We start from the raw sequence: 57671 nt of genomic DNA, 5'->3' as shown, positions 1-57671 counted from the left end.
ACCACGCCCCAACTCACCAGCAACAGCAAAAAAATGACGCAGCGATAGCGAACCGCTGGCGGCATCAACAGCTGCACCTGCGAACCGGCAAGCAAGGATGTAATACGCATGAAAAGCTCCTGTCATCACGAAATGGCGCCATTGTGAATAGCCATCAGGATGCTGACAAGGGGGTTTTCTTTGTCATCCCCCTATAAAATCAATACCATGGCGTAAATGATTCTCAGTGGAACCCGCTTCTTGACCAGCTCGCAACCCTGTGTGCGCTTTTGTGGCGTCGACAAATTCTATGGCGACTTTCAGGCTCTTCATCACATCGATCTCACCATTGAACGGGGAGAGAAGTGGGTTATCTGTGGCCCGTCAGGCTCGGGAAAATCGACCCTGATCCGCACCATCAACGGGCTGGAGGGGATCGACGACGGCCAACTGTTCCTGTTTGGCGAGCCGGTGACCCCTTCCTACCTGCGCCGCCTGCAAGGTCGGGTTGGCATGGTGTTTCAGCAATTCAACCTCTTCCCCCATATGACGGTGCTGGAAAACCTGATGGTGGCGCCGGTGCATACCCTGGGGTTGCGCCCTCAGGAGGCCAAAGCCCGGGCGCTCGGGCTGCTCGAGCGGGTGCGCATTCAGGCACAGGCCGACAAGTACCCACACCAGCTCTCCGGCGGCCAGCAGCAGCGGGTCGCCATCGCCCGCTCCCTCTGCATGCAACCCGAGCTGATGCTGTTTGACGAGCCCACCTCCGCCCTCGACCCCGAGATGATCCGCGAAGTGCTCGATGTGATCCGCGAGCTGGCTGACGAGGGGATGACCCTGATCTGCGTTACCCACGAGATGGGCTTTGCCCGTCAGGTGGCGGATCGGGTGCTCTTTATGGACGAGGGCAAGATCATCGAGTCGGCCCCGCCCGCCCAGCTGTTCAACGCCCCTCGGCACCCGCGCACCCGGGCCTTCCTCGAACAGGTGCTCAGCTATCATGGCTAGGCTCAATCGTCCCCGCCTGTTCGGCTGGTTGTCAGGCACTGTGATGCTCTCTGCGCTACTGGGCTGGGCGCTCTATAGCGGCGCTCGCCAGATGGGCTATGAGTGGCAGTGGCCGCGGGTGTTGCCCTTTCTCGGCGAATGGGATGAGGGAACCTTTTATGCCGGCCCCTTGCTAAACGGCCTGCTGGTCACTTTGCAGGTGGCGCTGCTCAGTCTGCTGGGCACGATGGCGGTCGGTGTGTGCGTGGTTAGCCTGCGGCAGCTTCCCTCCCGGCTCGGCCCCTGGCTCGCCATCGCCTATCTGGCGCTGGTGCGCACCACGCCCCAGCTGGTGCAACTCTATATTCTCTATTTCTTGCTTGGCCCCATGCTGGGATTGGCCCCCCTTGCCTGCGCCGTGTTGAGCCTCTCCCTCTATCAGGGTGCCTTCACCGCCGAGGTCTTGCGTGCAGGTGTACAGGCCATTCCCAAAGGACAGTGGGAGGCGGCCCAGTCGCTTGGCTTGTCGCGAACCATCACCCTGCGCAAGGTGATCCTGCCCCAGCTGGTGCGCATCACCTTGCCGCCGCTGACCAACGAGCTGGTCTCCCTTATCAAACATTCGGCGCTGGTGAGTGTGATCGCCATCTTCGATCTGACCAACGAAGGGCGTACTCTGGTTGCCGATACGTTTCTGACCTTTGAGGTGTGGTTTACCGTAGCTGCCCTCTATTTGCTGTTAACCCTGACGCTGTCAGCCTGTTCGCGGGCGCTGGCCCGTCACCTGAATCCGGATCAACAAGGACGCTAACCATGAAGCTGTCATTCAAGACCACCCTGTCGGGCGCTGCCCTGCTACTGACAAGCCTGCTCACTCCGGCACTGGCACAAACTGCCCCCTCCGACACCCAGGCACAGATCGAGCAGAGCGGTACCCTGCGGGTCGGCATGTCCACCTTCGCCCCCTGGGCGATGCGCGACAAGCAGGGGGCCCTGATCGGTTTCGAGATTGACGTGGCCCGTCGCCTCGCCACAGATAACGGCTGGCAGGTAGAGTTCGTGCCTACCGCCTGGGATGGCATCATCCCCTCCCTGTTGGCGAAAAAGTATGACGTCATCATCGGCGGCCTCACCATCACCCCCGAGCGGGAGAAGAGCGTGCGTTTCACCCAGGCCTACTCCCACTCGGGGGTGCAGCTGGCCGCCTCCAGCGCCATGGCCAAAGAGAAGAAAACCGTGGCGGACTTCAACCAGCGCGGGGTGATCCTGGCGGTACGTCGTGGCGCCTCACCGGTACAGGTGGCAAAAGAACACTTCCCCAAGGCCACCCTGCGCCAGTTTGATGACGAGTCACAGATATTTCAGGAGGTGCTGAACGGCCGCGCCCACGGCGCCCTCTCATCTTCCCCGAAACCCGAGCAAGAGGCGCTGCGCCACCCGGATGCCCTCTTTATGCCGTTTGCCGAGCCGTTGGCACAAGGCGATGAAGGCTTTGCCCTGCGCAAGGGGGATGATGCCCTGGCTGAGCAGTTCAACGAGTGGATCGCCGCCCGTCAGGCCGATGGCTGGCTCAAGGCGCGCCATGACTACTGGTTCAAGTCGCTGGCCTGGGAAGCGCAGGTCGCCAACCCCTGATGCTGATTGCTCTAAAAGAGACCATCCGACGCATCGTCCGTGGGCCATGTCGGAACATCAACTGGCTGGATGGGGCGATCGCCCTGATCCTGCTGCTGGCTGGCCTCTGGCTGGCCAGCCGCTTGCACATCGGGGTAGCCTATCAGTGGCGCTGGCATGAGGCCTTCGATCTGCTGTTCACCCCTGGCCCTCACGGCGAGTTGCCCTACTTTTTCAGCGGTCTGCTCACCACCTTGCGCATCGCCCTGCTCGGCATGGTGCTGGCGCTGCTGCTCGGCACTGCGCTGGGGGTAGCCGCCTTCAGCCGCCGCCACTGGCTGGTGATGCCCGCGACCCTGTTTATCCAGCTGATCCGCAATCTGCCGCCGCTGGTCTTTATCTTCATCTTCTACTTCTTTATCGCCAACCAGCTGCTGCCTGCGAGCGGCCTCTCCCGCTGGCTCGGCACCGTATCACTCTCCCCGTGGCAAGAGGCGCTGTTTGGCCCCCCTGCCCGCTGGGAGAACCTCATCTCAGGCACCCTTTGCGTTGGCATGATCAGCGCAGCCTTCGTCGCCGAGATCGTCCGCGCCGGGCTGGCCGCCATCCCCCGTGGCCAGTGGGAGGCGGCGCAGAGCCTCGGGCTCTCCCCCTGGGTGCGGCTGCGCCATGTGATCCTGCCGCAGGCCATGTTGCTGATGCTCCCCCCCCTCACCGGCCAGCTCATTGCGCTGGTGAAGGATACCGCCATCGTTTCGCTTATCTCGGTACAGGAGCTCACGTTTGTCGGCACCGAGATGGCCAACTCCAGCGGACTGGTCTACGAGATCTGGCTGCTGGTAGCCGCAGCCTATTTATTTATATGTTTGAGTCTGTTCGTATTGCTGAGCCGACTCGAAGCAAGACAAGGAGCACGCACATGCTGACGTCCCTGTTGCTGGCGACTGTATTGCAAGCGGAAGCCATCGGTGGTTATGCCGCCGGTTGCCTGAAAAACGGCGTATCCCTGCCCCTCGAAGGGCCGGGTTATCAGGTGATCCGCACCAAACGGCTGCGCTACTACGGCCACCCCGACCTTATCCACTACCTGCAATCGCTGGCCAACCAGACCCACATGGCCGGGCTGCCGGATCTCTATATCGCCGATCTGGCGATGGCCCGTGGCGGCCCCTTTACCTCCGGCCATCGCAGCCACCAGACTGGCCTTGATGCCGATATCTGGTTTCGCATGGCCAACCGCCCCATCAGCAAATGGGAGCAGGATGCCCCCAAGGAGTGGGCACTGATCGACGAACCCAGCTACAAAATGTTGCCGGGCCGCTTTGGCCCCCAGCAGCTCACCCTGCTGCGGCTTGCGGCCAGCAAACCCGAGGTGGCCCGCATCTTCGTCAATCCGGTGATCAAATCCGCGGTCTGCCAACAGGCTGGTAACGAGCCCTGGGTCGCCAAGCTACGCCCCTGGGTGGGCCACTTCAGCCACTTCCACGTGCGGCTGCGCTGCCCGGTGGGCAGCCCCGATTGTGAACCCCAGGCTCCCATTCCGCCCGGCAATGGCTGTGGGGAAGAGCTGGCATCCTGGCTAAAAGACAAGCCCCAGCTGCCCAAGGTATCCGGCATCAACAAGCGACCCGAGCTACCTGCGCGTTGTGGCAACTGACCCCAAGCTGGTATGGTGGTGCACTCTTGGTCGTACACCATCCATGGCGCACTATCGACTCGAAATACCAAAGGAGAACAACAAGATGGCCACATCACTCTGGCGCAGAACCACGCAGAGCCTGTTGACCCTGACCCTGCTGCTCGGCCTGACCGGCTGCGGCATGAACAATATTCCGACCCTGGACGAGCAGGTTAAAGCAAGCTGGGGGCAGGTGGAGAACCAGTATCAGCGCCGCGCCGACCTCATTCCCAATCTGGTCGCCACCGTCAAGGGCTACGCCAGCCATGAGCAGGAGACCCTAAAGGCGGTCACCGATGCCCGTGCCCGGGTCGGCAGCGTGCAGGTGAGCGATCCTGCCCAGCTCAAGGAGTTTGAAGCGGCGCAGAACCAGCTCTCCAGCGCCCTCTCTCGCCTGATGGTGGTGGTAGAGCGCTACCCCGAGCTGAAAGCGGATCAGCAGTTCCTTGCCCTGCAGGCCCAACTGGAAGGAACCGAGAACCGCATCTCGGTGGCTCGCCGCGACTATATCGAAGCGGTACGCCAGTTCAATACCGAGATCCGCACCTTCCCCGGCGTTATCTGGTCCAAGTTGCTCTACTCGGATCTGGAAGCCAAACCCAGTTTCAGTGCCAAACCCGGAGCCGATGAGGCGCCCAAGGTCAGCTTCCAATGAAGATGATACTGCGCTGGTTTCTTCCCTGTCTGCTGCTCTGGGCCAGTGCCCTGCAAGCGGCACCGGACTTCCCGACGCTGAGCGGACGGGTGGTGGATGAAGCCAGTCTGATGTCCCGCAAACAGGCCCATCAACTGACCCAACAGCTGGCCGCCTTTGAAAAGCGCAGCGGTATCCAGCTGGTGGTGGTCTCCGTCGACAGCCTCGATGGGGAGACCATCGAGGAGTACGGCTACCAGCTCGGTCGCCACTGGGGGATCGGCCAGAAAGGCAAAAACAATGGCGTGCTGTTGCTGATCGCCCAGGATGAGCGCAAGGTGCGGATCGAGGTAGGCTATGGATTGGAAGGCGCCCTGCCCGACGCCATCGCCGCCAACATCATCCATGGCCGCATCCTTCCCGCCTTCAAGCGCGGCGATATGGTGGCCGGGATCATGGCGGGCAGCCAGAGCATCATGAAGGCACTCGCCGGAGAGTATCAGCCGGTCGAGCAGCCAAAGAGTGACAACGGTGGCGGCCCTTGGCTGTTTATTCTGGTGGTGATTGCGATGATCGTGCTCCACAACCTGCGCGGCGGTGGTGGCGGTGGGCCAGGAGGACGACGTCGGTCGGCCTATATGGCTGGTGGATTGGGTGCCGGCTCCTTTGGTGGTCGCTCCGGCGGCGGATTCAGCGGTGGCGGCGGCAGTTTTGGCGGCGGCGGAGCCTCCGGTGGCTGGTAACAGGAGTAAAGAGACAAATCATGATTTCTAAACAGTTCTTCCACACGCTTCAGGCCAAGGTGCGCGAAGCGGAGCTAGAGACTGATGCTGAACTGGTCACCGTGCTGGCCCCGGCCAGCGATGGCTATCGCTACATTCCCACCCTCTGGGCGGCGCTGCTGGCGATGCTCACCCCGCTGCTGGTGTTCCAGCTCGGCTTCTGGCTAGGCTGGTACGAAATCCTGCTGGTGCAGTGGTCGGTCTGGCTGCTGCTGAGCCTGCTGTTCCACTGGACCCCCATCAAGATGCGGCTCATCCCGAAGAAGGTTCGCCAGCACCGGGCGGCCCTGATGGCTCGCCTGCAATTTGTCGAGCAAGGGCTGCACCGCACCCGCGACCGGCTCGGGGTGCTGATCTTCGTCTCAGCCGCCGAGCACTATGTAGAAATACTGGTGGATGACGGCATCGCCCAGCATATCGACAACGGCCAGTGGCAGGAGATCATCGACGACTTCGTGGCGCGAGTGCGCAACAGGGAGATCGAACAGGGTTTTCTGGAGTGCGTGGAGCGCGTTAGCGCCATTCTGACCGATGCCTTCCCAGCCACCCGGGATCAAAACGAGCTGCCGGACAGCCTGATCATCCTCGACAAGCCCTGATCCGGTTTAAAAAACCGGCATTCTGCGCAAGCGTTAGGCATTCGGAAAAGATTATGAAAAATAAGGGGAAAAGAGGTTGACCCACACAGTCCTTTCCCCTAAATTACGCCCCGTTCCAGCGCAACAGCGCAGCGAACGAAAATTTGGTGAGGTGTCCGAGTGGCTGAAGGAGCACGCCTGGAAAGTGTGTATACGGCAACGTATCGAGGGTTCGAATCCCTCCCTCACCGCCAAATCTAAAAAAACCGACCTCAGGGTCGGTTTTTTGCTTTCCGGCAAACACCTATGCCGACAAGTGAGCCAGAGCCACGCAGTGGCAGATCATCCACGCACTCATCCCCCGGTTTGCAAAGCACTGATGGAACATCACTGCTTTTCGTATTGCCAGCTCCCGCCCCCTAGCTTGCTTTTGTGATTGCCCCACCCGACAAGCGTTCCTTCCTGTCACAACAGGAGCAACAAGATGATTGCAATGCCATCTTATGGCCGCAACACGCCTTCTTTTATGGACGTTACCCAGCGCCCATTAATTGCTCAGCGATTGGATATCATTTTGAAAAACTGATACTTAAGTAGCTACACTAGCGATTATCAACATGCAGGGATGTGTAAAAAATGAGCTTGATTGGCTTGGTACTGGCGTTGATCGCCATCCTTGGCGGCAACATGATCGAGGGTGGTCATCCCAGCGCACTGCTCGATCTGCCCGCATTTCTTATCGTGATCGGCGGTACCATAGGTGCTGCGCTGACCCAGTTCCCCTTCTCCGTCGTCGGCAGCACCATGAAGCGTTTCAAATGGCTGCTCTCCCCCCTCAAGCTCGATATGCATGAACAGGCCCAGTTACTGGAGACCCTGGCAGGCAACGCCCGCCGCAGCGGCATGCTGGCGCTGGAAGGGATGATCGACGAGATCAAGGATCCCTTCCTGAAGAAAGGGGTGCAGATGATGGTTGATGGTTACGAGAAAACCAAGATACACGAGGTGCTGGAGAACGAGATCGAATTTGAACAGGAAGATCTCGAACAGACGGTCAAATTCTACGAAGCCATGGGCGGCTACTGCCCGACCATGGGGATCGTCGGTGCGGTGTTTGGCCTGATCCACGCCATGGGTCTGCTGGATGCCCCCGACAAGCTGGGCGGTGCCATCGCGGTGGCCTTTATCGCCACCATCTACGGGGTATCCGCCGCCAACCTGATCTTCTTGCCGTTCGGCAACCGCTACAAGGGGTTTGCCCACCAGATCCGCCACTACAAGGAGATGACCCTGACCGGCATTCTCTGCATCGTGGATGGCGAATCCCAGGCACGCCTGCAAGTTACCCTCGAACCTTATCTGGGAGGTCACGGTGGCCAAAAAGAAAAAGGCTGAAGCACCGGAGAACCACGAACGCTGGCTGGTCTCCTATGCCGACTTCATGACCCTGCTGTTCGCCCTGTTTGTGGTGCTCTACTCCTTTGCCATGGCAAAGCAGTCCGAAACCCGGGTGCTTATCCAGGGCTTTATCGAGTCGCTGGGTAAAATCGGCCTCATCTCCCCGCCTGCCGGCTCACCTTTGATGCAGGGGGGCACAGGGATTCTCGAGCCAGAATCAAAAACTACGCCGAGCAGCCCGAAAGAGGAGACTGTGCTGGAGAAAGATGCCCCCATGGCGGCATCGGACCCCTTCAACGAGACCATAGGTGCCTCGGAAAAACCAAGCGCCACCGAAGCCTGGCCCCACAAGACCCAGGAGCAGGAGTGGGTGCAGGTGACCAAGCAGAAGCTGGAGCAGCAGCTAAAGGCCCAGATTGAATCGAAGGATCTGGAGGTCGAGCAGCTTGGCAGTCAGCTGGTGATCCGCATCGGCGAGAAGGCGCTGTTCCCCGCCGATTCGGCGTTCCTGCAGCCCCAGTTCATCCCGCTGGTCAACAAGATCGCCGGCATTTTGGCCAACATCCCGGGGCAGGTCGTGGTCACCGGTCATACCGACAACTCCCAGGCGCCGGTGGAGCTCTATCGCAACAACTGGGAGCTCTCGGTGCTGCGGGCCTCTTCCATCGTGCAGACCATGCTGACCAATCCCCAGCTGGATGCCAGACGAGTCATCGCTCAGGGGGTTGCCGACACTCAACCCCGCTTTGCCAATGACACCCCTGAACATCGCCAGGCGAATCGCCGGGTCGATATCACCCTCTCTCAAGGCAAGGCCGCAGAAGAGTCGCTGCAACTGCTCAAGCCCTGATCCCCCCGCTCCTGCCTCGCGTGGGAGCCTCTTTTTAAAAACAAATAGCTCAATAATATCAACATCATAAGATCTTAATGATAATGATTGCTATTTATTGTCAAGTGGTCAGGCCTCTGCAATAATGCCGCCCCTCAGGCTTAAATAAAAACAATTATCATTATGAACAAACTGCTTCAGGCATGGCCGGCACTCTTGTGTGCCTCCGCTGGCGCGGCCGATCTCCCCCCTGTGGAGAAGGCTCGCAGCGACGACACCATCATTGTCACCGGGCAACGGGTACAACAGAAACTCTCCGATGTTTCCGGCTCCATCACCGTCATCACCCAGGAAGAGCTGGACCGTCAGGTCGCCAGCGAGCTGACTCATGTGTTTCGCAAGATCCCCGGTGTCTCGGTCACCGGCTCTGCCGGGCGACCGCAAAACATCAGCGTGCGCGGCATCGGTGGCAACCGTATCCTGCTGATCAAGGATGGGGTGCGCGTCAGCGACGGCTTTGGCGCCGACAACATCAATGACAAGGTGGGTCGCTTCAACTTCGACCTTGATGACATCAAGCAGATTGAGGTGGCCAAGGGGGCCGGCTCCTCCCTGCATGGCTCCGATGCCATCGGCGGCACCGTGGTGATGAATACCAAGCAGCCGGAAGATTATCTGCAACAGCAAGATAGCTATCTGGCGGCCAAAACCCTCTACGGTGGCGACAGCAACAAGAAGAAGCTCAGCATGACCGGCGCGGTACGGGCACTGGAGAGCGAACATCTGTTGCGTCTCTCCGGCTGGCGCGGCAACGAAACCGCCAACTTTGAGGAGAACCGTATTCCGGCGGATCTGGATGGCATGAGTGCCTCCACCAGCAGCCGCCTCCCCCTCAATGCCCATCACGCTCTGCGGCTGGAGCTGGACTACTACGAGGATCACGCCAAACGCCAGATGGGCCCAAAGGCGGTGCCCCAACCCGATGGCAGCTGGGATGTGGTCGGTTTTCAGGAAGATGGCGATCAGCGCACCCAGGGCGGCAAGTTCAGTTGGGAAGCCAACGATCTGGGCATGGTCGATACCCTCAACTGGAGCCTGTTTGGCAACCAGTCACGCAACGAAGCCAACCAGCGCCAGCTGCTGCGCAACGATGCCCTGAGCGGCTATCCCAGATATCGCAGCCAGCGCACCCTCTCCACATTTGAGGAGCTGCGCCTTGGCAGCGAGCTGGAGTTGCAGAGCAAGCTGAGCACCGGCTCGCTGGATCACACCTTCAGCTACGGTGTGGAGCTGGAGCAGGCCAACCACGAGCGGCCGGTCAGCAATCTGACCCTGGAAGATGGCATCACCACCCAGGGACAGAAAGCCCCCTTCAGCAAGGCCGAGACCCGCCGCGATGGCATCTGGCTGAGCGATGTGATCGATCTGGGCAACTGGCAGTTTACCCCGACCCTGCGCTTTGACCGCCAGCGCCTGCGCGCACCGGACAGCAATCTGGCCGAGAACCACAGCGACCACATCTCCCCCAGTGTGGCGGCCAGTTATCGCTTCAACGAGACATGGCGCAGCTGGCTCAGCTATGCCAACGGCTTCCGCGCCCCCGCTTACGATCAGGTTTACGGCAACATTCCTCACTACTTTGCCATGCCGCCGTTCGAGATCATTGCCAACCCCAACCTCAAGGAGGAGACCAGCCACAGTCTGGAGTGGGGAGTGAATGGCCAAAGCGACAACTGGAGCGTCAAACCGGCCGTTTTCTACAACCGCTACTACAACTTCATCGACTGGCGCCAGACCGGTTTTCGCCTCGATGACGGTGTCTTCCTGCGCCAATATCGCAACGTTGCCAAAGCAGAAACCTGGGGCGCCGAGCTGGCCGCCAGCCTCTGGCTGAGCGACGAGTGGGAGCTTTCGACCAATCTGGCCTGGATGGATGGCAAGGATCACCGCGGTGAGCCGCTGCGAACCCAGACACCGCTGGAAGGCAACACCACCCTGCGCTGGCAACAGCTCGACTGGGGGGTTGAGCTCAGTGGCAACTATGCCGCCGCCATGACCAAGGTGCCCCAGTGCGCCAATGCGCAGACTGGCTACAACGGTGCCTGCCAGAGCAGCGCAGGCTGGTTCAGCCTGGATCTCACCGGCGACTGGCAGATCACCGAAGCGCTAAAGGTCAATGCCACCATCGGCAACCTGCTCGATACCCGCTACGTCCGCTATCAGGATGTGGCCGGACTCCCGGCTGGCAGCGACACCTCCCTCTACAGCCAGAGCGGCCGCTACCTGTCAGCCAGCCTCAGCTACCGTTTCGTGGGGATGTGATGAAGCATCATGCAATCATGGCGGCCCTGCTGGCCGCCCCATTGGCGTGGGCGCAAGAGGCCCTGCCACCGCCGATCCCGTCCCAATCGCACCTGATTTCGGGCAGTCCCGTACGCCAGGATCCCTACTTCTGGTTGCGGGACGAGAGCCGCAGCAACCCGGCCATACTCGCCCTGCTCAAGCAGCAAAATCGCTGGAGCGAGCAGCAGCTCGCCGCGCAGCAGCCACTGGAAGCCACCCTGCGCGCCGAGTTTGCCCGCCATCCGGCGGGGGAATCTGTGCCAGACAACTGGCTTGTCCGCGGCGATCAGGCATGGCAGCTGCGCCCGGATGGCTCACTCTGGCAACGCCACGGGGGCAAGGTGCAGCAACGGCTTCCCGCCAGAGCGGGTGAGGGCTATTACGAAGCGGGCGGCTGGGCTCTGAGCCCGGATAACCGCACGCTGGCCATCGCCGAAGACAGGCGCGGCGATCTCGACTATCAGGTCACCCTGCTCGATCTCCAGAGCGGCAAGGCGCTGGCCAGTTTGACGCAGCGCAGCGCCGATCTCGCCTGGTCACAAGATGGTCGCACCCTCTACACCATCGCCAACGAGCGCTACACCCTGCGCCCCTGGCAGTTGCGCGGCTGGCAGGATGGCCAGGAGCAGACTCTCTATGAGGAGCAGGATCCCGCCTGGCTGCTCAGCCTCTATCGCACCACGGATGGCCAGCATCTGGTGTTGCAGGGCAACAACCACGACAGCTCGGAGCAATACCTGCTCGACTCGGGCAAGCCGCAGCAGATAAAACCCCGCCAGCGCGGGGTGGAATACTATCTGGACAGTCAATCCGGCTGGGTGATCAAGAGCAACCGGGAAGGGGCGTTTGCCCTCTATTCAGCCAGCACGCCGCTCGATGAGTGGCAGCGCCTGTGGCCCGCCAAAGGGGAAGATCTCGGCGATCCCGAGAAGTGGCGACTGTTTGATCGCCATCTGGTGGTGCAGTTTCGCCAGCAGGGGGAGGATTGGCTCGCCCTCCTCGATCGCAACGGCCATGAACGCCAGCGCCTGCCGCTGGCCAGTGGCGCCGGAACCGGCTGGCTGCAAGGAGAACATGACCCGGCCAGCGACCGTATTCTGGTGCGCAGTCAGGGCTTGAGCCAGCCCCCCGGCCAACGCTGGCTGGATTTGACCAGCGGCCAGTGGATCAACGACCAGCGCACCGCAGACAATAAAGCATTGCCCTATCAGAGCGAGCGGCGCTGGATCACTTCTGCCGATGGCACCCGGGTGCCTGTCTCGCTGGTGTGGCGCAAGGATCTGGCCCCTCGCGCCGTACTGCTCTACGGCTATGGCGCCTATGGCACGCCGATGCGCCCCTACTACCAGAAAGAGCTGTTGAGCCTGCTGGATCGGGGCTTTGTCTACGCCATCGCCCATGTGCGCGGCGGCGGCATGCTGGGGGAGCAGTGGACCCGCGACGGACGGGGCATCAACAAGCAGAACGGCATCAGCGACTTTATCGCTGCCGGCAACGCCCTGCGCCACTGGTCGCCCGACTCTGCTCCCCTGCCCCTGTTTGCCATGGGGGGCAGCGCGGGGGGCACACTGGTTGCTGCGGCCCTAAACCAGCAACCGACACTCTTTAGCGGCGCCGTGTTGCAGGTTCCCTTCGTCGATATGCTCGGCACCATGAGCGATCCCGCCCTCCCCTTGACCCGTCAGGAGTACCAGGAGTGGGGCAACCCGGCCAAGCCCGCAGAGTATCAGGCGATGCGCCGCATCAGCCCCTACGACAACCTGCACCGCGCCCCCTACCCGCCCCTGCTGGTCACTACCGCCCTGCACGACAGCCAGGTGCCCTACTGGGAGCCGGTCAAGTGGCTGGCCCGCCTGCGGGAGCACAGCACGGGCTCCGGCCCCTACCTGCTGCTGACCGAACTGGAGGGAGGCCACCGCGCCGGTGGTGGCGATCGGGCTCGTGAATTTGCCTTCTTGTTGCATCTGGCGGGGATCAATCAATGACCCTGCCGCTGATTGGGAGTACCACTATGAAACCCCTGTTGCCCGCCCTCTTGCTGGGGCTGGCTGGCTTTTCCACTCAGGCCGCCGAACTGCGTTTTGTCGAACAGGACGCCCCGGCCGATCCCCGCCTCTGGCTCGAACAGCAGCTCGGCGTCACCCTGAGTGATGCCCCGGCCTATCAGCGCCAAGGCAAGCTGGGCCACTATCTGCATTATCGCCAGCAACTCAATGGCGCACCGATCGCCGGCCTGATGGCCGCCGTCAGTCTCGATGAGCAGGGTCGCCCGTGGCGCCTTTATCACAATACCCGGCCGATGCAGGCACAGGCGGCGCCATGTGATGAAGCAAGCCGCGCCGGGGTGGATGCCTATACCGCCACGCTGGATGGTACTGTGTGGAAATTCGCTGGCAGTGACGAAGCCCAGCCCTGGTACTGGCAGGATGGCGACACCCTGACTGCGGCCTGGCGCCTGCTGGCGGTGGAAAGCCAGCCGGGCAACAGCAAAAGCAGCCACTGGCAACTGTTTGTCACCTGCGATGGCAGCGCCCTGCTGGGGCGCACGCTGCAAGAGGCCAGCACCCGTGCCGAAGCGGCCCCGCTGGCAGGGGAAGCGGCCACGGTGCAGGCCCGCATCTTTGCCCTCGATCCCCGCACCCAGCTGCAAGATGGCAACCTGCTGTGGCGCCACGATCTGGTGCTGGACAACCGGGCCTATCGCACCGTGCCGCTCACGGTACAAAAGGTGGATGACACCTACCAGCTAAATGGCCCACGCGCGCGGGTCGTGGATGGCACGGCGCCGGAAACTGCCCCCTTTAGCAGCCCTGATGCCGATGGCTTCCAGCTGGATCACCAGCAGCCCGCCTTCCTCGATGTCAATGGCTACTACCATCTGGATCTGGCCCAGCGCCATGTGGAATCCCTTGGCTACCCGACGCTGATGGGCGGCCCCCTGGCCATCGATACCGATGCCGGGGAGCAGGACAACTCTCTCTATGACCCCTTCCTGCGCCGGTTGGAAATTGGCCGGATAGGGGTACCCGATGCGGAAGATCCCATGGTGATCTGGCACGAGTTTGGCCATGCGGTGCAGCACCATATCCTGCCCGACATGGGAGAAGAGGGTGACTGGGGCGCCATCGGCGAGGGCTTTAGCGACTATCTGGCCGCCAGCTGGCGCCAGCGTAGTCCAGAGGCTCGCCAGTTCGAGCCTTTCATGGTCTTCAACTGGGATGCCAGGATCAGCGGCCGAACGCCCCGTCAGCTCGATGATCTGCGGGCGCGCTATCATCCGGGCTTCCTCTATCCGGCTCACCTCACCATCAACGGCAGCAACGGCGACCAGCTGTGGGGCACCCCGCTCTTCACCGCGCTGCGCCAGGCCGTTGAACAATATGGCGAGGTAGCCCGTGACGAGTTCGATACCCTGCTGATTGAATCCCACTTCGGCCTCGGCCCGCAGGTGCGGATGCCCCAGCTGGCGCGGGTCACCGTGGATACCGCCAACCGCCTCTATCCGGATCGCAGCTATGGCAAGCTGCTGGAGCAGGCCTTCCGCCATCACGCCCTGCTGCCCACCCCCATCGCGGCCCGCCTTGCCGATGACAGCTACCTGCTGCCCGCGGAGAAAAAGAGCCTCGCCATCGAATTGACCAACCAGAGCGGCCGCCCCCTGACCGTGGCTGACGCCAGCCTGCTCCCGAGCAAGGGACTCATGGGTGACGGTCACTGGCAGGGAGAGCTCAACGCCGATGGCACTGCCCGCTGGACCCTGCCGCTGGAAGCGGCGAGCAACCTGACCTGTGGCGAGGCAGTCACCTTGCCGCTGCAGTTCCAGCTCACCCTGCCCAGCCCCACCGAGCGCCAGACCCGCCTTGACCTGCAACTGCCGATCGGTGAACCGCTCTGGCAGCGGGCCATCGGCCAGGGTGGCCAGATCAAGGATGCGGTGAGCGATGAGCGGCACGGCCTGTCCCGCTTCACTCTCACCCTGCCCGAGAGCAAGGCCCGCATCGACAGCGGATTCGTGGTCGCCCTCGATCTGGAGCACAGCAAGCTGGAGCAGCTGGAGATCTGGCTCACCTCCCCTTACGGTACCCGGATCAGCCTGTGGAACAAGGGTTACGCCAGCCATACCCGGCTCAAGGGGGAGTTCCCCCGTGAACTGGTACCGTTCGAATCGCTGGATAAGCTGCACGGCGAACCGCTCGCTGGCCGCTGGCTGCTGGAGATCAACGACACCAGCGCCGGTGACACCGGTCAGTTGCGCAACTGGCGTGTAGCCCAGCAAGTCGGCGCCCGCTGCGACAAGGATGAAGCCCTGCCCAACACCGGCATCATTCCCCTTGAGCAGGATGAAGGGGGTGGCGGCACGACTTCCCCCCTGCAGCTGTTGCTGGCCCTCTGGCCCCGCCTCTGGCGTCGGAGCACCCCGCGCCGTTGAATCCTGTACCACGGGGGTTACCGCCCCCGTGAACCTGTGACCGAATCAAGGAATGTGAAGTGAAACCATCCGTACTGGTTATTGCAACCCTCTCAGCCCTGCTCAGCGCCTGTGGCGGCGGGGAAGATAACGCACCACTGGCGATCCCGGACTACCGGGTCGATGTCGCCCTGCCGACTGCCGGTACCCTGTGCGCCGATCTGGATCAGAACTGGCAATGTGATCCCGCCGATCCTGCCGTCAGCGGCGAAGGCGCTGTGGCCCTGGTCAACCGTTCGGCCAACATCGTCAACTCGCCCCTGCTGTTCGTACCGAGGAGCGGAGGCCTGCTGCTGGCACATCCGGCCGCCAAAGGGGATCCACAACGGCTACAACCGACCCTGCTCAGTACCCTGTGGCAGAGCCGCATTGCCGAAGGGGTGGCCGCCGATCGCGCACTGACGCAGCTGCTGGCCGATCTCGCGCCGCTGCAACCGGGCAGCGACCGCGTGGCCCTCGCAGGTCTCGGCCAGTTTGATCAGGCCCTGCAACAGGTGGCGATCAGCTTGCAGCAACAGGCCCGCACACGCCTTGCCACCGCCAAGGAGACCCAGTTGCTCACCACCAGCTATCGCGCCATCAGCCTGATGCTGGCGCAATTGGCTCAGGAGTGGCAGCGCAACGGCCAGTTTGCCGAAGAGACCCAAAAAGAACTACTCACCCTGCTGGTGCAGCAGCAGCCACGCAACCTGCTGACCGTCACCGGCGTCACCACCTTCAGCGATGGCAACGATCCGCTGCAGGAACAGGAACCCGATGACTATCCGGGACAAGATGCCAGCTGGAATCGCACTCGTCCCCAGCTTGCCTATCGCAAACTCGATGATCGCGGTCAGGTGCTCCCCGACAACGCGCCGAGCTGGCAGTGCGTCAAGGATCTCAATACCGGTCTGGTGTGGGAGGTCAAATCGGATGATCCCTTGAGTCCTGACTGGAAAAGCAGACCCTTTGCCTATGAGGATGAGCAGTTCAAGGCGACCGCAGGCGAGCAGCAAGCGGCCTACCAGCATATTCATAAGAGGATCGAACAGCTCACCGCCGAAGGAGATCTGGCGGCCCTCGCCCGGGCACAGGCGCTGACCACCATGCTGACCACCCGCGCGTATCAGCAGTGGCTCAATGGCGAGCAGCGCTGCGGCATCAGCCAGTGGCGGCTGCCCACCATGGGTGAGCTGATGTCACTGATGCACTACGGTAGCCTGGCCAAGGACCCGCTGGGTCAGCGCATCATCGTGGACACCCGTTACTTCCCGGATATCGCCCCCTCGGAAGATGACACCTACCATGGCTACTACTGGAGCGCCACCAGCAACACCGCCCAGCGCTTCTCCGGTGGCCCCATCAGCAAACGCACAGTCCTGCTCTTGGGAGAAGATGCGGGCACCACCTATCCCGCGCTGGTGCAGCAAGATACCTATATCGAGCTGATGCAGGTACGACTGGTCGCCACTCCCCAATAATCCGAGGAATATCATGAGCCTTTATCGCTTTTCGTTCGCCATGCTGGCACTGATGGCCCCCCTGGCCCACGGTGCTGCCATCTGTGATGACACCATGGATCGCACCGCCCCCTCTGCCCGTTTTCTTGACCATGGCAACGGCACTGTCACGGATCAACAAACCGGCCTCACCTGGATGCGCTGCAAACTGGGGCAGACATGGAGTGGCAGCAGTTGCCTGGGGGAACCGACCGTTTACTACTGGCAGCAGGGGCTGCAAGTGGCGGAGCGGATCCGCAGTGACAGCAGTCATGCTCTCTATCACTTCGGCGGTATCAGCCAGTGGCGTCTGCCCGACATCAAGGAGCTGGCGACCCTGGTCGAGCATGCCTGCTACAAGCCCTCTCTCAATGAAGCCATTTTCCCGCGCGCCATGGCGGGGGGCGGTAAAGAGGTCAATGAGGGCTATGTCTATCTGATGAGCAGCACGGTAACCTCCGCCAATGGTCAGCGGGCGTATCTGGATATCACCTCGGGAGATATCGGTCTTCGCTCCATTGGCGCCTACCCGGATCAGGTCTTGCTGGTCGCCAATAAACCCTGACCGCCCCACGCTCGAAACCGGAACGCGATGACAGGAGAGGCTTGAAAGCCTCTCTTTTTATTGCTCTTGCCGCCCCCCCCTACCTCACCCGCCATCACGCTCTTCTCCCGCCTGTGCCCCCTGCCCGCGATACCGATCTGATCCTGCTCCGCACGCGACATACCCCTTTCAGGTGATGGCGAGGAGCAACTCTCTGCGCTTTCCAGGCTTTTCTCGCCCACCATAACCAACAAAAAAGTGCGCTTCTTAACAAAATTTAATTACCGGTTAACCGATTAATAATTAACCCGTAAAAATGACATGTAAATCAGTGCGAAAGTGTCATAATGCGTAACATTATTGTTAAGTCACTTGATTAATTTGGTTAGGAAAAACCTCTATGTTTGCTGATATTTCTGCTCAACATTGGGCTTTTGCCATTTATGTCATCGGTGCCATCACCATCTGTCTGGTAATGATAGGCCTCGCCGCCCTGCTGGGCGGTCGTGCCTACGGCCGCACCAAGAACAAGCCATTTGAATCTGGTGTCGACTCGGTCGGCAGTGCCCGCCTGCGTTTTTCCGCCAAGTTCTATCTGGTCGCCATGTTCTTCGTCATCTTCGACGTCGAGGCGCTCTACCTGTTTGCCTGGTCTGTCTCCGTGCGGGAGAGTGGCTGGGTCGGCTTTATTGAAGCCACCATTTTCATCGGACTGCTGCTTATCGGCCTGATCTACCTCTGGCGCATCGGCGCACTGGACTGGTCACCGCGCAAACCGCAGCTGAACAACAAAAACAGTGATTGAACCACAGACCCTTTCCTTGAGGTTGCACCATGAAGTACACCCTGACCCGGATTGACCCGGATGCACCCGTTGAGCGCTACCCCCAGGAGCAGCGCCAGACCGTCGATGACCCACTGGCGCAAGAAGCGACGCGCGGCATCATGATGGGCCGCCTCGAGGAGGTGCTGCAAGACACCGTCAACTGGGGCCGCAAAAACTCCCTCTGGCCTTACAACTTCGGCATCTCCTGCTGCTACGTGGAGATGTGTACCGCCTTCACCTCCCCCCACGATGTGGCCCGCTTCGGCGCCGAAGTTATCCGCGCTTCGCCCCGTCAGGCCGATTTCATGGTGATAGCAGGGACTCCCTTCATCAAGATGGCGCCAGTCATCCAGCGCCTGTATGAACAGCTGCTCGAACCCAAGTGGGTGATCTCCATGGGGGCCTGTGCCAACTCCGGCGGCATGTATGACATCTATTCCGTGGTGCAGGGGGTGGACAAGTTCCTGCCGGTCGACGTCTACATTCCGGGTTGCCCGCCCCGTCCCGAAGCCTTTTTGCAAGCCCTGATGCTGCTGCAGGACTCCATCGGCAAAGAGCGCCGCCCCCTCTCTTGGGTGGTGGGCGATCAGGGGATCTACCGTCCCCAGATGCAGGCCGAAAAAGAGCGCAAGCGCGGCGAACGGATCAATGTGACCAACCTGCGCACGCCGGATGAGATCTGACCATGAAACTGACTCGTGATTTTCCCAGCAATTACGCCATGGCCCAGTGGCAGCCCAGCGACCACAAGGATGCCAAAGTCATTGGCGAACTGTTTGCCCACTTCGGGGTCGAGCACTTCACCGTACAGACCACGCGCACCGGCGTGCCGGTGGTCTGGCTCCCCCGCGAACTGCTGCAGGATGTGATGGGCTTCTTGCGCAAAGTGCCCTCCCCGTTCGTGATGCTGTTTGATCTCAGCGCCACCGATGAGCGGCTGCGCAGCCATCGCGACGGTCTGCCCCAGAGCGATTTCACCGTCTTCTATCACCTCATCTCCATCGACCGTAACGCCGATGTGATGTTGAAAGTGGCGTTGGCCGAAAGTGACCTGCATCTGCCCACCATCACCAACCACTTCCCCAATGCCAACTGGTACGAGCGGGAAGTATGGGATCTGATGGGCATCACCTTCGATGGCCACCCCCATCTGACCCGCATCATGATGCCCAAGAGCTGGCAGGGTCACCCGCTGCGCAAGGATTACCCGGCGCGCGCTACCGAATTCGATCCCTTCATGCTCGATGCCGCCAAACAGGACATGGAGCAGGAGAACCTGCTGTTCAAACCGGAAGAGTGGGGACTGGCCCGCGGCAACGAGAACGAGGACTACATGTTCCTCAACCTCGGCCCCAACCACCCCTCTGCCCACGGCGCCTTCCGGTTGGTGTTGCAGCTCGATGGCGAGGAGATCCGCAACTGCGTGCCCGACATCGGCTACCACCATCGCGGTGCCGAGAAGATGGGCGAGCGCCAGTCCTGGCACAGCTACATCCCCTATACCGACCGGGTCGAGTATCTGGGCGGGGTGATGAACAACCTCCCCTATGTGCTGGCGGTCGAGAAGCTGGCCGGCATCAAGGTGCCGCAGCGGGTCGACATGATCCGGGTGATGATGGCGGAGCTGTTCCGCATCCAGAGCCACCTGTTGTTCCTCGGTACCTATATCCAGGACGTGGGGGCCATGACCCCGGTCTTCTTCACCTTCACCGACCGCCAGAAGATCTACACCATCATCGAAGCGATCACCGGTGCCCGCATGCACCCGGCCTGGTTCCGTATCGGCGGTGTGGCTCACGACCTGCCGAAGGGATGGCAACGGCTGGTGCAGGACAACCTGCTGAGCTGGCTGCCCAAGCGCTTGATGGATTACGAAAAAGCGGCGATGCGCAACAGCATTCTGCGCGGTCGAACTATCGGCGTCTCGGCCTACACCACCGAGCAGGCGTTGTCCTGGGGCACCACGGGGGCCGGATTGCGCGCCACCGGCCTCAACTTCGATGTGCGCAAGTGGCGTCCCTATTCGGGCTATGACCAGTTCGACTTTGAAGTGCCGGTCGGCAGCAATGGCGATGCCTACGACAGAGCCACCGTGCGGATCGAGGAGATCCGCCAGAGCATGTCGATCATCGAGCAGTGCATGAAGAACATGCCGGAGGGTCCCTTCAAGGCGGATCACCCCCTCACCACCCCGCCGCCCAAAGAGCGCACCCTGCAGCACATCGAGACCCTGATCAACCACTTCCTGCAAGTGTCGTGGGGCCCGGTGATGCCCGCTGCCGAGTCGTTCCAGATGATTGAGGCGACCAAGGGGGTCAACAGTTACTACCTGACCAGTGACGGCTCCACCATGAGCTACCGGACCCGGATCCGCACCCCGAGCTTTGCTCACCTGCAGCAGATCCCCTCGGTGATCAAAGGCAGCATGGTGTCGGACCTCATCGTCTATCTGGGCAGTATCGATTTTGTTATGTCGGATGTGGACCGTTAAGTGATCCCGCCTCCCGGTCATGGCCGGGAATCGGGATCGCCGAACGAGCAGTAAAAGGACAAGCCACCAAAGGTCAAGTCATGAGCCAGCAATGTCAGTGTCACAATAATCAGACCCCACAGGGGCAAGGGGCATGCAGCAGCAAACAGGACGACTTCGTTCTGAGCCAGGCTGAACGCGATGCCATCGAACACGAGAAACACCATTACGAAGATCCCCGCGCCGCCAGCATCGAAGCGCTCAAGATCGTGCAGCAGGCTAGAGGCTGGGTCCCCGACGGCGCCATTCACGCCATCGCGGCCCAGCTCGGCATTCCCGCCAGCGATGTGGAGGGGGTTGCTACCTTCTATAGCCAGATCTTCCGCCAGCCGGTGGGGCGCCACATCATCCGCGTCTGCGACAGCATGGTCTGCTACATCAATGGCCATGAAGAGCTGATGGCCGGTCTCAAGGAGGTGATGAACCTCGGCCCCGGTCAAACCACCCCGGATGGCCGCTTCACCCTGCTGCCGGTCTGCTGTCTTGGCAACTGCGACAAGGGGCCAGCCATCATGATCGATGACGACACCTATGGCGGCCTCGATCCGGTGACCTTGCTGAAAACCCTGGAGGCTTACCCATGAGCCTGCCGCAAAACAAGATCCTCGCCTCTCTTGGCACCGCCAATCACACCCCGCGAGCCCCCGAGACCCACCCGCTCACCTGGCGGCTGCGGGATGACGGCCAGCCGGTATGGCTGGAGGAGTATCAGGCCAAACAGGGGTATGACGCCGCCCGCAAGGCGCTCGGCCAGATGAGTCCGGACGAGATTGTCAGCACCGTCAAGGATGCCGGTCTCAAGGGGCGTGGCGGCGCGGGCTTCCCCACTGGCGTGAAGTGGGGGCTGATGCCCAAAGACGAGAGCATGAATATCCGTTACCTGCTCTGTAACGCCGACGAGATGGAGCCCAACACCTGGAAAGACCGGCTGCTGATGGAGCAACTGCCCCACCTGCTGATCGAAGGCATGATTATCTCGGCCCGGGCGCTGAAAGCCTATCGCGGTTATATCTTCCTGCGCGGCGAGTATGTCGATGCCGCCATCAACCTGCGTCGTGCGGTAGAAGAGGCAAAAGCCGCCGGTTTGCTTGGCAAGAACATTCTGGGCTCGGGTTTTGACTTCGAGCTGTTTGTTCACACTGGCGCCGGTCGCTACATCTGTGGCGAAGAGACAGCACTGATCAACTCGCTGGAAGGGCGCCGTGCCAACCCGCGCGCCAAACCCCCCTTCCCCGCCGTTTCCGGCGTCTGGGGTAAACCCACCTGCGTCAACAACGTCGAGACCCTCTGCAACGTGCCCGCCATTATCGGCAACGGGGTGGCCTGGTATCACGGGCTGGCGCTGCCGGGCTCTGAAGACCACGGTACCAAGCTGATGGGCTTCTCCGGCAAGGTAAACAACCCCGGGGTGTGGGAGCTGCCGTTTGGCATCACCGCCCGCGAGCTGTTTGAAAACTATGCCGGCGGCATGAAGAGCGGCTATCGCCTGAAAGCCTGGCAGCCCGGTGGCGCCGGTACCGGCTTTTTGCTGCCGGAGCACCTCGATGCCCAGATGTATACCGCCGGTATCGGCAAGGTAGGCACCCGGATGGGGACCGGCCTCGCCATGGCGGTGGATGACTCCATCAGCATGGTCTCCCTGCTGCGCAACATGGAGGAGTTCTTCGCCCGCGAGTCATGTGGCTGGTGTACTCCCTGTCGCGATGGCCTGCCCTGGAGCGTCAAGCTGCTGCGCGCGCTGGAACGTGGCGAGGGGCAATCAGGCGATCTGGCTACGCTGGAGCAGCTCTGCAATTTCCTGGGCCCGGGTAAAACCTTCTGCGCCCATGCTCCGGGCGCCGTCGAACCGCTTGCCAGCGCGATCAAGTATTTCCGCTCCGAATTCGAAGCGGGGATCAAGGGCAGCGGCGATAACCGCAAGCCGGTCAAAGGGATCCAGCCCAATCTCTTGGGTGAACGCTGGTAAACGCCAAGCGCATCAGACAATAGCCGAATTCACAAAACAGGTTTCAGGGAAGTTGTATGGCGACCATTCATGTAGACGGTAAAGAGTACGAGGTAGACGGGGCAGATAACCTGCTGCAAGCCTGTCTGTCCCTCGGTCTGGACGTCCCCTATTTTTGCTGGCACCCGGCGCTTGGTAGCGTGGGCGCCTGCCGCCAGTGTGCGGTCAAACAGTATCAAAATGCCGATGACAAGCGTGGCCGTCTGGTGATGTCCTGCATGACACCGGCCACCGATGGCACCTATATCGCCATCGAAGATGAAGAGGCCAAGGAGTTTCGCAAGAGCGTGGTGGAGTGGCTGATGACCAACCACCCCCACGACTGTCCGGTGTGTGAAGAGGGTGGCGCCTGTCACCTGCAGGATATGACGGTGATGACCGGCCACAACAGCCGTCGCTACCGCTTCACCAAACGCACCCACCAGAATCAGGATCTCGGCCCCTTCATCAGTCACGAGATGAACCGCTGCATCGCCTGCTACCGCTGCGTCCGTTATTACAAGGATTATGCCGGTGGCGAGGATCTTGGCGTCTACGGTGCCCATGACAACGTCTATTTCGGTCGGGTCGAGGATGGCACGCTGGAGAGCGAATTCTCCGGCAATCTGGTGGAAGTCTGCCCTACCGGCGTTTTCACCGACAAGACTCACTCCGAGCGTTACAACCGCAAATGGGACATGCAGTTTGCCCCGAGCGTCTGCCAGCAGTGTTCCGTGGGCTGCAACATCAGCCCGGGCGAACGTTATGGCGAACTGCGCCGTATCGAAAACCGCTTCCACGGCAGCCTCAACCACTACTTCCTCTGCGATCGCGGCCGCTTTGGCTATGGCTATGTCAACCTGGCTGATCGCCCGCGCCAACCGCTGCTGCGTGAAGGAAACGACAAGCTGGCCATCACGGTCGATGGTGCCCTCAACCGCGCCGCCGATGCCCTGCGCACCGCCAGCGGCGTGATCGGTATCGGTTCGCCCCGCGCCTCGCTGGAGAGCAACTTCGCTCTGCGCGAACTGGTGGGTGAAGAGAACTTCTATTGCGGCATGGAGCAGGCCGAGTGGGAATGCCAGCAGAAGATCCTGCAGATTTTGCAGCATGGCGGCGTATCAACACCAAGCCTGCGCGACATGGAAGAGGCCGACGCCATTCTGGTACTCGGTGAAGATGTCACCATGAGTGCGGCTCGAATTGCGCTGGCCCTGCGTCAAGCCGTCAAGGGCAAGGCCCGCGAGCTGGCCCGCAAAATGAAGGTCGACCTGTGGCAGGTTGCCGCTGTGCAGACTCTGGGTCAGAACGAGCGCTATCCGCTGCTCATCACCAGTCTCGACACCACCCGTCTCGATGACGTAGCTGCCGACAAACTGCACGCTCCCTACGCCGATCAGGCGCGCCTCGGCTTTGCCATCGCCAATCTGCTCGACAATGCGGCACCGGCTATCACCGACCTCTCTGCCGAACAGCAGGCTCAGGCTGCACGCTGGGCCGAACTGCTTGGCAATGCCAAAAAACCGCTCATCATCGCCGGCTCCAGCGCACGCAGCGTGGCGCTGGTTGAAGCAGCCAGCAATATTGCCCGCGCCCTGAAAGGACGTGGTCTGGAAGCCAGCATCGCGCTGGTTGCCCAGGAGGCCAACTCGCTCGGTCTGGCCATGCTGGGTGGCAAGCCGCTTGAGGCTGCTTTCGAGCGCATCGAAGCGCAAGAGAAGCTGGCGCTGGTGACGCTGGAGAACGATCTTTATCGCCGTGCTCCGCGTAACCGTGTGGATGCAGTGCTGGCACGCCTGCAGCACCTTCTGGTCATCGATCATCAGGACACCCGGACTGCACAAAAGGCAGATCTAATCCTGCCGGCCGCCAGCTTTGCCGAAGCCGATGGCACCCTGGTGAACATGGAAGGTCGCGCCCAGCGCTTCTTCCAGGTTTATGCCCCTGCCTTCTACAACACCGATATTCAGGTGCGTGAAGGGTGGCGCTGGCTGGCGGCGCTGCAAGGCGCTCTTGAGCACAAATCCCTGCGCTGGCAGAACTTCGACCAGATCAACCATGACTGCGCCACCAGCAATCCGCTGCTGGCCACCATGCTGGAAGCTGCCCCCAACGCAGGCTTGCGGATCCGCGGTATGCGTCTGGCTCGTGAACCGCACCGCTACAGTGGCCGTACCTCCATGCTGGCCAACCAGAACGTCAGCGAGCCGCGGGTGGCTCAGGATCCGGACTCCCCCTTCAACTTCTCCATGGAAGGGTATGCCGGAGCCCGTCAGCCGCTGCCGCAAGTACCGTTCGCCTGGGCACCAGGCTGGAACTCTCCTTCCGCCTGGAACAAGTTCCAGGATGAGGTGGGTGGCAAACTGCGCGCCGGTGATCCGGGTCGCCGTCTGCTGGAAGTAAGCGAAGATACCCTTGGCTGGTTTACTACCATCCCCTCCCCCTTCAAGGCAGAGGATGCGCTGCAAGTGGTCAACTATGTCCAGTTGTTTGGTGGCGAGGAGCTCTCCGCCCGCAGCCCGGTCATCCAGACCCGGATGAACGAGCCCGAGCTGGTGCTGAATCCGGCCGATGCGCAGCGTCTGGCCCTGCATGCAGGCAATCAGGTCTCCTTCTCCTGGGGTGGCAGCCACTGGCAACTGCGTCTGCGTCTGAGCGAGCAGCTGGCGGCCGGTCTGGTGGGTTTGCCCCTTGGCGTCAACGGCCTGCCAACTGCGCTGCAACAGGCATATATCAATAACCTGCAGGAGGTCATTGCATGAGCGATTCGCTGATTGATCTGTTGCTGGAGGTCGGCAAGGCACTGCTCGTGCTGGTGGGGATCGTGGGGGCTGGCGCCTTCATGAGCTTCATCGAACGCCGCCTGCTGGCACTGTGGCAGGATCGCTACGGCCCCAACCGGGTTGGCCCGTTCGGCCTGCTGCAGCTGGCGGCCGACATGGTCAAGATGTTCTTCAAGGAGGACTGGATCCCGCCGTTCGCCGATCGGCGGATCTTCATCCTGGCTCCCATCATTGCCTTCACCGCCTTTATTCTGGCGTTTGCGGTGGTGCCGATCAGCCCGACCTGGGGCGTAGCGGATCTCAACGTGGGTCTGCTTTACATCCTGGCCATAGCGGGGCTGGCGGTCTATGCGGTGCTGTTCGCCGGCTGGTCGAGCAACAACAAATACTCCCTGCTGGGTAGTTTGCGCGCCTCGGCCCAGACCCTCTCCTACGAGGTGTTCCTCGGCCTATCCCTGATGGGAGTGGTGATCCAGACCGGCAGCTTCAACCTGCGCGACATCGTCGAGGCTCAGGCTGGTCTGTGGAACGTGGTCCCGCAGATCCTTGGCTTTGTCACCTTCCTGTTTGCCGGCGTTGCCGTCACCCACCGCCACCCGTTTGACCAGCCGGAAGCCGAGCAGGAGCTCGCCGATGGCTATCACATCGAGTATGCGGGGATGAAATGGGGTCTCTTCTTCGTGGGCGAATATATCGGCATCGTGCTGATCTCCTCGCTCATCGTGACCCTCTTCTTCGGTGGCTGGCATGGTCCCTGGTTGCCCCCCTTCATCTGGTTTGCTCTGAAGACCGCCTGCTTCATGGTGTTCTTCATCCTGCTGCGGGCCTCCCTGCCTCGCCCGCGCTTTGACCAGGTGATGTCGTTTGGCTGGAAAGTCTGCTTGCCGCTGACCCTGATCAATATGCTGGTCACCGCGGCAGTTGTACTGATAAGTACGCAGTGAGGCACTCAATATGAAAATTGTTAGCATTATTCAGGGTGTCGGCACCCAGTTACGCAGTCTGGCCATGGTCTTCTCCCATGCCTGGCGGCCCCGTGAAACCCTCAACTATCCGGAACAGGCAGTCTATGCGGCCCCCCGCTACCGCGGTCGCATCGTGCTGACCCGCGACCCCGACGGGGACGAGCGCTGCGTGGCCTGCAACCTCTGCGCAGTTGCCTGCCCGGTCGGCTGCATCTCGCTGCAAAAATCCGAGCGGGAAGATGGTCGCTGGTATCCGGAGTTCTTTCGCATCAACTTCTCTCGCTGCATCTTCTGCGGCCTGTGTGAAGAGGCTTGCCCCACCACCGCCATCCAGCTGACACCGGATTTCGAGATGGGTGAGTATCGCCGCCAGGATCTGGTGTACGAGAAGGAGGATCTGCTGATCAGCGGGCCCGGCAAATACCCGGACTACAACTTCTATCGCATGAGCGGGATGGCCATCGACGGCAAGCCGAAAGGGGATGCCGAAAACGAAGCCAAGCCCATCGATGTCAAGAGCCTGCTGCCCTGAGGAGTCAATCATGGAACTGGCATTTTATGCCTCGGCCCTGGTGGCCATTTACAGCACGCTGCGGGTGATCAGCACCAGCAATCCCATGCATGCGCTGCTCAATCTCATCATCTCCCTCATCGCCGTGGCCATGATCTTCTTCTGCCTGGGTGCCGCCTTTGCGGGCGCCCTGCAGGTGATCGTCTACGCCGGCGCCATCATGGTGCTGTTCGTGTTCGTGGTGATGATGCTGAACCTGGGGAGTGCCCAGGCACAGGAGAAAAAGTGGCTCACCCCCATGACCTGGGGGGGCCCTGCCCTGCTCTCGCTGATCCTGCTGGGCTTTCTGGCCCACGGCATTCTCGGGGTGACCGGGGGCCTGATCGGAGTGACCGAGGTGACCGCCAAGCAGGTGGGTGTCGAGCTCTTTGGCCCCTATGTGCTGGCGGTGGAGCTTGCCTCCATCCTGCTGCTGGCGGGTCTGGTAACCGCCTATCACCTGGGTCGGGAAGAGAAGAGCGGTGAAGTGCTCTCCGTCCCGCGCACAGCATCCCGCTCTGCACAAGAAGGAGGTCAGCAATGAATGGAATCCCTATGGAGCACGGCCTCCTGCTGGCCGCGGTGCTCTTCTGCATCGGCTTGTGCGGTCTGCTGATCCGCCGCAATCTGCTCTATATCCTGATGAGTATCGAAATCATGATGAATGCCTCGGCACTGGCGTTTGTGGTGGCGGGTAGCCGCTGGGCCCAGGCCGATGGCCAGATCATGTATATCTTGGTGATTTCTCTGGCGGCAGCGGAGGCCAGTATCGGCCTTGCCCTGTTACTGCTGCTCTATCGTCGTTACCACACCCTGAACGTGGACACTGTGAGCGAGATGCGCGGATGAGCCTCTTATATCTGACTTTTCTATTTCCGCTGCTGGGATGGCTGGTGCTGGCCTTCTCCCTCGGCCGGTTTGGTGAGCGTACCTCGGCGCTGATCGGGGTAGGCTCCATTGGCCTGTCGGCCCTCACTACCCTGTGGGTGGGCATCGACTTTCTGGGCAACCCGCCCGAGGGGGGCGTCTATGTCCAGCGCCTGTGGCAATGGATGGCGGTGGGCAACTTTACCCCGAGCTTCTCGCTGGCACTGGATGGCCTGTCGCTGACCATGCTGGGGGTGGTGACTGGGGTGGGTTTCTTCATTCACCTGTTTGCCTCCTGGTATATGCGCGGAGAAGAGGGTTACTCCCGCTTCTTCACCTACACCAACCTCTTTATCGCCAGCATGCTGTTTCTGGTGCTGGCCGATGACCTGCTGTTTGTCTACCTCGGCTGGGAAGGGGTGGGGCTGTGCAGCTATCTGCTGATCGGCTTCTACTACAAGGATCGCAAGAACGGAGCGGCGGCCCTCAAGGCATTTGTCGTGACCCGGGTGGGTGATGTCTTCCTCGCCATCGGTCTGTTTATCCTCTATCGGGAACTGGGCACCCTCAATATCCACGAGCTGCTGGTTCGTGCCCCGACCCTGTTTGCCGAGGGCTCCCCTGCCCTGTCGCTGGCCTGCCTGATGCTCCTGGGCGGCGCGGTCGGCAAATCAGCCCAGCTGCCGCTGCAAACCTGGCTGGCGGATGCGATGGCTGGCCCTACGCCGGTCTCCGCGTTGATCCACGCTGCCACCATGGTGACCGCCGGTGTCTACCTGATTGCCCGTACCCACGGCCTGTTCCTGCTGGCGCCAGAGATCCTCCATCTGGTCGGGCTGGTTGGCGCCATCACCCTAGTGCTGGCAGGCTTTGCCGCGCTGGTTCAGACCGATATCAAGCGGATCCTCGCCTACTCCACCATGAGCCAGATTGGCTACATGTTTCTGGCACTGGGTGTCGGCGCATGGGAAGGGGCCATCTTCCACCTGATGACCCACGCCTTCTTCAAGGCGCTGCTGTTCCTCTCCGCCGGTGCCGTTATCGTTGCCTGCCACCATGAGCAGAACATCTTCAAGATGGGTGGCCTGCGCAAGAGTTTGCCGCTGGTCTACGCCTGCTTCCTGGTGGGGGGCTCGGCGCTGGCGGCGTTGCCGCTGGTCACTTCCGGTTTCTACAGTAAGGACGCCATCCTGTGGCAAGTAGAAGCCTCTGGCCAAAGCGCGCTGCTGTGGGCAGGTCTGGCGGGGGCATTCCTCACCTCGCTCTACACCTTCCGGCTGATCTTTATCGCCTTCCATGGCAAAGAGCAGACCAAAGCCCATGCGGGCCACGGTCTGGCTCACCATCTGCCGCTGCTGGTGCTGCTGGTGCTTTCTACCGGCATAGGCGCGCTGATCACCCCGCCACTGGCAGGTGTACTACCCGCAGGCCCGGGGGACCATATCGAAGAGGGTCGCCATGGGCTGGAGGTAGCCTCCGGCATCATAGCCATTGCTGGCATCGCGCTGGCCGCGTTTCTGTTCCTTGGTGAGCGCCGTCTGGCCACCTCCATTGCCAACAGCGCTCCGGGCCGTCTGCTCAGCACCCTCTGGTTCAACGCCTGGGGCTTTGACTGGCTCTACGACCAGCTGTGGGTCAAACCCTATCTGCTGGCGACCCGTCTGGTCGGGCAGGATCCGCTGGACTGGATGATGGGCCTGCCCGCCTGGCTTGCTCTGCGTGGCAACCAGCTGCTGTCCTGGACCGTGACCGGCAAGTTGCGCTGGTATGCCGCCTCCATGGGGATCGGCGCCGTGCTGGTGCTGGCGCTGTTGCTGCTGGGATAACGCGATGAACAACACGAAGATCGTACAGCCGGGCTGTTTGCTCTCCCTGATGGAACAGGGAGCGCAATCTCATATGAACTTGAACGAGAGCTGATACCGTGACCTTACTCTGGATCTTGCTAATTCCTTTTATCGGCGGCTTGCTCTGCTGGCAGATGGAGCGTCTCGGCGGGCAGTTTGTCCGCTGGGTAGCCCTGCTCTCCATGAGCGCCAGCCTGCTGCTCTCCTGTGCCATCTGGCTAAGTGGAGACTTCTCCCTTGCCACCACGGGCCTCGACAGCGCGGGCGTCTCCGGTGCTGCCTCCGCCTGGGCCGCCGAGTGGCGCCTGCCGTGGATCCCCCGCTTCGGCATCTCTTTGCATCTGGCGGTGGATGGCCTGTCGCTCTTGATGGTGATCCTCACCTGCTTTATCGGGGTGCTGGCCATCCTCTGTTCGTGGAAAGAGATCGTGCAGCGCATTGGCTTTTTCCACCTCAACCTGCTCTGGATCCTGGGCGGCGTGCTCGGGGTCTTTATGGCGCTGGACCTGTTCCTCTTCTTCTTTTTCTGGGAGATGATGCTGGTCCCCATGTACTTCCTGATTGCGCTCTGGGGCCATTCGGTCACTGACGGCAAATCACGGATCAACGCCGCAACCAAGTTCTTCATCTACACCCAGGTGAGCGGCCTTATCATGCTGGTGGCCATCATCGGGCTGGTGCTGACCCACCAGCATGCCACCGGAGTCTTCACCTTCAACTATCTGGAGCTGCTCAATACACCGATGAGCAAGGGCGTTCAGTGGCTGCTGATGCTGGGATTCTTTATCGCCTTCGCGGTCAAGATGCCGCTGGTACCGCTGCACGGCTGGCTGCCGGATGCCCACAGTCAGGCGCCGACCGCAGGTTCGGTGGATCTAGCCGGTATTTTGCTCAAAACCGCCGCCTACGGTCTGCTGCGCTTTGCCTTGCCGCTCTTCCCCGAGGCGTCCGCCGAGTTTGCTCCCTACGCCATGGTGCTTGGCCTGATCGGGATCGTCTACGGTGCCATCGTGGCCTTTGCCCAGACCGACATCAAACGGCTGGTAGCCTACACCAGCATCTCCCACATGGGTTTTGTGATGATCGCCATCTACTCGGGTAGCGAGCTGGCCCTGCAGGGCGCCGTGGTGCAGATGATCGCCCACGGTCTCTCGGCTGCCGGCCTCTTTATCCTCTGCGGTCAGCTCTACGAGCGGTTGCACACCCGGGATCTGCGCCAGATGGGCGGCCTGTGGGGACGCCTGCGCTATCTGCCCGGCGTGATGCTCTTCTTCTCGGTAGCGTCGCTCGGCATGCCGGGCACCGGCAACTTTGTCGGCGAGTTCCTGATCCTGGTCGGCAGCTTCCAGGTTGCCCCTGTCATCACGGCGGTCGCCACCTTCGGTCTGGTACTGGCCTCGGTCTACTCCCTCATCATGTTGCAGCGCGCCTGCTTTGGCCCCGCCAAGGATGAGAGCATGCTCAAGGGACTGGATCGCCGCGAGCTGACCATGATGATGGTGATCGCGGGCCTGCTGGTTCTGCTTGGCCTCTATCCCCAACCCGTGATTGACACCGCCAGCAGCAGCCTTATCAACGTGCTGCACTGGTATCTGCTGCCGACTGCTGGAGCCCTGCAATGACTTTCTCCGCTTCCCAACTGCTGGCACTGCTTCCCCTGCTGTTGACCACCGGGGCCATGGCGGCCCTGATGCTGGCCATCGCCTGGCGCCGCTGTGTCACCACCGCCTTTACCGTGACCATTGTTGGCCTCAACCTTGCTCTGTTCTCGCTGCCCATCGTGATGGCGCAAGGGGATCAGGGGGTCACCCCGCTGCTGCAAGTGGACAGTTACGCCGTCTTCTACATGGGACTGGTACTGATCGGCGCTCTAGCCACCTGCACCTTCGGTCAGTCCTGGCTGAAAGCCTACCCGGATAACCGGGAGGAGTTTTTCCTGCTGCTGCTGATCGCCACCGCTGGTGGTCTGGTGCTGGCCTGCTCCCGTCACCTCGCCTCTCTCTTTATCGGGATCGAGATGCTGACCCTGCCGATGTTCGGTCTGGTGGGTTACGCCTACCGCGAGCGCCACTCGCTGGAAGCGGCAGTGAAGTACATGGTGCTCTCCGCTGCGGCTACCGCTTTCCTGTTGTTTGGTATGGCGCTGCTCTACGCGCAGGCAGGCAGCCTGAGCTTTGCCGCCCTGGGGCAGACCCTGGCCGAGAGCCCTGCTCACCACCCGCTGCTGATGGGCGGTTTGGGGTTAATGCTGGTCGGCTTTGCCTTTAAACTCTCCCTGGCCCCCTTCCACCTCTGGACCCCGGATGTCTACGAAGGTGCCCCGGCACCGGTCGCCACCTTCCTCGCCACCGTCAGCAAGGTAGCGGTCTTTGCCGTGCTGCTGCGTTTCTATCTGGCGGTACCGGCGGCGAGCGATCCCATGATCCACTGGCTGCTGGCAGCCATGGCGGTCATCTCCATCCTGGTCGGCAACCTGCTGGCCCTGGTGCAGACCAACGTCAAACGGATGCTGGGTTACTCCTCCATCTCCCACTTCGGTTACCTGCTGGCGGTGATCGTGGCGAGCCGATTCGGCCAGATGCCGGTGGAAGCAGCCGGGGTCTACCTGCTGATGTATCTGTTCACCAGCCTGGGTGCCTTTGGGGTGGTGAGCATGATGTCGAGCCCCTATCGCGGCAAGGATGCCGACTCCCTGCACAGCTATCGTGGTCTGTTCTGGAAGCGCCCCTATCTGACTGCCGTACTGACGGTGATGATGTTGTCACTCGCGGGCATCCCGATGACCCTCGGCTTTATCGGCAAGTTCTACCTCATCGGCGTCACCGTCGAGGCGCAGCTCTGGTGGCTCTCCGGTGCCATCGTGCTCGGCAGCGCACTGGGTCTCTACTACTACCTCAAGGTGATGGTAACCCTCTATCTGCGCGAACCGGGTATGCAGCAGCGCGATGCCAGCGCCGACTGGGCTCTCTCCTCCGGTGGTGTGGTAGTGCTGCTCTCTGCCGCCCTGGTGGTGTTGCTGGGGCTCTATCCCCAGCCGGTCATCAGCCTGGTACAAGGGTTCCAGCACGTGGTATTGCAGTAACCTTTACTGTCACTACCCCTCATTACCCGCAAAACCGGCAGCCTTGGCTGCCGGTTTTCTCTTTCCGGCCCGACAGCATCGCGCACTCCGCGAGCCAGCAAATGACAGATCAATCAGCGAGGGTGATGCCCATCATGGTTTTTGCCATACAACCAGAACCGGGCGAGATCCTCATACCCTCTTGAATTCCTTATTGATATATTGGTTATATTCTGGAATGGAGTTCAGATTGATGAAGCAACACTACGTTTGCCAATTTAACCCGACAGAACTGGCCGCCACGCTGGCACCCTTGCAAGGAGGCAAGCTGACCATACTGCTGGCCGAACAGGATTGCGCGCAGGTTCCCCTGTTGCAGCAGTTGTGCCGCGACTTCAACATCGCCCTGGATGGCGCCATCTTCCCCCAATTGATCAGTGCGCAAGGATTGTTGCCGCAAGGGGCCTGGCTACTGCCCAGAGCCAACCCCTATCACGCCACACTGCTGCCCCTGACACCGCAGGCCAGCGCAGCATCCCTTGCCCAACTGATTGCGGAACAGGTGGAAAGCATGCTGGCCACCTGGCCAACCCCTTCGCCGCCACCAACCCTGTTTCTGACCTTCGACAACCTCATTCCCAATATCGCCTCCATTCTGGATGCGCTTTATCTGCAACTGGCCAATCGCGTCAACTATGCCGGCGCCAACGCAGGCAGCGGCAGCTTCACCCCCCGTGCCTGCCTGTTCGACAATCAACGGCAACTTGCCTACGGGGTCACCTGCACGCTGCTGCCCAGCAACAGCTTTCCCTTTCTGGAACATGGTTACCAACTCTCGGCCCAACCAATGCTGGCCACCAGCAGTGAAGCGAACAAGATTGCCTACATCGATTGGCAACCGGCCTTTCAAAAATATCAGGGGCTGATCCGCCAGCAATTCCAGCACACTATGGTGCGCGAGGAGCTCTACCGTTTCGTGGTGCACATGCCACTGGGCCTGCTGCGGGCCAACGGGGATGTGATTGTCAGGATACCCGTCGAGGCAAACGATGACGGCGCCCTGCTCTGCGCCGGCGAGGTCGCGGAGCACAGCATCCTCACCCTGCTGAAGGCGCCAGAGAGTGCCACCGAACATACCTGCTCACTGGCCTGGCGCCTCAACCAGCAACAAACCCTCACCCGGGCACACTTGCTGGAGGTCTACTACTGCGCAGGACGCCAGCTGTACTTCGACCAGCAGACGGTGACCGAGCTGCGCACCCTGCTGACCCACTCGGGGGCCGGCGATCTGGCAGGAGCCCTCTCCCTTGGCGAAATTGGCAGCGTGCGCCATGGGGATTACCCCCAATTTCATAACGGCGCCATTCTCTGTAACGGGGCATTGATATGAACAACGACCACGCCATGGCCATCGTCTGCGATCTGGCGCTCTGCATCGGGCGTGAAGTCACGCTGGATGCGCTGCTCACCAAGGTACTGCAACGCTTCATGCATCACTGCGCCACGCCGGTTGGCGCGGTATTGCAGCAACAACGGGAGGGATACAAGCTGCTCAAGGTGATCGGCGACGAGCAGCTGCGCCAGCACACCGGCACCACCCTGACCCTGCCCGGGTGGGTCAGCGAGGAGGAGCACTGCCTGCTGCAACAGATGCTCCCCCTGCCGGGCAGCCGCCCCTACCAGTTTGCCTATCGGCTCAAGGTTGAAGGGGGTTATCTCATCTTGCTGCTCGCCCCCCAGCCACATCAGCAGATCGTACCGGTCTGCCATCTGTTCAGCCCGGTGCTCGGCAACCTGGCCCGCGCCATTTCCCTCTGCAAGGACAGCGAGCTACTCGCCCTGCGTCAGCAGGCCGAACTGAAGGATCTGAAACACTTCAACGAATCCCTGCTCAAGGCCATCCCGATCCCGGTGTTCTACAAAGATATCGAAGGGCGATTTCTGGGCTGCAACCAGGCCTTCAATCAGGTGATCGGCATCGGCAAGGAGGCGCTGCTGGGTCGACGGGTCGAGGAGCTGCTGCCAGTCGGGCTTGCCGAGGCCTACAGCATGCGAGAAGCCGAGTTGCTGCGAAGTCGCCAGCCCCAGTGCATCGAACAGCAGTTGCATGACCGCAATGGCATGCGCTATCAGGTCATCTGTTTCAAGGATCTCTTCTATGACCATCAGGGGATGGTTGCCGGCATCATCGGCACCCTGGTCGACATCACCCGCCTCAAGGAGAGCGAGCGCCACCAGCGTGAGCTGCTGTTCCAGACCATCAGTGCCCTCGCCAGCGCCATCAGCCACAAGGATCGCAACAGTGTGGGCCATGAGCTGAGGGTGCGCGATTTGGCACTGGCCATCGGGCAGGCCATGCAACTGCGGCAAGAGCGGCTGGATGCGCTGGGACTGGCGGCCATGGTGCACAATATCGGCCTGCTGCAGATCCCCACCGAGATCATCACCCGCCCACGTGAATTGCGGCCGGTGGAGTTCGAACTGATCAAGCAGCACCCCCAGGCCGGCCACGATATTCTCAAACAGATCGACTTCCCCTGGCCCATCGCCACCATAGTGCTGCAGCACCACGAAAACCTCGATGGCAGCGGCTATCCTCAGGGACTGGCGGGCAACGCCATTACCCTGGAGGCGCGCATTATCCGGGTGGCCGATTCGCTGATCGCCATGACCTCCCATCGCCCGTTCCGCCGGGCCATGCCCCTGAGTGACGCCTTTGCCGAACTGACCCGCTATGCCGGGATCCGTTACGATGAAAAAGTGGTCAACAGCTGTATCGTGCTCTGGCAGACCGGCTACCACTTCGGCCCTCCCATCAGTCAACTTGCAGACAAGGCGGGATAAGATGTCCGAACTCCTCACCTCCTGTGCACTCCCCCACCCACTGACCGATGCGCTCCCCTCCTCGGCGCTGTTGCTGACCCAGGTGATGGATCAGCTTCCCTATCGGGTGCTGCTCAAAGACACCCGATTCAGCTACATCGCGGGCAACCGCCTGCTGGCGGCGGATCTCGCCCTCTCAACAGAGGCACTGGTGGGCAAGAATGACTGCGACTTCTTTCCCCCCGAACTGGTACAACGCTATCGGGAGGATGACGCCCGAGTCATGCGCGAGGGGATACACCAGCACATCGAAGAGCCCTATCTGAAGGGGGGAGAAGCCCGCTGGCTCAGCACCACCAAGTTTCCCCTGCGTGATGAGGCGGGGAGTATCGTGGGGGTCGGCGTCTTCTTCGAAGACATTACCGAGCAGAAGTGGCAGCAGGAGAAACTGCAACAGTACAGCTGGACCCAGCAGGCGATCAGCCGCGCCCACCACGCCCTGCTCAAACCGGGCGATGAGCCGCAACTGCTGCAGGATATCTGCGATGCCATTGCCGTCGATGACCGTTTTCCGCTAGTGGCAGTGCTGCAAGGCCAGCCCGAACTCGCCCAACCGCCGAGGATCGTGGCGCAGGCAGGCAGTGCCGATGCCTCGGAACAAACGCTGTGGTTGAACGATGAGGCCCTCACCCAGGCCATCCTCCACCAGCGGCGTCTCAATCAGGTGATCTTCCACGAGCGGCCCCATACCGGCCACCATCCGTTGCGATCCCGTCTGCTGATCCCCTTGCCACTGCAGGAGGATCTGGCCGATGCGCTGATCATTCACAGCGACCAACCACGGTTGTTCAGCCAGGAGGAGGAGCAGCTCTTCATCCAGCTGACCGACTACCTCACCTATGGCCTGCAGGCGCGCCATACCCAGCAGGCTTATCTGCGCTCGCAACAGGAGAAGATCTTCCATGCCCGCCAGCTGGAGCTGGCATTGGAAGATGCGCTGGGAGCCATCGCCGCCGTGCTGGAGCAGCGCGATCCCTATACCGCTGGCCATCAGAAACATGTGGCCAAGCTGGCCCAAGCCATCGGCCGGGAGCTCAGGCTGGAAGAGAAGCGGCTGCGGGGGATCTATCTGGGCGCCATGGTGCACGATATCGGCAAGATCCAGGTACCGGCCGAAATTCTCACCAAACCGGAGCGCCTCACGCCGCTGGAGTTCGAGCTGGTCAAGGAGCACCCCGCCATCGGCTATCTGGTGCTCAAGGATATCGACTTCCCCTGGCCCATCGCCCGGATGATCCACCAGCACCACGAGTATCTTGATGGCTCCGGCTATCCGCTGGGACTCAAGGGGGATGAGATCCTGCTGGAGGCCCGCATCCTCACCGTCGCCGATATCGTCGAATCCATGTCCTCGGATCGCCCCTATCGCGCCGCCCTCGGCATTCCCCAGGCCCGTGAGCAGATCATCCAGATGCGTGGCCATCAGCTCGATGCGGATGTGGTGGATGCCTGTCTGCGGATCCTCGATCGGGGAGACTTTATCCCCCAACCGCTCGGCAAGCCGTAACGACACGGATAAAAAAACCGGCCAATTGGCCGGTTTCTGTTTTTATGCGCTGGTGCTGTCTCTATTAACCCAGACGAACCCGGGCGTTGCGGAACATCCGCATCCAGGCGCCGTCCTCGCCCCAGTTGTCGGGGTGCCAAGAGTTGGCCACGGTGCGGAACACCCGCTCCGGGTGCGGCATCATGATGGTGGCGCGACCGTCGGTGGTGGTCACGGCGGTGATACCATCCGGCGAGCCGTTGGGGTTGGCCGGGTACTGCTCGGTCACGCTGCCGCGGTTATCGACAAAACGCAGCCCTACCAGACCGCTCTGCTGCAGTGCGCTCAGGTGAGCGGCATCGCGCACCTCGACACGCCCTTCCCCGTGGGAAACGGCAATCGGCATCACCGAGCCTGCCATGCCGGCGAAGAAGGCCGACGGGGACTCCTGCACCTGCACCTGACTGAAGCGGGCCTCGAAGCGCTCGGAGCGGTTGCGCACAAAGCGCGGCCAGAGATCAGCACCCGGGATGAGTTCTCGCAGGTTGGACATCATCTGGCAACCGTTGCAGACACCCAAAGAGAGGGTATCGCCACGCTCGAAGAAGCGCTGGAACTGCTCGCGGGCGTTGTCATTGAACAGGATGGACTTGGCCCAGCCTTCACCGGCACCCAGCACGTCACCGTAGGAGAAGCCGCCACAGGCCACCAGGGTCTGGAACTCCTCCAGCTTGATGCGACCGGAGAGAATATCGCTCATGTGGACATCCACTGCCGCGAAACCGGCACGATCGAACGCCGCCGCCATCTCCACATGGGAGTTGACTCCCTGCTCGCGCAGCACCGCCAGACGGGGGGAGACCCCACGGGCGATATAGGGAGCAGCCACATCCTCGGACGGGTTGTAAGTCAGCTTGGCATGCAGACCCGGATCAGTGGCGTCCTGACGGGCCGCGTGCTCACTGTCGGCGCACGCCGGGTTGTCGCGCAGCCGCTGCATCTGCCAGCTGGTCTCGCCCCAGATGGTGCGAAGAGCGGTACGGCTGGCACGATAGACCTCCTGACCGCCCCGCTGCAAGGTGATGAGATCCCCTTCGCGCACGGTACCGAGCACATGGGAGCAGGCTGCAAGACCGTGACCGGCCAGCAGGGTCATCACCGCCTCTTTATCTTCACGACGCACCTGAATGACGGCGCCCAGCTCTTCGTTGAACAGAGCCGGCAGCAGCTCGCCGCCGATGCGATCGAGCTGGATGTCGAGGCCGCAGTGGCCGGCAAACGCCATCTCGGTCAGTGTGACGAACAGGCCACCGTCGGAGCGGTCGTGGTAGGCGATCAGTTTGCGATCAGCCACCAGCGCCTGAATGGCGTTGAAGAAGCCCTTGAGCTGGACCGGATTGTCGAGATCCGGCGCCTTGTCACCCAGCTGGCGATAGACCTGCGCCAGCGCCGAGGCGCCGAGGCGCTGCTTGCCATTGCCAAGGTCGACGAGGATAAGGTCGGTTTCACCGAGATCGGTACGCAGTTGCGGAGTAACCGTGTTGCGCACATCCTCGACCCGGGCAAAAGCGGAGATGAGCAGGGAGAGCGGCGAGGTGACGCTGTGCTCCTTGCCATCCTGCTGCCAGCGGGTCTTCATGGACATGGAGTCCTTGCCCACCGGAATGGTGATGCCCAAGGCCGGGCAGAGCTCCTCGCCCACCGCCTTGACCGCCTCATAGAGACCGGCATCTTCCCCCGGGTGACCGGCAGCGGCCATCCAGTTGGCGGAAAGCTTGACCCGCTTCAGCGACCCGATGTGGGTTGGCGCCAGGTTGGTGAGCGCTTCCGCTACCGCCATGCGGGCAGAGGCAGCGTGGGAGAGCAGCGCCACCGGAGTACGCTCGCCCATCGACATGGCTTCGCCGTGATAGCTGTCGTAGGTGGCCGCGGTGACGGCGCAATCGGCCACCGGGATCTGCCAGGGACCAACCATCTGGTCGCGATTGACCAGACCGGTCACGCTGCGATCGCCGATGGTGATAAGGAAGGACTTCTCCGCCACGGTCGGCAGACGCAGAACCCGCTCGGCCGCATCACTCAAAGTGATGCCATCGAGCTGGAGCGCTTTGCCTTGGGCAGGCAGGGTCACCACGTCGCGGTGCATCTTGGGCGCCTTACCCAGCAGCACATCCAGCGGCAGATCGATGGGCTGATTGTCAAAGTGGCTGTCAGAGAGGGTCAGATGCTTCTCTTCGGTCGCGGTGCCGATGACGGCATAGGGTGCGCGCTCGCGCTCGCACAGCGCCTTGAACAGCGGCAGCTTGTCCTGCGCTACCGCCAGCACGTAACGCTCCTGGGATTCGTTGCACCAGATCTCCAGCGGGCTCATGCCCGGCTCGTCGCTCTGGATGGCGCGCAGATCGAAACGACCGCCACGCTCACCGTCGTTGACCAGCTCCGGCATGGCGTTGGAGAGACCACCCGCCCCCACGTCGTGGATAAAGACGATAGGGTTGTCGTCACCCAGCTGCCAGCAGCGATCGATCACCTCCTGGCAACGGCGCTCCATCTCGGGGTTATCACGCTGCACCGAGGCAAAGTCGAGATCTTCGGCTGACTGGCCGGAGGCCATGGAGGATGCGGCACCACCGCCCAGACCGATGTTCATCGCCGGGCCGCCCAGCACGATCAGCGCCGCGCCAACCGGGATATCCCCTTTCTGGACATGCTCGGTGCGGATGTTGCCGATGCCGCCCGCCAGCATGATGGGCTTGTGGTAGCCACGCACCTCGACGCCGTTGTGGCTCGGCACCTCCTCTTCGAAGGTACGGAAGTAGCCGAGAATGGCCGGACGGCCGAACTCGTTGTTAAACGCGGCGCCGCCGAGCGGCCCCTCCTGCATGATGTCGAAGGCACTGACGATACGGCTCGGCTTGCCGAAATCCTGCTCCCAGGGCTGCTCGAAGCCGGGAATGCGCAGGTTGGAGACGGAGAAACCGACCAGACCCGCCTTGGGCTTGGCACCGCGACCGGTGGCTCCCTCGTCGCGGATTTCGCCGCCGGAGCCGGTGGCTGCGCCCGGGAACGGGGAGATCGCGGTCGGGTGGTTGTGGGTCTCCACCTTCATCAGGATGTCGACCTGTTCCTGGTGATACTGGTATTCGCCGTTGGCCGGGCTCGGGAAGAAGCGGCCACCCTGGCTCCCTTCCATCACGGCGGCGTTGTCTTTATAGGCAGAGAGGACATGATCCGGCGTCTGCTCGAAGGTGTTCTTGATCATCTTGAACAGCGACTTGGGCTGCTGCTCACCATCGATGGTCCAGTCGGCATTGAAGATCTTGTGACGGCAGTGTTCGGAGTTCGCCTGGGCGAACATGTAGAGCTCGATGTCGTTGGGGTTGCGACCCAACTTGGTGAAGTTCTCCACCAGATAGTCGATTTCGTCGTCGGCCAGCGCCAGACCCAGCGCCACGTTGGCTTCGGCCAGGGCTGCGCGACCACCGCCCAGCACATCCACTTGGGTGAAGGGGCGCGGCTCGTGGTGAGCAAACAGGGCGGCAGCTTCGCTCATCTCGGCAAACACCACTTCCATCATTCGATCATGGAGCACGGCGGCAATGGCGCTGCACTGGGCGGCACTCAGCTCACCCTGCCCCTTGATGGTCAGGTAATAGGCAATACCCCGCTCCAGCCGCTTGACCTGTTTCAGGCCGCAGTTGTGGGCGATGTCGGTTGCTTTGGAAGACCAGGGGGAGATAGTGCCGGGGCGGGGGGTAACAAGAAACAGCTGACCGCTGGGGGTGTGTTCGGGGATGGTCGGGCCGTAGCGCAAGAGCTGGCCCAAGGTCGCTCGCTCGGGGGGAGAGAGGGGGCTTGTCAGCTCGGCAAAGTGCACGTATTCGGCATAGACATCCTCTATCTCTACTCCGCTCTCTACTCCACTCTCGTTTCTCATCTGTGCGAAGCGTTGCAGCAGTTTTTGGACACGAAAATCAGACAGTGCTGGGGCACCACGCAAGATATCCATATGACCTTTCTCACCAAGTTTTAAAGTGGGGGGGAATTGAGACGCGCGTATTATAGGGATCTGGCTCACAGCGGACAAACGTTTTTCTCACTTCGTGCAGTGTGACTCTGCGCACACTCTCTGGTATAAAGGTGCCTCTTTTTTGACAAATGCCGATTTTTTCAACAAAGGTACTCACCTACTTGCGCTGCATTTTTCGACTGTTTATCGGGCTGTTGTTGACGCTGACGCTGGTTGGCTGCGACTTCTATACCCCCTCCAGCCAGCTGGAGCAGATCCGCCAGCGAGGCGAGATCCGGGTTGGCACCATCTATGGTCCCACCTCCTATTACCAGCGTGACGACCTCGCCCAGGGGTTCGATTACGAGCTGGCGCAAAATTATGCCGACTGGTTGGGGGTGAAACTCACCATCATCCCGGTCGACACCACTGACCAGCTGGTCACCCTGCTGAAAAAGGGCAAACTCGATCTGGCGGCTGCCGCCATCATGGTAACCCCCGAACGGCGCGAGCTGTTTCGCTTCGGCCCGGGCTTCTACCAGGTCTCTCCCAAATTGGTCTACCGCAACGGCAAACCCAAGCCGGCCTCGTTAAACGATATCAAGGGCAAGCTGGTCGTTGCCGCCGGATCCACCGGGGAAGATCTGCTCAAAGAGATGAGCAAAGACAATCCGAAACTAGCCTGGAGCACCAGCGACAACGCCGATGTGGAGGAGCTGCTCAAGCAGGTGGTGGATGGCAAGATTGACTACACGGTGGTGCAGGATACCGTGCTGGCACGTACCCAGCGCTACTACCCGGAGCTCACCGAGGGGCTGACCCTGGCCCAGAAGCAGACCGTTGCCTGGGCCATGAGCAAGCTGCCCGATGACAGCCTCTATGCCAGCGTGATCGACTTCTTCGGTCAGCGCTTTATGGATGGTGCCATCGCCAAGCTCGACGAGAAGTACTTCGGCCACGTGCAGAACTTCGACTTTGTCGATACCCGCACCTTCCTCAAGCGCGCCAAGAGCCTGCTGCCCAAGTACCAGCCGCTGTTCCAGACTCACGCCAAGAATATCGACTGGCGTCTGCTCGCCGCCATCAGCTATCAGGAGTCCCACTGGGACCCGCAGGCCCGCTCCTACACCGGCGTGCGCGGCATGATGATGCTGACCGAGCCCACTGCAAAAGCGATGGGGGTCAACGACCGGCTTCATCCGGAAGAGAGCATCAAAGGTGGCTCCCTCTATCTGCAACAGATGATGGAGAAGGTGCCGGATTCGGTGCCCGATGACGAGAAGGTGTGGTTTGCCCTCACCGCCTACAACATCGGTTACGGCCACATGATGGACGCCCGCCGCCTGACCAAAGAGCTCGGCAAGAATCCTGACGCCTGGAGCGACGTGAAAGAGGTGCTGCCGCTGCTGCAGCAAGCGCGCTGGCACCGCAAGGTACGTTACGGCTATGCCCGTGGCAGCGAGGCGCGTAACTATGTCAACAACGTGCGCCAGTACTACCAGAGTCTGCTCTGGCTCGACAACGAGCAGCAGAAGGCACATCAGCGGGAGAGTCTCGACAACGACAGCGAGCCCGAGCTGGCCGAGCGCCCCACCGCCATCGCCGAAGTGGTCAATCAGATCACCATGCGCTAACCAGCCATTATTCGGCTGTTTTCACGCAAACTTCTCTGTTACCATCGATTCACATCGGAGCCTATCCGAAATCGCATTGTTTTCATTATGTTGAGAGATTAAATAACAGCAATTTCGGATGGGCTCCATCAATGACCCAAGGCCGGGATGGCCAACTGAGTTGGGAGGAGACCAAGATGCAAAAACGTAGAAAAATCAGTCTGGTCAGAAAAGCGAAGTGCAGCTGGAGCCCCAGACGCAAACTCAAGCTTAATGACATCAAGCGCAACCTGTGGCGCAGAAATCGATCCTATACCCTGCTTATTGCAGAGCACACAGCATAAACCCGGCATTCGCCGGGTTTTTTTATCTTCTTTCTCACCTGAATACTGTCTTACACCAGTGCCGCCTTGAACTGTACCGTCCGCTTGGAGATCAGCGAGTTGCAGTGGTTGCAGAAGTAATCCACTGCGCCGCACGCCTTGAGACGCTCCAGCTCCTGCTGGCAGGTGGGGCAGATGGCAGTAATGCGAACAGGGGCCTGGCACTGGCCACAGGTTTGCTCCTTGCTGCGGGTATCCAGTTCAGCCTGGCATGATGGACAAAGCAGGGCTTCCATAATCAACTCCTCGAAAAGTGGATCTGCCATGGTCTTGTTCCATGGCAGATCCCCCTCCCCTTATTCCTCACCTTAACATGGCGAGGATAACAAAGCGGCTGCCGGTGAGGGCAGCCGCAAGGACTTATTTCTTCTTCATTTTCAGCAGGCGTTTGCGCTGACGTTCCTGACTCAGGGTCATGGTGTTCTTCTTGCCTTCAAACGGGTTGACCGACTCCTGGAACTCGACCCGGATCGGCGAGCCCATGATCTTGAGGGACTTGCGGAAGTAGTTGATCAGATACCGCTTGTAGGAGTCCGGCAAGTCGTTCAGCTGGTTACCGTGGATCACGATGCGCGGCGGGTTGTAGCCACCGGCGTGGGCATACTTGAGCTTGACGCGGCGACCATTGACCATCGGCGGCTGGTGATCTTCCTGCGCCATCTGCATGATGCGGGTCAGCATGGCCGTGCTGGTACGACGGGTGGCGGACTGGTAAGCCTCCTGAATAGATTCAAACAGGTGGCCGACACCGCTACCGTGCAGGGCGGAGATGAAGTGGACGCGAGCGAAGTCGATGAAGCCCAAGCGACGATCCAGCTCGTTCTTCACATCCTCTTTCACCTTCTGATCCAGACCATCCCACTTGTTCACCACCAGCACCACGGAGCGACCGGCGTGGAGCACATAGCCAAGGATGCTCAAGTCCTGATCGGTGATGGTCTCCTGGGCGTCGATCACCAGCAGGCAGACGTTGGCATCTTCGATAGCTTTCAGGGTCTTGATAACGGAGAACTTCTCCACCGTCTCGTGCACCTTGCCACGACGACGCACACCGGCGGTGTCGATGACCACATACTTCTGCTCGTCACGTTCCATTGGAATGTAAACGGAGTCACGGGTGGTGCCGGGCATGTCATAGACGATGACCCGATCTTCACCCAGCATACGGTTGGTCAGGGTAGATTTACCGACGTTGGGACGACCAACGATGGCGAACTTGATGGGCAGGTCGGCGAACGGGGTCTCCTTGGTGTCCTCTTTGGTATCGAGTTCACCGGCAGCCACCATGCGCAGCAGGGCTTCTTCGTCGAAGTCCTCCTCTTCCTCATCCTGCGCATCTTCATCGGTAGCGGAGTCGACCAGGGTCTCCAGATGGGGAGCCAGGGCCAGTTCCAGCAGGCTCAGCACGCCACGACCGTGGGCGGCAGCGATCTGGTAGACCTCGCCCAGCGCCAAACCGTAGAACTCGGAGACCGCGGAATCACCGTCGATACCGTCGGTCTTGTTGGCCACCAGAAAAACCTTTTTGTGGGCCTTGCGCAAGTGCTCGGCGATGGCTTGATCCGCCGCGGTCAGACCGGCACGGGCATCCACCATGAACAGCACGACGTCCGCTTCTTCGATGGCCAGCAGAGATTGCTCGGCCATCTTCAGCTCGATCCCCTCTTCGGTGCCATCGATACCGCCAGTATCGACCACGATAAATTCCAGCTCGCCCAACTTCGCCTGACCGTATTTACGGTCCCGGGTCAGACCGGGAAAATCGGCAACCAGGGCATCCCGAGTACGGGTCAAGCGGTTAAACAGGGTGGATTTCCCCACGTTGGGGCGGCCCACCAGGGCTACTACAGGAGTCATAAAAGCCTCATTCTCAAGACGACAAAGGCTCCGGGTCCGAAGACCAGGAGCCGGATATTCACATTATCGGACGATCAAGGACGCTTGAGGGCGTACAACTTGCCGTCACGGCTCTGCACATACAGGGTCTCGCCATCCACCAGCGGGGCGGCGTAGAGACCACTGCTATCGAGCTGCTGCATCGCCTTGATGGTACCGTCGGTACGATCAAGCCAATACAGGTATCCTTCCACATCACCCACCACCACATAGTCACCGAAGATGACAGGTGCAGTGACGGTACGATTTTCCAGCTGGGTGTTGGACCACAGCTCCAGACCGTTGCGACGGTCGATGGCAAACAGATGGCTGCGACTGTCGGTCAGCACGATGGCATTGCCGGTCATCGCCAGATCGCGATAGCCGGAATACTTGCGCTTCCACACTTCATCGCCGGTCATCAGTTTGCGCGCCATCAGCTGACCGTTGTAGGCGATGGCATAGAGCTCATCACCGGCAATCAGCGGGCTGGCATCGACGTCAACCATGCGGTCCAGCTCGGTGGCACCGCGCGGATCAGCCACCTTGGACTGGCGCACCGGCTGGCCGTTGCTCAGCAGGGCGATGCCCACCTTGCCATCGGCACGACCGTAAATCACGGCGCCGTTGGTGATCACCGGTGCACCGGCACTGCGCAGGGTCAGCGGCGGCTGCTCTTCGGAGAGCGACCACTGCATCTTGCCTTCATCAGTGTCGAGGGCGATCAGGCGACCGGAGGTGGTCAACACCACCACGCGGCCATCTTCCACCGCGGGGCTTGCCACCACTTCACCGGGCACATTGGTCTGCCACAGCACTTCACCGTTCTCTTCGTTCAGGGCGTAGACCACCCCGTTCTCGGAGCCGAGGAACAGCTTGCCGTAACGGGAGACCAGGCCGCCGGAAAGGCGGGCGCTGCGCTTGTCGGCGTTGACCGGCAGGTCGGCCAGATCGACACGCCAGAGGCGATCGCCACTGACACGGTCAAAGGCGCTGACATCGCCGTCGCGGGCCGCCGCGTAGATGCGATCCTCTTCCACCACCGGCTTGAGCTGGGAGTAGAAGTCACCGATACCATCACCCACAGTAGATGACCATGCGGTGTCGGCAGTGAAGGCAGATTCAACCTTGGGCAGCGGCGCCATCGGGTTGAGATCCTCTTCGGAACTGAACAGGGAGCACCCCTGCAGAGCGAAGGAGACCGCAGCCCCCAGCGCCACCATCTTGAATAGATTACGCATCCGGTGCCTCACCAGTCGCAACGGCCGGCAGGGCCAGATCGTCCATTTTCAGCTTGAGCTCGGCGCCACCCTGCAGGCCGCCGGCATCGGCCGCTGCCTGATAGGCATCACGAGCCTCTTCGGTCTTGCCCTGCTTTTGCAGCACATCACCACGGGCTTCGGCTACCTGCGCCTTGAAGGCCTCATTCTGGATGGTCGCCAGCTTGGCCAGCGCTTCATCTGCCTTGCCCTGATCATTCAGCACACGGGCCAGACGCAGCGCCGCGATGGGACGAATGCTCTCGTCACCCGTGGTCGCCACCAGCTCCAGCTGCTCGGCAGCCAGATCCAGCTTGCCCGCCTTGACGGCAGCGGCAGCCAGTTGCAACGCGGCCAGTTCACCGTAGGAGTCACCCTTGTTGGCAGTGACAAACTGCTGTGCCTGCTCGAAACCGGCGGTATCGCCCTTGGCCAGCTGCTCAATCACCTGGTTGTAAGAGTGGGAGGATGCCTCCATGGTCTCTTGCTGGTGCTGGTTGTAATAGCGCCAGCCGAACAGACCGACCAGACCGATCACGGTCCCGGCAATCACCGAGGTTCCGTTCTCTTTCCACCACTCCTTGATAACCTCAACCTGTTGTTCTTCGGTGGTATAGACTTCCACAGCTTACTCTCCTTTGGCTGCCAGCAGGGCAATGGCGGCGTCAACCTTGACGGTCTGTTGCTCGGCCTGACCACGCAGATATTTGATAGTGATCTCCCCGTTTTGCACCTCGGTCTCACCAAGGATCAGGGCGATTGCCGCGCCGCTCTTGTCGGCACGTTTGAGTTGTTTCTTGAAGTTGCCACCACCGCAGTGGCTCATCAGGCGCAGGTCCGGCAGGGCATCGCGCAGACGCTCGGCCAGCTGGAAGCCAGCCTGTTCGGTCCCCTCGCCCACCATCGCCAGATAAACATCCACCGCCGGGCGGATATCGGCGTTGAGCTCGAGGGTCTCCAGCATCAGCACCAAACGCTCCATGCCCATGGCAAAGCCCACAGCCGGAGTCGGTTGACCGCCCAGCTGCTCCACCAGACCATCGTAGCGGCCACCGGCACAGACGGTGCCCTGGGCACCCAGACTGCTGGTGACCCACTCGAACACGGTCAGGTTGTAGTAGTCAAGACCACGCACCAGACGCTCGTTCACTTCGTATTTGATACCGGCAGACTCGAGCAGGCGCTTGAGCCCCTCGAAGTGGGCCAGGCTCTCTTCGCCCAGATGGTCGAACAGACGCGGGGCACCCGCCAAAATGGCCTGCACCTTTTCATCCTTGGAGTCGAGCACCCGCAGCGGGTTGCTGTACATGCGGCGCTGGCTCTCTTCGTCCAGCTGATCCTTGTACTGCTCCAGATAGGCCACCAGCGCATCGCGGTAAGCGGCACGCTCGACGCTCTGACCCAGGGTGTTGAGCTGCAGGGTGACATGCTCGCTGATGCCAAACAGACGCCACAGACGATGGGTCAGCATGATCAGCTCAGCGTCAATGTCCGGCCCGTTGATGCCAAACAGTTCGACACCGAACTGGTGGAACTGGCGATAACGGCCCTTCTGGGGACGCTCGTGACGGAACATGGGGCCCATGTACCACATCCGGCGCTCCTGGTTGTAGAGCAGACCGTGTTCGATACCGGCACGGACGCAGCTGGCGGTCCCTTCCGGACGCAGGCTCAGGCTGTCGCCGTTGCGATCTTCAAAGGTGTACATCTCTTTTTCGACCACGTCGGTCACTTCACCGATGGCGCGCTTGAACAGATGAGTCTGCTCGACAATCGGCATGCGCACTTCGCTGTAGCCATAGCTGGCAACGACCTGGCGCAGGATCTGTTCAACCTTCTGCCATACCGGGCTCTGCTCCGGCAGGCAATCATTCATACCGCGAATAGCTTGGATCTGTTTTGCCACGTTGATACTCGAGAAAAAGAGGTAAAATTTGGCCGCATTATAGGGATTTTCCCCCCCAAGGTAAAATCAGGGAATCCGGATGCGGGATTTAAAATCAGTCACCTGGAAAAAGGGCCACCCAATGTGGCCCTGTTTCGCTCACTCCTTGTCCATCGGGATCCGGTTAGCGGGATCCAGCATGGCGGCGCGGGCGCGAATGCGGCGCTCCAGAGTTGGAATGAGATCCTTGTTGTCGAGCCGATCGACCCGCTGGCCCCCTTCATAGAAGGCACTCTTGTTGGCGGCACCCGCCAGACCAAGGTCGGAGACCAGCGCTTCGCCCGGGCCATTCACCACGCAACCGATGATGGAAACATCCATCGGGGTGATGATGTCTTCGAGCCGCTCTTCCAGTGCGTTGACGGTAGCGATCACATCGAACTCCTGCCGTGAGCAGGATGGGCAAGCGATAAAGTTGATGCCACGGGAGCGAATACGGAGGGATTTGAGGATATCGAAACCGACCTTCACCTCCTCCACCGGATCCGCCGCCAGCGAGATACGCAGGGTATCGCCGATGCCATCGGTGAGCAACATACCCAGACCGATGGCAGACTTCACCGCGCCGGCACGGAAACCGCCCGCTTCGGTGATGCCAAGGTGCAGCGGCTGTTCAATCTGCTTGGCCAGCAGGCGATAGGCACCGACTGCCAGGAACACATCGGAAGCCTTGACGCTCACCTTGAAGTCCTGGAAATCGAGACGATCGAGATAGTCCACGTGACGCATGGCGGACTCCACCAGCGCCTCTGGGGTCGGCTCGCCGTACTTCTCCTGGATATCTTTCTCCAGCGACCCGCCATTGACCCCGATACGGATCGGAATATTGAGGTCGCGCGCGCAATCGACCACCGAGCGCACCCGCTGCTCGTTGCCAATGTTGCCCGGGTTGATACGCAGGCAGTCGGCACCGTACTCGGCCACTTTCAGGGCGATGCGATAGTCGAAGTGGATATCGGCAACGATGGGGATGCGGGTTTGCTGTTTGATGAGCCGGAACGCTTCCGCCGCTTCCATGGTGGGCACGGAGACACGGACGATATCGGCACCGACCCGCTCGATCCGCTGGATCTGCTCGATGGTGGCGGCGACATCTGTGGTCTTGGTGTTGGTCATGGTCTGCACGGTAATGGGGGCATCGCCCCCAACCGGTACATTACCAACCATGATCTGTCTGGATTTACGACGAATGATGGGTGATTCGTGAGAAGACATGGGAGACAGATTACTCCTGCGGCAGTGAGAAGCGGGCTGTACGACCGTTGTTGTAACGGCTCATATCAAACGACTGCCCCTTGTAGTCAAGCTTGACTGCCATGGGCGCGCCAATGATGAACTTCAGGGGCTCGGCGCCTTCCAGCACCAGCTCGTCGTTGGCCTTCTTCAGACCACTGAACAGGGTCTTGCCGTTGGCATCCTTCACATCCAGCCAGCAATCGGCGGTGAAGCTCATCTTCAGTTGCGGCGCAGTCGCCGGATCAACGACAGCCTCTTCAGATTCGGTGCCATTGGCGCCGGATACCGCTGCATCGGTCGCGGTGCCGACAGCCGCGCTGACATCGCTCGGGGCAACAGCCGCAGAAGCAGGCGCCAGGGTAGCAGTCGCATCGGAGACCACCGCAGGGGCAATCACGTCCGTGGCTGCCGGTGCGTTGGCTGCGCCTTCCACCGGAGCGGTGTTAATTGCATCGGGCGGCGTGATAGCCGGTTCAGCCGGAGTCGAACCGGTTGCACTCATCTCGGTGGCTGCCAGCGCTTCATCACCGGCGGAGCGGCGTGAAGTACTCTGCCACCACCAGGCGACCGAGAGCGCAATCAACACCAGGATCACCAGCCAGGTCACCACCTTGAGCCGACTGTCGTTGGCTTGCTGGCGGGAGCGACGGGAGAAGCTCTGCATGTCGATATTGTCGGGCGGGGTCAGCCCCAGCTTGTCGTAGGCGGCAAGAATGGTCTCCTCCGGGATCCCCACCAGCTTGGCGTAGGTGCGCAGATAGCCCCGGATAAAGGTATGAGACGTATGCTTGTCGTACGTATCCGATTCGATAGCGGCAATCAGGGTCAGACGAAGGTGAATGCGGGACGCAACCTGTTCCCGGGTCCAGCCGAGCTGTTCACGGGCGTTGCGCAGCAGCTGGCCTGGGCCCACTGCCTGGATGTCGTCTTGAAAATCGTGTTGCTGTTCAGTAGTCATTGGCTAAATAACGCTTGGCTTGTTGCGAAGTGGGATATTGCCTTACCAGCTCATTCCCGAATTGGTGGAGTAATGCCGGTTTGTCCATTGCCTGTGCCAGCCGCAATCTCAACCAGAGACTCTCCTCGTTCTCGTCTGACACATCGGCAAAACGGGCGAGGTAGGACTGCACATCAGGCAGCTTGCCATCTTTCATGGAAAACTCGGCCAAGTCCAGCAATAACCCTGGATTGCGGGGATTATACCCCAAGGCCAGGCGATAGTACTCGCCTGCTTTATCATTTCTGCGATTTTGCAGCGCACAAAGTGCCGCATTTTCATAGGTATCGGCAATTTTTACGTAGCCTGGCTGAATTACAGCCTGGTTGAACGCCTGATCTGCCTCGGCATACCTGCCGCGATCACAGAGGAAGGCACCATAGTTGTTCATTGCGTCAGCATTGGACGGATCCATGGCAAGGGCGTTCTTGTAATGGGTCTCGGCTGCCTTGAAATCTCCTACCTTCTGGTAAAAGTAGGCAAAGCCGATCTGGATCTGGGGGTTGGAGGGGTCATACTGGAGGGCTCGGTCAAGATTGAACTTGGCCTGCTCGGCATTGCCCTGACGCAGGTACTGGATACCCAGGTCGAGGCGGGTTTGGGCTGCCGCCTTGAGGTCAGGACCCACTTCACGCTGGGTCGAGTTCTGGCCAGCGTAAGTGGTCTCGGTCACACAGCCTGGCAGCGCGCAGAGCGCTGCCACTACGATCAATGTACGTGTATCCATTCCCTGTCTATACAATGGCTTAGCATTTAAACCATTTTGACGGAAATCCCATCCTGTTGCATCCGATTTTTGATAGTTCGCTTGGTACGGTCAATCACGTCACCCACCAGCTGACCACAGGCAGCATCGATGTCATCACCACGGGTCTTGCGGACAATCACGGTGAAACCGTACTCCATCAGCACCTTGGAGAAGCGATCGATACGGCTGTTGCTTGGCTTGCCGTAAGGGTTGCCCGGGAAGGGGTTGAACGGGATCAGATTGATCTTGCTCGGAGTGTCCTTGAGCACCTTGGCCAGCTCGTGGGCATGCTGCATATCGTCATTGATATGATCGAGCAGCACATACTCGACGGTCACCCGACCACCGTTGGCATTGGATTTGGCCAGGTAACGACGGACACCGGCGAGGAACTCCTCGATGTTGTATTTGTCGTTGATCGGCATGATCTCTGAACGCAGCTTGTCGTTCGGGGCGTGCAGGGAGATAGCCAGCGCCACGTCGATCTGGTCGCCCAGCTTGTCCAGCGCAGGTACCACGCCAGAGGTGGAGATGGTCACCCGGCGCTTGGAGATGCCAAAGCCGTAGTCATCCATCATCAGACGCATGGCGGGCACCACGTTGGCGAGGTTGAGCAGCGGCTCACCCATCCCCATCATCACCACGTTGGTGATGGGACGCTTGCCACCGACCACACGGGCAGCGCGCCATACCTGGCCGATGATCTCGGAGACTTTCAGATTGCGGTTGAAGCCTTGTTGAGCCGTGGAGCAGAACTTGCACTCCAGCGCACAGCCAACTTGAGAGGAGACGCAGAGGGTCGCGCGGTCATCTTCCGGGATGTAGACGGTCTCTACCTCCTGATCGCCCACCTGCAGAGCCCACTTGATGGTGCCATCGGCAGAGCGCTGCTCGCGACTGATCTCGGGCGCCTTGATCTCGGCGATCGCCTTGAGGCGCTCTTTGAGCACCTTGTTAACGTTGGTCATCTGATCGAAATCATCACACCCAAAGTGATAGATCCACTTCATGACCTGATCTGCCCGGAATGGCTTCTCGCCCAGTTCGACGAAAAAGGCACGCATGGCATCCCGATCAAGATCCAGCAGGTTGATTTTTGTTTCGCTCATCAATGGCCTCAGTTCAAACACTTCATCAATTATTGGCTGACGACGTCAGGGGGCGGCATTGTACAAATAATGGGTCTGGCTTTCCACCTGGAGAATAGAGGGATATTGCGTAAACGGCGAAAACAACAAAGGGAACCGAGGCTCCCTTGGGTCATCATCAACAAAAATCAGCCGCGCGGGCAGATCTCGTTGTCAGAGAAGAAGTAGGCGATTTCACGTGCAGCAGAGGCCGGTGCATCGGAGCCGTGGACGGCATTGCGATCGATGCTCTCGGCATAACAGGCACGCAAGGTACCAGCCAGCGCCTCTTTCGGGTTGGTAGCACCCATGATCTCGCGATTGCGACGGATGGCGTCTTCCCCTTCCAGCACCTGCACCATGACAGGGCCAGAGGTCATGAAGCTGACCAGATTGTCATAAAAAGGCTTGCCCTGATGCTCGGCATAGAAACCGGCAGCCTGTTCACTGCTCATGTGCAGCATTTTGGATGCCACCACTTTCAAGCCTGCGCTTTCGAAACGGCTATAGATGGCACCGATCAGGTTCTTGCTGACAGCATCCGGTTTGACGATAGAGAAGGTACGTTCGATGGCCATTGATATCTTTCCTTAACTACAGAGTTTTATTGTTAGAATCCATGTTCGCTGGCGATTATACGTAAACAAAAACCGGAAAAACACACAAACAAGCAACTTTTTATTAAACATCACTCCCTTGCAATCAACATCCACACTCATCTTGACCGAGCAGAGCCGGAAAATATGTGCGCTTGCGCACGATAGTTACCTTAAGCCGCCAAAACCCCATCTTTTGTTCACAATTCGAACAGCATGAAAAAGGCACCCGAAGGTGCCTTGTCTCGCCTATTTGGCTTCCGCCAGCAAGGCCCGCGCTATGGTGCGCATCCCCAGGGTATTGGCCCCCGGCGCCCAGAGGGCATCGCCGTTGTCACTGAAGCAAGCTGCCAGATCGATATGCAGCCACCCCATCCCTTCGTTGGCAACGAAACGGGAGAGAAAACCCGCCGCGTTGGAGGCGCCACCCGGCCCGCCCCCCTTCACCGGACGGCTGTTGGCCGTGTCGGCGTAATGGGAGGGGCACTGCTGGCGGTGCCAGGGCTCCAGCGGTAGCGGCCAGGCCGGCTCATGCTCGGCATCGGCATAGGTCATGGCCCGGCTTACCAGCCCTTTATCGAGGCCAAACAGGGCATTGTAGCGCCCACCCAGCGCCATCACGGCAGCACCAGTCAGAGTTGCGGCATCGATGATCAGCGGTGCGCCGGACTCACTCGCCAGTTGCAAGCCATCGGCCAGCACCAGCCGCCCCTCGGCGTCGGTATTCACAATCTCGACCGTGGTGCCGTTCTTGTAGGTGAGGATATCCCCCAGCTTGTAGGCATGGCCGGAGACCAGGTTCTCGGCGCAGCAGAGAATAAGCTTCACCCGCTTGTCGAGCCCGCGCAGCATAGCCAGCGCCAGCGCACCGGTGACCATCGCCGCGCCCCCCATGTCGCACTTCATGGTGAGCATCCCCTCGGAGCTCTTCATGGAGTAGCCGCCGGAGTCAAAGGTGATCCCCTTGCCCACCAGCGCTGCCGCCACCGGCGCCTTGGGGTCACGCCCCGGGTTGAAGTCGAGCTCCAGCAATACCGGTTCGCGCGCACTGCCGCGGCCCACCTGATAGAGACCGACCCAGCCCGCCTGTTGCAGCGCTTCGCCTTTCAAAATGCGATGACTCACCTTGTCCGGCGCCAGCTCGGTAATAAAAGAGGCCGCTTCCACCGCCAGCTCCAGCGGGCCCAACTGCTCCGGGGTGGCATTGGTCATCTCGCGCACCCAGCGGCCGCAGAGCCAACGCGCTTCCAGCTCCTCTCTGTCCTCTTCCGAGGACATGGCCCACTGCAGTTGCACCTCCGCCTTGGGGGTTTGCAGCCCTTGGGCAAAAGCCCACTGCTGTTCACGCTCCCAGTGACCAGCCAGGGTCACTTTCTGGATCCCCTGCTGGCAGAGGCGACGGGCCGCCTGCTGGATATCGAGCAGCGGATTGGCCGTCACCAGATGGATCACCATGCCGTCGGCACGGTGAGAGAGCAGCGCACCCTCCCCCCACTCGGCCGGTGCAAATTCACGACTTAACCAGACATTCATGCGGTCACCTCCTGCAGCCAGCGTGCGATTGTGCGCAGACCGTGGCCCTTGGCGCCGGTCGCCCACAGATCGTTGCCCGATTTCTGATAAGAGGCCGCCAGATCCAGGTGCACCCAGCCCTTGCCCTCATCGCGCACGAAGCGGGAGAGGAACGCAGCAGCCGTGGTGGCACCGGCCGTGCCTTCTGCCGAGGCGACGTTGCCCAGATCGGCAAAGGCCGAGGTGAGCTGGCTGGCATGCCAGGGCTCCAGCGGCAGTGCCCACGCCTGCTCGTTTTCCACCTTAGCGGCGGCCAGCGCACGCAGCTGTTCGGTCTCATCGAGGGCAAACACCGCATTGTAGTCGCGCCCCAGCGCCATCTTGGCGGCGCCGGTCAGGGTGGCTGCGTCAAGGATATAAGCCGCACCGCTGTCGGAGGCCGCCATCAGGCCATCGGCCAGCACCAGACGCCCTTCCGCATCGGTGTTCTGGATCTCGACCGAAACTCCGTTCTTGTAAGTGAGGATGTCGCCCAGCTTGAAGGCGTGGCCGGAGACCAGGTTCTCGGCGCAGCAGAGAATGAGCTTCACCCGCTGGTTCAGACCGCGGCTGATAGCCAGCGCCAGCGCGCCGGTCACCATGGCCGCGCCGCCCATATCGGACTTCATCGGCAGCATGTTGTCAGAGGACTTCATGGAGTAGCCGCCAGAATCGAAAGTGATCCCCTTGCCCACCAGCGCCGCTACCACGGGCGCATTGCGATCACCGGTCGGGTTGTAGTCAAGCTCCAGCAGCACCGGCTCGCGCTCGCTGCCACGGCCAACCGACCAGATCCCGATATGGCCGGACTCGCGCAGCGCTTCACCGGCGGTGATGCGGGCAGTAACCTGATCCCCGGCGATACCACGAATGAGCAACAGGGCCGATTCCGCCAGACTCATGGGGTATATCTCTTCCGGACAGCCATTGGTGATGTCACGTACCCAGCGAGCCGCCTTGAGCAGCGCATCCAGTTCGCGGGCATCCCCGTCGCTCTGCTGGCCGAAATCAAGTTCACGCGCACCCTTGGCGGCGTAGAACCCCTGGGCGAACGCGTAGCGACGCTCCAGATCCCAGCCTTCACCGACCAGCGTCACCCGCTTGATCCCGCTCGATTCGAGGCGACGGGCGGCGCGCTGAACGGTACGCAGAACATCCTTCTCCTGACCGGCGGCACCAAGATGGATCAGTGCCTCGTCGCCATTGAAACTGAGCTGGGCGCCCTCGCCCCAATAAACGGCCGCAGCCTGGGTGGATAACGCTACCTTCATCATGTCAGCCATCGTGTTTGCTTCCTTTTTACTGGCACTATGTATAAGCACTCTTTATGGGAAAGAGCTTATTGGCAAAGAGAGAATAACGAATACAAAAAAGGCCGTGCCCCCGAGGGTCACGGCCTTCCACCATATCACTGAAGCACCACAGGATGCTGCACGTGCAATTCACTCATGTGTAATTAATGGCGTTCAGAGGCAAGGTTCAGGGTGTACTTGGGCAGTTCCACCACCAGATCCTCGTCCGCCAGTTTTGCCTGGCAGCTGAGGCGCGATTCCGGCTCCAGCCCCCACGCCTTGTCCAGCATGTCGTCTTCCAGCTCGTCGCTTGGCTCGAGCGAGTCAAAGCCCTCGCGCACCACGCAGTGGCAGGTAGTGCAGGCACAGGATTTCTCGCAGGCGTGCTCGATTTCGATGCCGTTGCGCAGCGCCACATCCAGAATGGTCTCGCCGCTTTGCCCCTCGAGGGCGGCGCCATCCGGACAGAGTACGGGATGAGGAAGAATGATCAGTTTTGGCATATTACACCTTGTTGACGTTTTGTCCGGTCAGCACCTTGCGGATGGAGGCGTCCATCCGGCGGGCTGCAAACTCGCCACTGACAGCATCGGCTGCCTCAATGGCTTCTTTGATTTGATGGGTTGCGCCGCTGTTGCGCATGGTCAGCAGATGGGCGATGGCGGCATCAATCTCGGCACGCTCGGCAGCATTGAGCAGGGCATCGCCATCGGCGGCCAGCGCGGCATTCAAACTCTCGACCACCCGGTCGGCTTCAACCTGCTGCTCGGCCAGCATGCGGGCATCCATATCCTGCTGGGCGTTCTCGATGGAGGCACTCAGCATGTTGAGGATATCCTGCTCCGCCAGCCCGTAAGAGGGCTTGACCTGGATCTCGGCCTGCACGCCGGAGGATTTCTCCATGGCGCTGACCGAAAGCAGACCATCCGCATCCACCTGGAAGGTGACGCGAATATGGGCGGCGCCGGCTGCCATCGGCGGAATACCAGTCAGGGTAAAGCGGGCCAGGGAGCGGCAATCGGCCACCAACTCGCGCTCACCCTGTACCACGTGAATGGCCATGGCGGTCTGACCATCCTTGAAGGTGGTGAACTCCTGGGCGCGGGCAACCGGAATGGTAGTGTTGCGCGGGATCACTTTCTCGGCGAGGCCACCCATGGTCTCCAGACCCAGCGACAAGGGGATAACGTCCAGCAGCAGCATCTCGGCATCGGGCTTGTTGCCCACCAGAATATCGGCCTGGATAGCGGCGCCGATGGCGACAACCTTGTCCGGATCGATACTGGTCAGCGGCGTACGCTGGAAGAACTCGCCCACCAGTTCACGCACCAGCGGCACCCGGGTGGAGCCACCGACCATCACCACTTCCAGCACTTCCACCTGCTCGAGACCGGCATCGCGCAGGGCGCGGCGACAAGCCAGCAAGGTCCGTTTCACCAGCGGGGTGATGAGTTCATCAAACTGGCTACGGCTCACTGAACCCTGCCAGCCAGCAAAGGTGCACGCCACCTGCTCGGCATCGGTCAGGCCGTGTTTGACGGCAGCGGCCACATCCAGCAGCTCGCGCTGCAGATGGGCATCCAGCTCGCCGGAGAGGCCCGCTTGCACCTTGATCCAGTCCGCCAGCAGGTGATCAAAATCATCACCGCCGAGGGCGGAATCACCGCCGGTCGCCATCACTTCAAACACACCGCGATGCAGCCGCAGAATGGAGATATCGAAGGTACCGCCCCCCAGATCGTATACCGCGATCACCCCTTCCTGACCGGAGTCAAGGCCATAGGCAATCGCGGCCGCGGTCGGCTCGTTGAGCAGCCGCAGCACGTGCAGACCGGCCAGACGGGCCGCATCCTTGGTCCCCTGACGCTGGGCATCATCGAAATAGGCGGGCACGGTAATGACCACGCCATCGAGATCGCCCCCGAGTGTCTGGGCGCCACGCTCGG

At 60.9% G+C, this 57671-nt stretch carries 48 protein-coding genes and 1 tRNA gene (2 of these 49 running past the window's edge); 33 read left to right on the top strand and 16 right to left on the bottom strand.

Going from position 1 to position 57671, the window contains the following annotated elements:
* Positions 1–110, bottom strand: partial view of a hypothetical protein gene (locus OKB77_RS05885; RefSeq protein ID WP_270817122.1) — the 5' end (the start) only. It extends 433 nt beyond the left edge of the window; 110 of the gene's 543 nt are visible here — the first part of the coding sequence; its start codon is at positions 108–110; its stop codon lies beyond the left edge, outside the window.
* Positions 111–216: 106 nt separating this feature from the next.
* On the opposite strand from OKB77_RS05885, the gene OKB77_RS05880 reads away from it, so the two are divergent.
* The 32 genes from OKB77_RS05880 to OKB77_RS05725 all read left to right on the top strand — a co-directional run bounded on the left by OKB77_RS05880 (position 217) and on the right by OKB77_RS05725 (position 37115).
* On the top strand, positions 217–987 hold the full coding sequence (locus tag OKB77_RS05880) for an amino acid ABC transporter ATP-binding protein (RefSeq protein ID WP_075115892.1): 771 nt from the start codon (positions 217–219) through the stop codon (positions 985–987).
* Positions 980–1777 carry an amino acid ABC transporter permease gene (locus OKB77_RS05875; protein WP_270817121.1) on the top strand — a complete coding sequence of 266 codons (798 nt, stop codon included), beginning with the start codon at positions 980–982 and terminating at the stop codon, positions 1775–1777. Before OKB77_RS05880 ends, OKB77_RS05875 begins: the two co-directional genes overlap by 8 nt.
* A gap of 2 nt (positions 1778–1779) precedes the next feature.
* Positions 1780–2601 carry a transporter substrate-binding domain-containing protein gene (locus OKB77_RS05870; protein WP_270817120.1) on the top strand — a complete coding sequence of 274 codons (822 nt, stop codon included), beginning with the start codon at positions 1780–1782 and terminating at the stop codon, positions 2599–2601.
* On the top strand, positions 2601–3506 hold the full coding sequence (locus tag OKB77_RS05865) for an amino acid ABC transporter permease (RefSeq protein WP_270817119.1): 906 nt from the start codon (positions 2601–2603) through the stop codon (positions 3504–3506). Before OKB77_RS05870 ends, OKB77_RS05865 begins: the two co-directional genes overlap by 1 nt.
* Entirely contained in the window at positions 3500–4237 is a 738-nt protein-coding gene (mepA, locus tag OKB77_RS05860) for a penicillin-insensitive murein endopeptidase (protein ID WP_216948442.1), read from the top strand. The genes OKB77_RS05865 and mepA overlap by 7 nt, the downstream gene beginning before the upstream one ends.
* A gap of 85 nt (positions 4238–4322) precedes the next feature.
* A complete protein-coding gene (locus tag OKB77_RS05855; protein ID WP_005346564.1) occupies positions 4323–4913 on the top strand; it encodes a LemA family protein in 591 nt (196 codons plus the stop codon).
* Complete coding sequence (locus OKB77_RS05850) at positions 4910–5635, top strand: TPM domain-containing protein (protein WP_270817118.1); 726 nt, start codon at positions 4910–4912, stop codon at positions 5633–5635. The genes OKB77_RS05855 and OKB77_RS05850 overlap by 4 nt, the downstream gene beginning before the upstream one ends.
* Positions 5636–5655: 20 nt before the next feature.
* On the top strand, positions 5656–6273 hold the full coding sequence (locus tag OKB77_RS05845; RefSeq protein ID WP_058058422.1) for a TPM domain-containing protein: 618 nt from the start codon (positions 5656–5658) through the stop codon (positions 6271–6273).
* A 145-nt stretch (positions 6274–6418) separates the two neighbouring features.
* Positions 6419–6506 (top strand) — tRNA-Ser (locus tag OKB77_RS05840).
* Between the two features lie 382 nt (positions 6507–6888).
* Entirely contained in the window at positions 6889–7647 is a 759-nt protein-coding gene (locus OKB77_RS05835; RefSeq protein ID WP_042056089.1) for a flagellar motor protein, read from the top strand.
* Complete coding sequence (locus tag OKB77_RS05830) at positions 7625–8500, top strand: flagellar motor protein MotB (RefSeq protein WP_005351126.1); 876 nt, start codon at positions 7625–7627, stop codon at positions 8498–8500. The genes OKB77_RS05835 and OKB77_RS05830 overlap by 23 nt, the downstream gene beginning before the upstream one ends.
* Before the next feature lie 162 nt (positions 8501–8662).
* On the top strand, positions 8663–10801 hold the full coding sequence (locus tag OKB77_RS05825; RefSeq protein WP_193859410.1) for a TonB-dependent hemoglobin/transferrin/lactoferrin family receptor: 2139 nt from the start codon (positions 8663–8665) through the stop codon (positions 10799–10801).
* Positions 10801–12807, top strand: coding sequence for a prolyl oligopeptidase family serine peptidase (locus tag OKB77_RS05820; RefSeq protein ID WP_270817117.1), 2007 nt, complete (start codon positions 10801–10803; stop codon positions 12805–12807). Before OKB77_RS05825 ends, OKB77_RS05820 begins: the two co-directional genes overlap by 1 nt.
* Positions 12804–15251: a proprotein convertase P-domain-containing protein gene (locus tag OKB77_RS05815; RefSeq protein WP_270817116.1), complete on the top strand. Its 2448-nt coding sequence runs from the start codon at positions 12804–12806 to the stop codon at positions 15249–15251. Before OKB77_RS05820 ends, OKB77_RS05815 begins: the two co-directional genes overlap by 4 nt.
* A 59-nt stretch (positions 15252–15310) precedes the next feature.
* Positions 15311–16750: an Lcl C-terminal domain-containing protein gene (locus OKB77_RS05810; protein WP_270817115.1), complete on the top strand. Its 1440-nt coding sequence runs from the start codon at positions 15311–15313 to the stop codon at positions 16748–16750.
* Positions 16751–16763: 13 nt separating this feature from the next.
* The gene (locus OKB77_RS05805; RefSeq protein WP_270817114.1) at positions 16764–17333 is read left to right on the top strand and encodes an Lcl C-terminal domain-containing protein; all 570 of its coding nucleotides are present in this window, start codon (positions 16764–16766) and stop codon (positions 17331–17333) included.
* 379 nt (positions 17334–17712) lie between these two features.
* Entirely contained in the window at positions 17713–18117 is a 405-nt protein-coding gene (locus tag OKB77_RS05800) for an NADH-quinone oxidoreductase subunit A (RefSeq protein ID WP_005344919.1), read from the top strand.
* A gap of 29 nt (positions 18118–18146) precedes the next feature.
* Positions 18147–18821 carry a NuoB/complex I 20 kDa subunit family protein gene (locus tag OKB77_RS05795; RefSeq protein WP_005344917.1) on the top strand — a complete coding sequence of 225 codons (675 nt, stop codon included), beginning with the start codon at positions 18147–18149 and terminating at the stop codon, positions 18819–18821.
* A gap of 2 nt (positions 18822–18823) precedes the next feature.
* Complete coding sequence (gene nuoC / locus OKB77_RS05790) at positions 18824–20629, top strand: NADH-quinone oxidoreductase subunit C/D (protein WP_069527992.1); 1806 nt, start codon at positions 18824–18826, stop codon at positions 20627–20629.
* Between the two features lie 80 nt (positions 20630–20709).
* Complete coding sequence (gene nuoE, locus OKB77_RS05785) at positions 20710–21252, top strand: NADH-quinone oxidoreductase subunit NuoE (RefSeq protein ID WP_270817113.1); 543 nt, start codon at positions 20710–20712, stop codon at positions 21250–21252.
* Positions 21249–22634 (top strand): NADH-quinone oxidoreductase subunit NuoF, encoded by a 1386-nt coding sequence (nuoF, locus tag OKB77_RS05780; protein WP_270817112.1) that lies wholly within the window; start codon positions 21249–21251, stop codon positions 22632–22634. Before nuoE ends, nuoF begins: the two co-directional genes overlap by 4 nt.
* A gap of 56 nt (positions 22635–22690) precedes the next feature.
* Positions 22691–25414 carry an NADH-quinone oxidoreductase subunit NuoG gene (nuoG, locus tag OKB77_RS05775; protein WP_270817111.1) on the top strand — a complete coding sequence of 908 codons (2724 nt, stop codon included), beginning with the start codon at positions 22691–22693 and terminating at the stop codon, positions 25412–25414.
* Positions 25411–26379: an NADH-quinone oxidoreductase subunit NuoH gene (gene nuoH / locus OKB77_RS05770; RefSeq protein WP_270817110.1), complete on the top strand. Its 969-nt coding sequence runs from the start codon at positions 25411–25413 to the stop codon at positions 26377–26379. The genes nuoG and nuoH overlap by 4 nt, the downstream gene beginning before the upstream one ends.
* A gap of 10 nt (positions 26380–26389) precedes the next feature.
* Positions 26390–26932 carry an NADH-quinone oxidoreductase subunit NuoI gene (gene nuoI / locus OKB77_RS05765; RefSeq protein WP_005337245.1) on the top strand — a complete coding sequence of 181 codons (543 nt, stop codon included), beginning with the start codon at positions 26390–26392 and terminating at the stop codon, positions 26930–26932.
* Between the two features lie 10 nt (positions 26933–26942).
* Positions 26943–27494: an NADH-quinone oxidoreductase subunit J gene (gene nuoJ, locus OKB77_RS05760; protein WP_005359828.1), complete on the top strand. Its 552-nt coding sequence runs from the start codon at positions 26943–26945 to the stop codon at positions 27492–27494.
* On the top strand, positions 27491–27799 hold the full coding sequence (gene nuoK / locus OKB77_RS05755; protein ID WP_005337247.1) for an NADH-quinone oxidoreductase subunit NuoK: 309 nt from the start codon (positions 27491–27493) through the stop codon (positions 27797–27799). Before nuoJ ends, nuoK begins: the two co-directional genes overlap by 4 nt.
* Positions 27796–29643 carry an NADH-quinone oxidoreductase subunit L gene (gene nuoL / locus OKB77_RS05750; protein WP_139430140.1) on the top strand — a complete coding sequence of 616 codons (1848 nt, stop codon included), beginning with the start codon at positions 27796–27798 and terminating at the stop codon, positions 29641–29643. Before nuoK ends, nuoL begins: the two co-directional genes overlap by 4 nt.
* A gap of 98 nt (positions 29644–29741) precedes the next feature.
* Entirely contained in the window at positions 29742–31286 is a 1545-nt protein-coding gene (gene nuoM, locus OKB77_RS05745) for an NADH-quinone oxidoreductase subunit M (protein ID WP_005337249.1), read from the top strand.
* The gene (gene nuoN, locus OKB77_RS05740) at positions 31283–32746 is read left to right on the top strand and encodes an NADH-quinone oxidoreductase subunit NuoN (RefSeq protein WP_005351071.1); all 1464 of its coding nucleotides are present in this window, start codon (positions 31283–31285) and stop codon (positions 32744–32746) included. Before nuoM ends, nuoN begins: the two co-directional genes overlap by 4 nt.
* Before the next feature lie 232 nt (positions 32747–32978).
* Entirely contained in the window at positions 32979–34115 is a 1137-nt protein-coding gene (locus OKB77_RS05735) for an FIST signal transduction protein (protein ID WP_270817109.1), read from the top strand.
* Positions 34112–35569 carry an HD-GYP domain-containing protein gene (locus OKB77_RS05730; RefSeq protein ID WP_127006461.1) on the top strand — a complete coding sequence of 486 codons (1458 nt, stop codon included), beginning with the start codon at positions 34112–34114 and terminating at the stop codon, positions 35567–35569. The genes OKB77_RS05735 and OKB77_RS05730 overlap by 4 nt, the downstream gene beginning before the upstream one ends.
* A gap of 1 nt (position 35570) precedes the next feature.
* Positions 35571–37115, top strand: a complete 1545-nt coding sequence (locus OKB77_RS05725) for an HD domain-containing phosphohydrolase (protein ID WP_127006460.1) — start codon at positions 35571–35573, stop codon at positions 37113–37115.
* A 64-nt stretch (positions 37116–37179) separates the two neighbouring features.
* Here the strand turns inward: OKB77_RS05725 and purL are convergent, their stop codons facing one another.
* Positions 37180–41103, bottom strand: a complete 3924-nt coding sequence (gene purL, locus OKB77_RS05720) for a phosphoribosylformylglycinamidine synthase (protein ID WP_236316792.1) — start codon at positions 41101–41103, stop codon at positions 37180–37182.
* Between the two features lie 149 nt (positions 41104–41252).
* Between purL and mltF the strand changes: the two genes are divergently transcribed.
* Entirely contained in the window at positions 41253–42737 is a 1485-nt protein-coding gene (mltF, locus tag OKB77_RS05715; protein ID WP_236316793.1) for a membrane-bound lytic murein transglycosylase MltF, read from the top strand.
* 373 nt (positions 42738–43110) lie between these two features.
* On the opposite strand, the gene OKB77_RS05710 is transcribed toward mltF, so the two are convergent.
* The 14 genes from OKB77_RS05710 to hscA all read right to left on the bottom strand — a co-directional run.
* Positions 43111–43335, bottom strand: coding sequence for a zinc ribbon domain-containing protein (locus OKB77_RS05710; protein ID WP_064337658.1), 225 nt, complete (start codon positions 43333–43335; stop codon positions 43111–43113).
* A 124-nt stretch (positions 43336–43459) separates the two neighbouring features.
* The gene (der, locus tag OKB77_RS05705; RefSeq protein ID WP_005333794.1) at positions 43460–44956 is read right to left on the bottom strand and encodes a ribosome biogenesis GTPase Der; all 1497 of its coding nucleotides are present in this window, start codon (positions 44954–44956) and stop codon (positions 43460–43462) included.
* A 74-nt stretch (positions 44957–45030) separates the two neighbouring features.
* Positions 45031–46215 (bottom strand): outer membrane protein assembly factor BamB, encoded by a 1185-nt coding sequence (gene bamB / locus OKB77_RS05700; RefSeq protein WP_270817108.1) that lies wholly within the window; start codon positions 46213–46215, stop codon positions 45031–45033.
* On the bottom strand, positions 46208–46858 hold the full coding sequence (locus tag OKB77_RS05695; protein WP_270817107.1) for a YfgM family protein: 651 nt from the start codon (positions 46856–46858) through the stop codon (positions 46208–46210). The genes bamB and OKB77_RS05695 overlap by 8 nt, the downstream gene beginning before the upstream one ends.
* Positions 46859–46861: 3 nt before the next feature.
* Positions 46862–48139, bottom strand: a complete 1278-nt coding sequence (gene hisS / locus OKB77_RS05690) for a histidine--tRNA ligase (RefSeq protein ID WP_181269451.1) — start codon at positions 48137–48139, stop codon at positions 46862–46864.
* A gap of 138 nt (positions 48140–48277) precedes the next feature.
* On the bottom strand, positions 48278–49393 hold the full coding sequence (gene ispG / locus OKB77_RS05685; protein ID WP_005333801.1) for a flavodoxin-dependent (E)-4-hydroxy-3-methylbut-2-enyl-diphosphate synthase: 1116 nt from the start codon (positions 49391–49393) through the stop codon (positions 48278–48280).
* 10 nt (positions 49394–49403) lie between these two features.
* Positions 49404–50372 carry a cytoskeleton protein RodZ gene (rodZ, locus tag OKB77_RS05680; protein ID WP_270817106.1) on the bottom strand — a complete coding sequence of 323 codons (969 nt, stop codon included), beginning with the start codon at positions 50370–50372 and terminating at the stop codon, positions 49404–49406.
* Complete coding sequence (gene tapF, locus OKB77_RS05675; RefSeq protein ID WP_270817105.1) at positions 50362–51153, bottom strand: PilW family type IVa pilus biogenesis/stability lipoprotein TapF; 792 nt, start codon at positions 51151–51153, stop codon at positions 50362–50364. The genes rodZ and tapF overlap by 11 nt, the downstream gene beginning before the upstream one ends.
* A gap of 11 nt (positions 51154–51164) precedes the next feature.
* Positions 51165–52268, bottom strand: coding sequence for a bifunctional tRNA (adenosine(37)-C2)-methyltransferase TrmG/ribosomal RNA large subunit methyltransferase RlmN (locus tag OKB77_RS05670; RefSeq protein ID WP_005344856.1), 1104 nt, complete (start codon positions 52266–52268; stop codon positions 51165–51167).
* Between the two features lie 167 nt (positions 52269–52435).
* A complete protein-coding gene (ndk, locus tag OKB77_RS05665; RefSeq protein WP_005333805.1) occupies positions 52436–52864 on the bottom strand; it encodes a nucleoside-diphosphate kinase in 429 nt (142 codons plus the stop codon).
* A gap of 267 nt (positions 52865–53131) precedes the next feature.
* Positions 53132–54415 (bottom strand): aminopeptidase PepB, encoded by a 1284-nt coding sequence (gene pepB / locus OKB77_RS05660; protein WP_270817104.1) that lies wholly within the window; start codon positions 54413–54415, stop codon positions 53132–53134.
* Positions 54412–55716, bottom strand: a complete 1305-nt coding sequence (pepB, locus tag OKB77_RS05655) for an aminopeptidase PepB (RefSeq protein WP_270817103.1) — start codon at positions 55714–55716, stop codon at positions 54412–54414. Before pepB (OKB77_RS05655) ends, pepB (OKB77_RS05660) begins: the two co-directional genes overlap by 4 nt.
* Positions 55717–55889: 173 nt before the next feature.
* Positions 55890–56228, bottom strand: a complete 339-nt coding sequence (gene fdx, locus OKB77_RS05650; protein ID WP_005333808.1) for an ISC system 2Fe-2S type ferredoxin — start codon at positions 56226–56228, stop codon at positions 55890–55892.
* A 1-nt stretch (position 56229) separates the two neighbouring features.
* A protein-coding gene (gene hscA / locus OKB77_RS05645) for a Fe-S protein assembly chaperone HscA (protein WP_204383024.1) crosses the window boundary here: on the bottom strand, positions 56230–57671 show its 3' portion. Its footprint extends 406 nt past the window's final position; the window shows 1442 of its 1848 coding nt (coding positions 407–1848); its start codon lies off the right edge, out of view; it ends in the stop codon at positions 56230–56232.

The sequence above is a fragment of the Aeromonas sp. Y318-3 genome, from assembly GCF_027706185.1.
GTDB lineage: Bacteria > Pseudomonadota > Gammaproteobacteria > Enterobacterales > Aeromonadaceae > Aeromonas > Aeromonas veronii.
The sequence above is the reverse complement of the archived record's forward strand: the minus strand, read 5'-3'. Positions and strand labels throughout refer to the sequence as shown.

Excerpts from the sequence above, each read along its gene's own strand:
- nuoC (WP_069527992.1), top strand. The coding sequence starts at position 18,824 with ATGAAACTGACTCGTGATTTTCCCAGCAATTACGCCATGGCCCAGTGG.
- mepA (WP_216948442.1), top strand. The coding sequence starts at position 3,500 with ATGCTGACGTCCCTGTTGCTGGCGACTGTATTGCAAGCGGAAGCCATC.
- OKB77_RS05870 (WP_270817120.1), top strand. The coding sequence starts at position 1,780 with ATGAAGCTGTCATTCAAGACCACCCTGTCGGGCGCTGCCCTGCTACTG.
- OKB77_RS05800 (WP_005344919.1), top strand. The coding sequence starts at position 17,713 with ATGTTTGCTGATATTTCTGCTCAACATTGGGCTTTTGCCATTTATGTC.
- OKB77_RS05850 (WP_270817118.1), top strand. The coding sequence starts at position 4,910 with ATGAAGATGATACTGCGCTGGTTTCTTCCCTGTCTGCTGCTCTGGGCC.
- OKB77_RS05865 (WP_270817119.1), top strand. The coding sequence starts at position 2,601 with ATGCTGATTGCTCTAAAAGAGACCATCCGACGCATCGTCCGTGGGCCA.
- OKB77_RS05730 (WP_127006461.1), top strand. The coding sequence starts at position 34,112 with ATGAACAACGACCACGCCATGGCCATCGTCTGCGATCTGGCGCTCTGC.
- nuoG (WP_270817111.1), top strand. The coding sequence starts at position 22,691 with ATGGCGACCATTCATGTAGACGGTAAAGAGTACGAGGTAGACGGGGCA.
- OKB77_RS05820 (WP_270817117.1), top strand. The coding sequence starts at position 10,801 with ATGAAGCATCATGCAATCATGGCGGCCCTGCTGGCCGCCCCATTGGCG.
- nuoE (WP_270817113.1), top strand. The coding sequence starts at position 20,710 with ATGAGCCAGCAATGTCAGTGTCACAATAATCAGACCCCACAGGGGCAA.
- rodZ (WP_270817106.1), bottom strand. The coding sequence starts at position 50,372 with ATGACTACTGAACAGCAACACGATTTTCAAGACGACATCCAGGCAGTG.
- OKB77_RS05815 (WP_270817116.1), top strand. The coding sequence starts at position 12,804 with ATGACCCTGCCGCTGATTGGGAGTACCACTATGAAACCCCTGTTGCCC.
- der (WP_005333794.1), bottom strand. The coding sequence starts at position 44,956 with ATGACTCCTGTAGTAGCCCTGGTGGGCCGCCCCAACGTGGGGAAATCC.
- OKB77_RS05845 (WP_058058422.1), top strand. The coding sequence starts at position 5,656 with ATGATTTCTAAACAGTTCTTCCACACGCTTCAGGCCAAGGTGCGCGAA.
- OKB77_RS05825 (WP_193859410.1), top strand. The coding sequence starts at position 8,663 with ATGAACAAACTGCTTCAGGCATGGCCGGCACTCTTGTGTGCCTCCGCT.
- OKB77_RS05855 (WP_005346564.1), top strand. The coding sequence starts at position 4,323 with ATGGCCACATCACTCTGGCGCAGAACCACGCAGAGCCTGTTGACCCTG.
- nuoI (WP_005337245.1), top strand. The coding sequence starts at position 26,390 with ATGAAAATTGTTAGCATTATTCAGGGTGTCGGCACCCAGTTACGCAGT.
- OKB77_RS05710 (WP_064337658.1), bottom strand. The coding sequence starts at position 43,335 with ATGGAAGCCCTGCTTTGTCCATCATGCCAGGCTGAACTGGATACCCGC.
- OKB77_RS05835 (WP_042056089.1), top strand. The coding sequence starts at position 6,889 with ATGAGCTTGATTGGCTTGGTACTGGCGTTGATCGCCATCCTTGGCGGC.
- ispG (WP_005333801.1), bottom strand. The coding sequence starts at position 49,393 with ATGTCTTCTCACGAATCACCCATCATTCGTCGTAAATCCAGACAGATC.
- OKB77_RS05880 (WP_075115892.1), top strand. The coding sequence starts at position 217 with ATGATTCTCAGTGGAACCCGCTTCTTGACCAGCTCGCAACCCTGTGTG.
- mltF (WP_236316793.1), top strand. The coding sequence starts at position 41,253 with ATGCCGATTTTTTCAACAAAGGTACTCACCTACTTGCGCTGCATTTTT.
- ndk (WP_005333805.1), bottom strand. The coding sequence starts at position 52,864 with ATGGCCATCGAACGTACCTTCTCTATCGTCAAACCGGATGCTGTCAGC.
- pepB (WP_270817103.1), bottom strand. The coding sequence starts at position 55,716 with ATGGCTGACATGATGAAGGTAGCGTTATCCACCCAGGCTGCGGCCGTT.
- OKB77_RS05670 (WP_005344856.1), bottom strand. The coding sequence starts at position 52,268 with ATGAGCGAAACAAAAATCAACCTGCTGGATCTTGATCGGGATGCCATG.
- OKB77_RS05725 (WP_127006460.1), top strand. The coding sequence starts at position 35,571 with ATGTCCGAACTCCTCACCTCCTGTGCACTCCCCCACCCACTGACCGAT.
- fdx (WP_005333808.1), bottom strand. The coding sequence starts at position 56,228 with ATGCCAAAACTGATCATTCTTCCTCATCCCGTACTCTGTCCGGATGGC.
- pepB (WP_270817104.1), bottom strand. The coding sequence starts at position 54,415 with ATGAATGTCTGGTTAAGTCGTGAATTTGCACCGGCCGAGTGGGGGGAG.
- nuoH (WP_270817110.1), top strand. The coding sequence starts at position 25,411 with ATGAGCGATTCGCTGATTGATCTGTTGCTGGAGGTCGGCAAGGCACTG.
- OKB77_RS05875 (WP_270817121.1), top strand. The coding sequence starts at position 980 with ATGGCTAGGCTCAATCGTCCCCGCCTGTTCGGCTGGTTGTCAGGCACT.
- OKB77_RS05805 (WP_270817114.1), top strand. The coding sequence starts at position 16,764 with ATGAGCCTTTATCGCTTTTCGTTCGCCATGCTGGCACTGATGGCCCCC.
- purL (WP_236316792.1), bottom strand. The coding sequence starts at position 41,103 with ATGGATATCTTGCGTGGTGCCCCAGCACTGTCTGATTTTCGTGTCCAA.
- nuoL (WP_139430140.1), top strand. The coding sequence starts at position 27,796 with ATGAGCCTCTTATATCTGACTTTTCTATTTCCGCTGCTGGGATGGCTG.
- bamB (WP_270817108.1), bottom strand. The coding sequence starts at position 46,215 with ATGCGTAATCTATTCAAGATGGTGGCGCTGGGGGCTGCGGTCTCCTTC.
- nuoJ (WP_005359828.1), top strand. The coding sequence starts at position 26,943 with ATGGAACTGGCATTTTATGCCTCGGCCCTGGTGGCCATTTACAGCACG.
- nuoK (WP_005337247.1), top strand. The coding sequence starts at position 27,491 with ATGAATGGAATCCCTATGGAGCACGGCCTCCTGCTGGCCGCGGTGCTC.
- OKB77_RS05795 (WP_005344917.1), top strand. The coding sequence starts at position 18,147 with ATGAAGTACACCCTGACCCGGATTGACCCGGATGCACCCGTTGAGCGC.
- nuoN (WP_005351071.1), top strand. The coding sequence starts at position 31,283 with ATGACTTTCTCCGCTTCCCAACTGCTGGCACTGCTTCCCCTGCTGTTG.
- OKB77_RS05735 (WP_270817109.1), top strand. The coding sequence starts at position 32,979 with ATGAAGCAACACTACGTTTGCCAATTTAACCCGACAGAACTGGCCGCC.
- nuoF (WP_270817112.1), top strand. The coding sequence starts at position 21,249 with ATGAGCCTGCCGCAAAACAAGATCCTCGCCTCTCTTGGCACCGCCAAT.